The organism is Streptomyces sp. NPDC002926, from assembly GCF_053591755.1.
On sequence record NZ_JBSFUK010000014.1, the window covers coordinates 1 to 55,866 of the forward strand.

General features: G+C 67.4%; 49 protein-coding genes and 10 pseudogenes (1 of these 59 only partly in view). 29 read left to right on the top strand and 30 right to left on the bottom strand.

Going from position 1 to position 55,866, the window contains the following annotated elements:
• Positions 1–392 precede the first annotated feature (392 nt).
• On the top strand, positions 393–785 hold the full coding sequence (locus ACWDZ6_RS21130) for a hypothetical protein (protein WP_451504065.1): 393 nt from the start codon (positions 393–395) through the stop codon (positions 783–785).
• Positions 786–1,363: 578 nt separating this feature from the next.
• Here the strand turns inward: ACWDZ6_RS21130 and ACWDZ6_RS21135 are convergent.
• From ACWDZ6_RS21135 to ACWDZ6_RS21145, 3 genes and pseudogenes are all read right to left on the bottom strand, one after another.
• On the bottom strand, positions 1,364–1,726 hold the full coding sequence (locus tag ACWDZ6_RS21135) for a hypothetical protein (protein WP_451504066.1): 363 nt from the start codon (positions 1,724–1,726) through the stop codon (positions 1,364–1,366).
• Between the two features lie 325 nt (positions 1,727–2,051).
• A pseudogene (locus tag ACWDZ6_RS21140) lies at positions 2,052–2,291 on the bottom strand (MmyB family transcriptional regulator); the annotation flags it as partial.
• Positions 2,292–2,378: 87 nt separating this feature from the next.
• The gene (locus ACWDZ6_RS21145) at positions 2,379–3,359 is read right to left on the bottom strand and encodes a GNAT family N-acetyltransferase (RefSeq protein WP_451504067.1); all 981 of its coding nucleotides are present in this window, start codon (positions 3,357–3,359) and stop codon (positions 2,379–2,381) included.
• 723 nt (positions 3,360–4,082) lie between these two features.
• Between ACWDZ6_RS21145 and ACWDZ6_RS21150 the strand changes: the two are divergent.
• Positions 4,083–4,220: pseudogene (locus ACWDZ6_RS21150) on the top strand (3'(2'),5'-bisphosphate nucleotidase CysQ); the annotation flags it as partial.
• A 41-nt stretch (positions 4,221–4,261) separates the two neighbouring features.
• The gene (locus ACWDZ6_RS21155) at positions 4,262–4,858 is read left to right on the top strand and encodes an NADPH-dependent F420 reductase (protein ID WP_451504068.1); all 597 of its coding nucleotides are present in this window, start codon (positions 4,262–4,264) and stop codon (positions 4,856–4,858) included.
• Positions 4,859–5,344: 486 nt separating this feature from the next.
• Here ACWDZ6_RS21155 and ACWDZ6_RS21160 read toward each other — a convergent pair.
• The 3 genes and pseudogenes from ACWDZ6_RS21160 to ACWDZ6_RS21170 all read right to left on the bottom strand — a co-directional run.
• Positions 5,345–5,685 (bottom strand): annotated as a pseudogene (locus tag ACWDZ6_RS21160) (Tn3 family transposase); the annotation flags it as partial.
• On the bottom strand, positions 5,610–5,837 hold the full coding sequence (locus tag ACWDZ6_RS21165; protein ID WP_451504170.1) for a hypothetical protein: 228 nt from the start codon (positions 5,835–5,837) through the stop codon (positions 5,610–5,612). The gene ACWDZ6_RS21165 and the pseudogene ACWDZ6_RS21160, both read right to left, overlap by 76 nt.
• A gap of 64 nt (positions 5,838–5,901) precedes the next feature.
• Positions 5,902–6,693, bottom strand: coding sequence for a class I SAM-dependent methyltransferase (locus ACWDZ6_RS21170; protein ID WP_451504069.1), 792 nt, complete (start codon positions 6,691–6,693; stop codon positions 5,902–5,904).
• A gap of 1,328 nt (positions 6,694–8,021) precedes the next feature.
• Here ACWDZ6_RS21170 and ACWDZ6_RS21175 point away from each other — a divergent pair.
• The 8 genes and pseudogenes from ACWDZ6_RS21175 to ACWDZ6_RS21210 all read left to right on the top strand — a co-directional run bounded on the left by ACWDZ6_RS21175 (position 8,022) and on the right by ACWDZ6_RS21210 (position 21,909).
• Complete coding sequence (locus ACWDZ6_RS21175; RefSeq protein ID WP_451504070.1) at positions 8,022–12,422, top strand: NB-ARC domain-containing protein; 4,401 nt, start codon at positions 8,022–8,024, stop codon at positions 12,420–12,422.
• 7 nt (positions 12,423–12,429) lie between these two features.
• A complete protein-coding gene (locus ACWDZ6_RS21180; protein WP_451504071.1) occupies positions 12,430–13,899 on the top strand; it encodes a lipase family alpha/beta hydrolase in 1,470 nt (489 codons plus the stop codon).
• Positions 13,900–14,044: 145 nt separating this feature from the next.
• Positions 14,045–14,908 (top strand): annotated as a pseudogene (locus ACWDZ6_RS21185) (alpha/beta hydrolase); the annotation flags it as partial.
• A gap of 27 nt (positions 14,909–14,935) precedes the next feature.
• The gene (locus ACWDZ6_RS21190) at positions 14,936–16,609 is read left to right on the top strand and encodes a CHAT domain-containing protein (RefSeq protein WP_451504163.1); all 1,674 of its coding nucleotides are present in this window, start codon (positions 14,936–14,938) and stop codon (positions 16,607–16,609) included.
• A 274-nt stretch (positions 16,610–16,883) separates the two neighbouring features.
• On the top strand, positions 16,884–19,463 hold the full coding sequence (locus tag ACWDZ6_RS21195; RefSeq protein ID WP_451504072.1) for a CHAT domain-containing protein: 2,580 nt from the start codon (positions 16,884–16,886) through the stop codon (positions 19,461–19,463).
• A 36-nt stretch (positions 19,464–19,499) separates the two neighbouring features.
• Entirely contained in the window at positions 19,500–20,675 is a 1,176-nt protein-coding gene (locus ACWDZ6_RS21200; RefSeq protein WP_451504073.1) for a hypothetical protein, read from the top strand.
• Between the two features lie 599 nt (positions 20,676–21,274).
• Entirely contained in the window at positions 21,275–21,532 is a 258-nt protein-coding gene (locus ACWDZ6_RS21205; protein WP_451504074.1) for a hypothetical protein, read from the top strand.
• Positions 21,529–21,909, top strand: coding sequence for a hypothetical protein (locus tag ACWDZ6_RS21210; protein ID WP_451504075.1), 381 nt, complete (start codon positions 21,529–21,531; stop codon positions 21,907–21,909). The genes ACWDZ6_RS21205 and ACWDZ6_RS21210 overlap by 4 nt, the downstream gene beginning before the upstream one ends.
• Here ACWDZ6_RS21210 and ACWDZ6_RS21215 read toward each other — a convergent pair whose 3' ends face one another.
• Positions 21,910–22,053 carry a hypothetical protein gene (locus ACWDZ6_RS21215; protein ID WP_451504076.1) on the bottom strand — a complete coding sequence of 48 codons (144 nt, stop codon included), beginning with the start codon at positions 22,051–22,053 and terminating at the stop codon, positions 21,910–21,912.
• A gap of 377 nt (positions 22,054–22,430) precedes the next feature.
• On the opposite strand from ACWDZ6_RS21215, the gene ACWDZ6_RS21220 reads away from it, so the two are divergent.
• Positions 22,431–22,709: a GlsB/YeaQ/YmgE family stress response membrane protein gene (locus tag ACWDZ6_RS21220; protein ID WP_366733799.1), complete on the top strand. Its 279-nt coding sequence runs from the start codon at positions 22,431–22,433 to the stop codon at positions 22,707–22,709.
• Positions 22,710–22,883: 174 nt separating this feature from the next.
• A complete protein-coding gene (locus ACWDZ6_RS21225; protein WP_451504077.1) occupies positions 22,884–23,399 on the top strand; it encodes a metallophosphoesterase family protein in 516 nt (171 codons plus the stop codon).
• A gap of 1,116 nt (positions 23,400–24,515) precedes the next feature.
• Here ACWDZ6_RS21225 and ACWDZ6_RS21230 read toward each other — a convergent pair.
• Positions 24,516–25,303: pseudogene (locus tag ACWDZ6_RS21230) on the bottom strand (ATP dependent DNA ligase).
• Between the two features lie 106 nt (positions 25,304–25,409).
• Here ACWDZ6_RS21230 and ACWDZ6_RS21235 point away from each other — a divergent pair.
• Positions 25,410–27,137, top strand: coding sequence for a SpoIIE family protein phosphatase (locus ACWDZ6_RS21235; protein ID WP_451504078.1), 1,728 nt, complete (start codon positions 25,410–25,412; stop codon positions 27,135–27,137).
• Positions 27,138–27,421: 284 nt separating this feature from the next.
• Positions 27,422–27,610: a DUF6381 family protein gene (locus ACWDZ6_RS21240; protein ID WP_451504079.1), complete on the top strand. Its 189-nt coding sequence runs from the start codon at positions 27,422–27,424 to the stop codon at positions 27,608–27,610.
• Between the two features lie 33 nt (positions 27,611–27,643).
• On the opposite strand, the pseudogene ACWDZ6_RS21245 reads toward ACWDZ6_RS21240, so the two are convergent.
• Positions 27,644–27,828, bottom strand: a pseudogene (locus tag ACWDZ6_RS21245) (cold-shock protein); the annotation flags it as partial.
• Positions 27,829–28,462: 634 nt separating this feature from the next.
• Here ACWDZ6_RS21245 and ACWDZ6_RS21250 point away from each other — a divergent pair.
• Positions 28,463–28,669 (top strand): hypothetical protein, encoded by a 207-nt coding sequence (locus ACWDZ6_RS21250; RefSeq protein ID WP_451504080.1) that lies wholly within the window; start codon positions 28,463–28,465, stop codon positions 28,667–28,669.
• A gap of 271 nt (positions 28,670–28,940) precedes the next feature.
• On the opposite strand, the gene ACWDZ6_RS21255 is transcribed toward ACWDZ6_RS21250, so the two are convergent.
• Positions 28,941–29,111 (bottom strand): hypothetical protein, encoded by a 171-nt coding sequence (locus tag ACWDZ6_RS21255; protein ID WP_451504081.1) that lies wholly within the window; start codon positions 29,109–29,111, stop codon positions 28,941–28,943.
• 205 nt (positions 29,112–29,316) lie between these two features.
• A pseudogene (locus tag ACWDZ6_RS21260) lies at positions 29,317–30,004 on the bottom strand (type III effector protein).
• A gap of 73 nt (positions 30,005–30,077) precedes the next feature.
• On the opposite strand from ACWDZ6_RS21260, the gene ACWDZ6_RS21265 reads away from it, so the two are divergent.
• Positions 30,078–30,299 (top strand): hypothetical protein, encoded by a 222-nt coding sequence (locus ACWDZ6_RS21265; RefSeq protein WP_451504082.1) that lies wholly within the window; start codon positions 30,078–30,080, stop codon positions 30,297–30,299.
• Between the two features lie 121 nt (positions 30,300–30,420).
• Here ACWDZ6_RS21265 and ACWDZ6_RS21270 read toward each other — a convergent pair whose 3' ends face one another.
• Entirely contained in the window at positions 30,421–30,699 is a 279-nt protein-coding gene (locus ACWDZ6_RS21270) for a hypothetical protein (protein ID WP_451504083.1), read from the bottom strand.
• Between the two features lie 740 nt (positions 30,700–31,439).
• Here ACWDZ6_RS21270 and ACWDZ6_RS21275 point away from each other — a divergent pair.
• The 3 genes from ACWDZ6_RS21275 to ACWDZ6_RS21285 all read left to right on the top strand — a co-directional run bounded on the left by ACWDZ6_RS21275 (position 31,440) and on the right by ACWDZ6_RS21285 (position 33,921).
• Complete coding sequence (locus ACWDZ6_RS21275) at positions 31,440–32,339, top strand: RNA polymerase sigma factor SigF (protein ID WP_451504084.1); 900 nt, start codon at positions 31,440–31,442, stop codon at positions 32,337–32,339.
• Between the two features lie 143 nt (positions 32,340–32,482).
• Positions 32,483–33,187, top strand: a complete 705-nt coding sequence (locus tag ACWDZ6_RS21280; RefSeq protein ID WP_451504085.1) for a GAF and ANTAR domain-containing protein — start codon at positions 32,483–32,485, stop codon at positions 33,185–33,187.
• 5 nt (positions 33,188–33,192) lie between these two features.
• Positions 33,193–33,921 carry an ANTAR domain-containing protein gene (locus tag ACWDZ6_RS21285; protein ID WP_451504086.1) on the top strand — a complete coding sequence of 243 codons (729 nt, stop codon included), beginning with the start codon at positions 33,193–33,195 and terminating at the stop codon, positions 33,919–33,921.
• A gap of 1,680 nt (positions 33,922–35,601) precedes the next feature.
• On the opposite strand, the gene ACWDZ6_RS21290 is transcribed toward ACWDZ6_RS21285, so the two are convergent.
• The 9 genes from ACWDZ6_RS21290 to ACWDZ6_RS21330 form a co-directional block, all read right to left on the bottom strand.
• Positions 35,602–36,174 (bottom strand): hypothetical protein, encoded by a 573-nt coding sequence (locus ACWDZ6_RS21290; RefSeq protein ID WP_451504087.1) that lies wholly within the window; start codon positions 36,172–36,174, stop codon positions 35,602–35,604.
• Complete coding sequence (locus tag ACWDZ6_RS21295) at positions 36,171–36,698, bottom strand: DUF6286 domain-containing protein (protein ID WP_451504088.1); 528 nt, start codon at positions 36,696–36,698, stop codon at positions 36,171–36,173. The genes ACWDZ6_RS21290 and ACWDZ6_RS21295 overlap by 4 nt, the downstream gene beginning before the upstream one ends.
• The gene (locus tag ACWDZ6_RS21300) at positions 36,695–37,096 is read right to left on the bottom strand and encodes an Asp23/Gls24 family envelope stress response protein (protein ID WP_451504089.1); all 402 of its coding nucleotides are present in this window, start codon (positions 37,094–37,096) and stop codon (positions 36,695–36,697) included. Before ACWDZ6_RS21300 ends, ACWDZ6_RS21295 begins: the two co-directional genes overlap by 4 nt.
• Complete coding sequence (locus ACWDZ6_RS21305) at positions 37,068–37,280, bottom strand: DUF2273 domain-containing protein (RefSeq protein ID WP_451504090.1); 213 nt, start codon at positions 37,278–37,280, stop codon at positions 37,068–37,070. Before ACWDZ6_RS21305 ends, ACWDZ6_RS21300 begins: the two co-directional genes overlap by 29 nt.
• A 162-nt stretch (positions 37,281–37,442) precedes the next feature.
• Positions 37,443–37,943 (bottom strand): Asp23/Gls24 family envelope stress response protein, encoded by a 501-nt coding sequence (locus ACWDZ6_RS21310; RefSeq protein ID WP_451504091.1) that lies wholly within the window; start codon positions 37,941–37,943, stop codon positions 37,443–37,445.
• Positions 37,944–38,034: 91 nt separating this feature from the next.
• Complete coding sequence (locus tag ACWDZ6_RS21315) at positions 38,035–38,370, bottom strand: hypothetical protein (protein ID WP_451504092.1); 336 nt, start codon at positions 38,368–38,370, stop codon at positions 38,035–38,037.
• Positions 38,364–38,849, bottom strand: coding sequence for an Asp23/Gls24 family envelope stress response protein (locus tag ACWDZ6_RS21320; protein ID WP_451504093.1), 486 nt, complete (start codon positions 38,847–38,849; stop codon positions 38,364–38,366). The genes ACWDZ6_RS21315 and ACWDZ6_RS21320 overlap by 7 nt, the downstream gene beginning before the upstream one ends.
• Entirely contained in the window at positions 38,846–39,403 is a 558-nt protein-coding gene (locus ACWDZ6_RS21325; protein ID WP_451504094.1) for a hypothetical protein, read from the bottom strand. Before ACWDZ6_RS21325 ends, ACWDZ6_RS21320 begins: the two co-directional genes overlap by 4 nt.
• Positions 39,394–39,984, bottom strand: a complete 591-nt coding sequence (locus ACWDZ6_RS21330) for an RNA polymerase sigma factor (protein WP_451504095.1) — start codon at positions 39,982–39,984, stop codon at positions 39,394–39,396. Before ACWDZ6_RS21330 ends, ACWDZ6_RS21325 begins: the two co-directional genes overlap by 10 nt.
• Before the next feature lie 488 nt (positions 39,985–40,472).
• Between ACWDZ6_RS21330 and ACWDZ6_RS21335 the strand changes: the two genes are divergently transcribed.
• Together ACWDZ6_RS21335 and ACWDZ6_RS21340 are read left to right on the top strand one after the other, a co-directional pair.
• The gene (locus ACWDZ6_RS21335; RefSeq protein WP_451504096.1) at positions 40,473–41,213 is read left to right on the top strand and encodes a histone protein; all 741 of its coding nucleotides are present in this window, start codon (positions 40,473–40,475) and stop codon (positions 41,211–41,213) included.
• 6 nt (positions 41,214–41,219) lie between these two features.
• A pseudogene (locus ACWDZ6_RS21340) lies at positions 41,220–42,197 on the top strand (SRPBCC family protein).
• A gap of 67 nt (positions 42,198–42,264) precedes the next feature.
• On the opposite strand, the pseudogene ACWDZ6_RS21345 reads toward ACWDZ6_RS21340, so the two are convergent.
• Together ACWDZ6_RS21345 and ACWDZ6_RS21350 are read right to left on the bottom strand one after the other, a co-directional pair.
• Positions 42,265–42,636: pseudogene (locus ACWDZ6_RS21345) on the bottom strand (fatty acid desaturase); the annotation flags it as partial.
• 154 nt (positions 42,637–42,790) lie between these two features.
• Entirely contained in the window at positions 42,791–42,946 is a 156-nt protein-coding gene (locus ACWDZ6_RS21350) for a DUF6131 family protein (protein WP_451504164.1), read from the bottom strand.
• Between the two features lie 405 nt (positions 42,947–43,351).
• On the opposite strand from ACWDZ6_RS21350, the gene ACWDZ6_RS21355 reads away from it, so the two are divergent.
• A complete protein-coding gene (locus ACWDZ6_RS21355; protein WP_451504097.1) occupies positions 43,352–43,738 on the top strand; it encodes a hypothetical protein in 387 nt (128 codons plus the stop codon).
• A gap of 22 nt (positions 43,739–43,760) precedes the next feature.
• Here the strand turns inward: ACWDZ6_RS21355 and ACWDZ6_RS21360 are convergent, their stop codons facing one another.
• Positions 43,761–44,171, bottom strand: a complete 411-nt coding sequence (locus ACWDZ6_RS21360; RefSeq protein WP_451504098.1) for a hypothetical protein — start codon at positions 44,169–44,171, stop codon at positions 43,761–43,763.
• Between the two features lie 345 nt (positions 44,172–44,516).
• Between ACWDZ6_RS21360 and ACWDZ6_RS21365 the strand changes: the two genes are divergently transcribed.
• The gene (locus ACWDZ6_RS21365; RefSeq protein ID WP_451504099.1) at positions 44,517–44,690 is read left to right on the top strand and encodes a CsbD family protein; all 174 of its coding nucleotides are present in this window, start codon (positions 44,517–44,519) and stop codon (positions 44,688–44,690) included.
• A gap of 844 nt (positions 44,691–45,534) precedes the next feature.
• Here ACWDZ6_RS21365 and ACWDZ6_RS21370 read toward each other — a convergent pair.
• Positions 45,535–46,062 (bottom strand): TspO/MBR family protein, encoded by a 528-nt coding sequence (locus ACWDZ6_RS21370; protein ID WP_451504100.1) that lies wholly within the window; start codon positions 46,060–46,062, stop codon positions 45,535–45,537.
• Between the two features lie 818 nt (positions 46,063–46,880).
• On the opposite strand from ACWDZ6_RS21370, the gene ACWDZ6_RS21375 reads away from it, so the two are divergent.
• The 3 genes and pseudogenes from ACWDZ6_RS21375 to ACWDZ6_RS21385 all read left to right on the top strand — a co-directional run bounded on the left by ACWDZ6_RS21375 (position 46,881) and on the right by ACWDZ6_RS21385 (position 49,077).
• Positions 46,881–47,060, top strand: coding sequence for a DUF6381 family protein (locus ACWDZ6_RS21375; protein ID WP_451504101.1), 180 nt, complete (start codon positions 46,881–46,883; stop codon positions 47,058–47,060).
• A gap of 352 nt (positions 47,061–47,412) precedes the next feature.
• Positions 47,413–48,458, top strand: a pseudogene (locus tag ACWDZ6_RS21380) (IS630 family transposase); the annotation flags it as partial.
• A gap of 328 nt (positions 48,459–48,786) precedes the next feature.
• Positions 48,787–49,077, top strand: a complete 291-nt coding sequence (locus ACWDZ6_RS21385; protein ID WP_451504102.1) for a hypothetical protein — start codon at positions 48,787–48,789, stop codon at positions 49,075–49,077.
• 478 nt (positions 49,078–49,555) lie between these two features.
• On the opposite strand, the gene ACWDZ6_RS21390 is transcribed toward ACWDZ6_RS21385, so the two are convergent.
• Both ACWDZ6_RS21390 and ACWDZ6_RS21395 read right to left on the bottom strand, forming a co-directional pair.
• Positions 49,556–51,538, bottom strand: a complete 1,983-nt coding sequence (locus tag ACWDZ6_RS21390) for an amino acid transporter (protein ID WP_451504103.1) — start codon at positions 51,536–51,538, stop codon at positions 49,556–49,558.
• A gap of 13 nt (positions 51,539–51,551) precedes the next feature.
• A complete protein-coding gene (locus tag ACWDZ6_RS21395; RefSeq protein WP_451504165.1) occupies positions 51,552–51,857 on the bottom strand; it encodes a Tn3 family transposase in 306 nt (101 codons plus the stop codon).
• On the opposite strand from ACWDZ6_RS21395, the gene ACWDZ6_RS21400 reads away from it, so the two are divergent.
• On the top strand, positions 51,751–52,023 hold the full coding sequence (locus tag ACWDZ6_RS21400; RefSeq protein ID WP_451504171.1) for a hypothetical protein: 273 nt from the start codon (positions 51,751–51,753) through the stop codon (positions 52,021–52,023). The genes ACWDZ6_RS21395 and ACWDZ6_RS21400 overlap by 107 nt on opposite strands.
• Here ACWDZ6_RS21400 and ACWDZ6_RS21405 read toward each other — a convergent pair.
• On the bottom strand, positions 52,011–52,688 hold the full coding sequence (locus tag ACWDZ6_RS21405) for a nucleotidyltransferase domain-containing protein (protein ID WP_451504104.1): 678 nt from the start codon (positions 52,686–52,688) through the stop codon (positions 52,011–52,013). The two genes, ACWDZ6_RS21400 and ACWDZ6_RS21405, sit on opposite strands and share 13 nt — an antisense overlap.
• 501 nt (positions 52,689–53,189) lie before the next feature.
• On the opposite strand from ACWDZ6_RS21405, the gene ACWDZ6_RS21410 reads away from it, so the two are divergent.
• The gene (locus ACWDZ6_RS21410) at positions 53,190–53,744 is read left to right on the top strand and encodes a hypothetical protein (RefSeq protein ID WP_451504105.1); all 555 of its coding nucleotides are present in this window, start codon (positions 53,190–53,192) and stop codon (positions 53,742–53,744) included.
• 452 nt (positions 53,745–54,196) lie between these two features.
• Here the strand turns inward: ACWDZ6_RS21410 and ACWDZ6_RS21415 are convergent, their stop codons facing one another.
• A complete protein-coding gene (locus tag ACWDZ6_RS21415) occupies positions 54,197–54,526 on the bottom strand; it encodes a hypothetical protein (RefSeq protein WP_451504106.1) in 330 nt (109 codons plus the stop codon).
• A 192-nt stretch (positions 54,527–54,718) separates the two neighbouring features.
• Positions 54,719–55,866, bottom strand: partial view of a caspase family protein gene (locus ACWDZ6_RS21420; RefSeq protein WP_451504107.1) — the 3' portion only. It continues 439 nt past the right edge of the window; only the last 1,148 of its 1,587 coding nucleotides appear in the window; its start codon lies off the right edge, out of view — the gene reads right to left on this strand; its stop codon occupies positions 54,719–54,721.

Consider the following 55,866-nt stretch of genomic DNA (forward strand, 5'->3'; position numbering starts at 1 on the left):
GGATGGCGGTCGTTACCTCCGAACTGCTGCGGCGCCCGGCCGGGGTGCCGCCGGCTCTCCTGGCGGCCCCTACGGCTCGTGGTCCGAGAGCGGGGACGCGCTGAGGTGGATGCCGCGGTGGCCAAGGTCCGAGGCGGCCGACGTTCCGGTAGGGGCCGATCCTGGACGGGTCACCGGGACGGGCAGCAAAACCCGACCGCCAGAGTCAGCAGCGCTCACTGGGACTTCTTCCTTCTGGGCGGCCGTCCCCGCCCAGCGCCGGGTAACCGATGGCCGCCTAATCGCCGGTGCGGAAGGCGGCCAGCCGCTCACCAGCACGGGGCGGGTCACCCTCTCCCGTACCGGCGGCAGCGCCGGCTTCGGCGCACGCGCTGCTCTACACCACCTGACTGGTGCCCGGCGGGGGAGTGGAGGCGATCACCGCCGCCACCCGCCCCGAGGACACCGACCCGGCCTGGGGACTCCAACACCCCCGGCCGTACGGGCCGCTGGCGAGCGAACTCCGGCCGCTGATGCGGTGGGCCGCCGCCCTGGACGAGCAGCTCAAGGCCGACAGCGCAGCCGACTACCGCGTGCGCCTGGCCGTCGACCTGGTCCGCATCGGCCACAACACGCGTATCAACCCGCCGCCCGGTTCGGCCGACCTCCCTCTCGCCACCTGGGAGATGACCACCGAGCACCACATCGAGCTCGTCAGCAGGAAGTGGCGGACCGGATACGCCGGCCACACCACCGCCCACCTCAACCACCAGCCCGAGGAGTCCACCCGGACAACTTGGCCGTGATGTGCCAGGGCTGCCACCTGCATCACGACCGGGCCCATCACCTGGTCACTGCGGCGCCGCATCCTGGCTCTTCCCGACCCAGCGGCTCGGGAAGCCACTGACCGGCCGCCAGCTCGCCAACCGGCTCCGCAGCATCGGACTTCCCTCCGACGCCGGCGATGACGATGTGGATGGTGATGCCCCGCAGGGCGGCTTCGCTCTGGATGAGGTCGAGTTGATGGGCGGGCGCCGTCGACGAGCACGATGCAGGGCCGCCGGTGGCCGGCGTCGCGGGCTTCGGCCTGGTCGAAGGCGTTCCTCGGCCGCCGTGAGCTGCTGCTTCAACTCCTCGATCTGCCCTTGGAGTTCCTCGACCCTCGGCCGCCGCTTCTCGACGTTCCAGCTCTTCGCTCAACGAGCCCATCGCTGCCCCCAAAGTCCTGCCGCAACCGTAGGAGACACACGCCCTCCACCACAGCCCGCGCAGACATCAACCCTGCTCAGACGGTCCCCGAAGAAGAGCCTAGGTTCATGGCCCTTTGTGTTGCTGTGGCAGCGATGGGAGGGGGCGGGCTTCCTCCCGGTCTGGGGCGTCTGTGTCAGGCGAAGTCCCGGCGGCGGCCCACCGGGACCGCGAGCAGGTACAGCGGCGGCAGGAGCGCGGCCGTGCACACCGTCCACAGGGCCGCGTGCGTCCCCGCGTACGTGGCGAGCAGGCCGGCGGTGAGGGCGCCGAGCGGCTGGGCGCCCCAGGAGACGAAGCGGACGGTGGCCATGACACGGGAGAGGAGCTCAGGCGGGGACTCGGTCTGGCGGTGGGTGCGGGTGGTGATCGACCCGATGACGACGCCGAAGGCGAAGCCGGCGCTGCCCAGGGCGAACCAGTGCGCGTCGGCTGCGGACGTGGTCAGCGGGGCCAGCATTGCGGCAGCGCCGCCGGCCAGCGCGGTCCCGACGAGCACCCGGGCGGTGCCGAACCGCCGAGTCAGTCGTGCGCCAGGCGCGTTTCCCGGTCACGGACATCCCGGGGGCAGTGCGCGAGGCGCTGGCGGTGGTACGGCGGGTGGCGGCGGGGAGCTGAAGGGCGCGGGCGCGGGGACGGCCCCGGGCATGCCCGCCACGTCCGTCACGGCGACAGCCACTCCCATCCGCCAGCCGCCCCCCGGAGTTGTTCCGTACCCGACGGGGCCTGCCGTGCACCCTGATCCCCGCAGTCCCTGCAAGGGAGCCACACCCGTCCCTGATAGTCAGCGGCAGCCGAGCACAGGACGATGGCGCAGTCGCGGGTCAGCCAGCTGGCTTGGGGGTCTGTTCCAAGGGTCGGGGCCCGGCGGTTGAGGTGCTGGACCAGCTGGCCAGGATCCCGAGGGCATCAGCAGAAGGGGAGGCGGGTTCAGGGGTCAGGATCACGAAGGCCTGGTCGGGGTCGCCTTCGACGGCCAGGACCACGTAGTCGAGGGTGAGGTCGCCGACGACCGGGTGGTTGGCTCTGTCCATGAGAAGGGACAGCACTTCGACCGTGGTCCGGGAGTGTCTGGCCGTCGGCGCCGACGCGGAATGTTCACGGGTTCGGGCAGCACCGGGCCTTCCTCGCGGGCCGAGTGTGGCGGGGGCTCAACGCCAGTCGTCGATCACGTAGGCGTCGGGGTGGCTGTAGCAGGGTTCGTTGGGCCTGTGCATGGTCACGCCCTGCAACCAGGTGCGGAAACCGCGGTCGACCATTCGACGGTAGGCATCCGGGCGGCCCAGGTTCATCCCGGCGTCCAGTTGACCCAGTCCGCGCTCGGCGGCCAGCTGCTCGCACGCGCCAAGCAGTCGTTCGAACCGGTCGGCCGCCTCCGGGCCAGGGCGCACGGCGCCGAACTTGACGAAGCACACGTCCTCGCCAGCCTCCGACCCGGCTCCGCAATGGCAGACGGCCAAGCCATCGAGCTCGGAGCCGGCGCCCTGGAGCAGAATGGTGTCACCGAGCCCCTGCATGTGCGTGGCCACGATCTCGCGTTCCAGGCTCAGGCCCTCGTACACGGCCCCGGTCAGTGCGCGACAGAGGGTCAGGGCGTCGGGCTGCTCGGCGGCGGGCAGCTGGCCGTACAGCACTCGGCCGGGGACTGCGGCACTGCCTGCCACCTGCTTCTTCATGATGGCTGTGAGGAATCGGGGCCAGAAACCGTAACGGCGGTAGAGCTCAAGGTGCTTGGGACTGTGCGAGAAGGTGAACAGGCCCAGGTGGCGGTTCTCCCAGGCGTCGAAGCAGGCCATGACCGGCTCCATGAGGCGCCTGCCGACGCCCTGGTCCCACAGGTCCGGACGCACGGTCAGCGGACCGAAGTACCCGACGCTGCCCCAGTTGACGGCGAAGTTCGATCCGGCGACTTCGCCCTCGACCGTCGCTGCGAAGGCCGCCTGTGGATCGGCCGCCCAGCGAGTGCGGACGTAGTCGGCGGTCCCAAAGAACGTCTTCGGCTCAGGAGCCCCGAGGAACGTCCCGAAGGCGACCCTGAAGATCTCGTCGGCCCGATCCAGGTCCGCCTCACCCAGCGGGCGGACCGACACAGGGCCCGTGCCACTCTTGCGCTCCCCTGCCGGTGGGATCATCGCTCTCTCCTTCCGACCCCCTGTTTCATCGCACCACGTGCGCGCGCCGCAGGCGAGGCGAAAGGTCCACCGATACTCAGGGACCGAGGACCGGCCGCCCTGCCTTGCCTGTCCGCCGGGACTGCAGCTGTCACCAGGCCGAATACCGACCGGTCGAACAACGGCTACCACGGGTACCGAGGCCCAGGAAAGCCTTCCGCTCCAACCCCTTGCCGCGGTACTGACCGGCGCGGACAACCCCTACCGCGTCCTGCAGTGGCTGCGCCGAAGCCCTGCCGCTCGCCTCCTGGGACGCCTGGCCTCGATCCCGACGCGCTGGACCACGAATCCCTCGACACGCTGCCGCAACGGGCTGCCACCGTCTACGTGCGCGGGCTGCTCGTCACCGCCGGCATTCTGCCGCCACGCGATGAGAATCTCGCCCTCCTCACCAACTGGGTCGCGCGGACCGTGGCCGAACTGCCACCGCGGCACGCCAATCTCATCCGTCCGTTCGCCGAGTGGCACATCATCCGCGACGCCCGCCGACGCTCATCCCGCGGCCGATACACCTATGCCGCACACAAGGGCGACTGCGGCAACGTCCTCGCCGCCATCAACTTCCTGAACTGGCTCGACACCCAGCACCTGAGCCTCTCCCAGCTCCAGCAGCGGCATCTGGACACCTGGGCGATCGACCGGCCAACCCTGCGCTCCCGTTCCATCCCCTTCCTCCGCTGGAGCCCCGGGGCGCTGCTCGTCACCGAGGCCGGCGGGCAGATCTCCGATGCCGAGGGCCGCCCCTGGACCCCGCAGAGCGAGAGCTTCCTGGCCGCCGCGCCCGGCGTCCACGCCGAGGCCGTCGCCACGCTCTCACGCTGACCGCGCACCACAACCTGCACGCACGGAAGGACCAGATCATCATGACCACGATCGCAGTTCTCGGAAACGGCCGCGTCGGCGGCAACCTGGCCACAGCCCTCACCCGGGCAGGGCATGAGGTGACCGTGGCGGATCGCGCGCCGGGCGCCGCCGCCGCCGCTGCCCGGACAGCCCAGATCGTCATCAACGCGACCCCGGGCGCCGGCTCGCTGGACCGGCTCGTCGCCCTGCGCGAGGAACTGCGCGACAAGGTCCTCGTCGACGTCTCCAACGCCACCGTCGACGGACCGGACGGACTGCCCGCCGACCTGATCTACCCCGGTTCAAGCCTCGCCGAGCAACTCCAGGAAGCGCTCCCCGAAACGCGCGTCGTCAAGACACTCAACACCATGCTCTTCCCGGTGATGACCGCACCGGCCACGCTCACCCAGACGCCAACCGCGTTCCTCTCCGGCGAGGACCCCCAGGCCAAGCAGACCGTCCGTGAACTGCTCACCGACCTCGGCTGGCACAAGGAGTGGATCACCGATCTCGGCGGGATCCAGACGGCCCGCGCCACGGAGGCCGCGATCCTCTTCGTCCCGCACGTGATTCGGTCCAGCGGATTCGCGCCCTTCGCGATCTCGATCGCCCGCTGATCCGCACACAGTGCACCGCCCCCGGCGGGCCCACATCCAGAACGGATACGACAGCGCAGCCAGGGCCGGCGATTCAGCGCCGGACGGCGACCCGTGGCCACCCTTCCCGGGGCCGTCGGCCTCGCACCGAGGAATCGGCCCATCGCACGGCGGACGCGCTTGCGGAGCTGGTCGCGAATCTGCCCTCCGGTACCCCGCGGCGGCCGCTGGCACCGGCCTCACACTCGCCGATCCAAGTGCGCGTGGGTGTGCATGGCGCTGGCGCCGGACGGCATCACGCTGCCGCTGAAGTAGTGACCTGGCATCGATGGTCAGGCTGCCTGGCCGCAGCCGTCCGCGCCGGGGCCGTCGCCGCAGCGGGCTGACGTCGACGTCCAGGTGGGGGTCGTACGCCTCGGGCTCAAGGCCGAGTTCGTGGGTGGAGGACTCGCCGAAGCGGCGGATGTGCTCGGTCAGGTACGGCGAGATGTGGGCCAGGTCCTCGGGGGTGACGACGTGGCCCTCCTCCTGGAGCTGGCGCACGAGCTCGGCGATGCCCAGGGCGTTGTGAAAGATCACCGCGTTCGTGAGCAGAGCGTTGAACTTCGCGGTCTTCTCCTGCTCGACGGGGTCGTTGTCGGTGATGACGCCACCGTTGCCGAAGCCGATCCACTGGGAAAAGCCGTTGAACGCCTTGACCTTGTTCGTGGCCGGGTGACCCGCCGGCGCAATGGGGCATCCGAGAGGTAGTGCAGCAGCTGGACGTTACGGATCACACGGCCGACCTCACGGAAGGCGGTGTAGGTGGCGTTCTTGCGTGAGCCCGTGCGCAGGCGACGCAGCAGCAGAGGTCGGCCTGCGCGGAGGGCAGTGCGATGTTCATGATGGTGGTGGTGTCCAGGACCACCATCAGCTGGGTGAGGCCCAGCACGGCCGGGACGCGCCCGCGACGCGGTGGCGCGACTCTGGGCTCAGTGGCCGCAACGGGTGCGGTGCTCATGACGTACTCCAGAAACGAGGCAGGAAAGAAAGAGAAGAGAAACGGGCGCACGGCGGAGGCCGGCCTAGGGGCGGCGGGCGATCCAGGCGGTGCGTGTCGTGCGGACGCTCAGGTCACCGCGGCGCACGATGCCGAGCGGGTGGGTCTCGTCCAAGAGGGCGTCGAGGGCGGCCAGATCATCTGCTTCCAGCGCGTCGTCGGCGTGGGAGCGCAGCTTGGTCAGACAGACCTGCGCGTAGCGGCCCAACGCCGGACCGGCCTGGGAGGCGGTGAGGCGGATTTCGAAGGGGCGGCGCGCGTCCACGGTGAAGCCGGCGTTCATGAGCGTCCGGTCCCATTCGTGCGGCGGCTCGGTGTTCGTCACGGCGTGCAGCCGTGCCTCCAGCCCAGGGCGGCCGACGCCGGCGTCCTCGGGCAGGAAGCGCGGGAAGAAGTCCATCTCGCTGACCGCGAGCTGACCGCTCGGCCGCAGCTGCCCGTACGCCTGAACCAGCGTCCGGGCCGGATCGCTCAGGTGGTGCAGGAAGGCAGCGGCCCACATCAGGTCGTACGGCTCCCCTTTGCCGGGCAGGGGCCATGGCTCGTCCAGGTTCGCCTCCAGCGTGCGGATACGTCCTGCGACGCCGTGGGTGGCTGCCTGCTTCTGCAGCCGGTGCAGCATCTGGGGTGAGAGGTCCGCTGCCGTCACCGACGCGGCGGGGAACCGGTCGGCGAGCGCGAGACTGCCGGTGCCGGGACCACTGCCCACGTCCATGATCCGCGCCGGGACGGAGTCGGCGAGATTCGCGATCCAGTCGGTCAGCTCCGTGAGGTACGGCTTGAGGACCTCGGCGTCCAGCTCCAGCAGCTCCGCCATCGCGACGTCGAAGCCGCTCGCACGCAGCCTGCATCGCGGTGGCAACCGACGGCTGAACAGCGTTCTCTACGCCACGGCGATCGTCCAGCAGAGGTTCCACCCCGGTGCACGGGAACTGCTGGCCCGGCACACGCCTACGAAGGGCGCCCGAGGCGCTCGCCGCATACTCAAGCGACACCTAATCGATGTCATCCACCGGGCAATGGTCCGGGACCGAGCCTCCTGGCTACACCACATCGCGCAGCACCAGCTCACTGCTTGGCATGGAAGCGTCAACGGCCTGATCCGGCAGTATTTGCCCAAGCGCACGAACCTGTCCCTCCACACCGCTGACGACTTCCGCGCCATCGAGCGCCGGCTGAACAACCGACCCCGCAAGACACTTAGTTGGCAGACCCCAGCTCAAGCATTCGCCGCAGCTCTGGCACTCTGAGCCTGCAACGTTGCGACGACCATGCGAATCCGCCTTAGAACCCAAGCGCCGGAACTGGGCCACGATTCAAGCGTCGCCGACAGACCACCACCGCGACGCTGAGGGACACTCACCCACATCGAGTACCACCGCACGAATCATGCTCCGCAGGTTAGACGGTCCAGTACGACGGCAAAGCTGCCCTTTCGGACTGCGGCCGGCCGATCCCGTCCAGGCTCCCGGCCGTTCACAGAGGCCAACGGGCTAACCACCGACCGACAGGTCATGGGTCCGCCACCTGGAGGGGCGGCCTGCCGGTGATGATCACGGTGCCGCCCGCCGGCATCCAGGACCGCGACGCCACCCTCCTGCTGTCTGTCCCTTCGTCGGCTCACTGCGCCGTCAGGTTGGCCCTTCGCAACTGTGTGTCGCGGTTCGGTAACACGGGGCGGAGCAGGTGGGTGATCGTCGATAGCCTGGCGCTGCTCAACCGGGCCGCCTGCCAGCGTAGTTTCGAACAGGAATCCATGTGTCTTCGCTTTGTACTCCACCGCACAGATCAGCGCTGTGGGGTGCGTTGCCGGCGTACGTTTCCCGGCCCGGCGCCGCGGGCGGTCTGTCGGTAGGGGGCAAGTGCCCGCGGCGTGTGATCCGCCCGCCGAGAGACACGGATGGCGCGGAAGATCCGGCCCCCCTGTGCCTGAATTGAGCCAGGCGCCTTGATGGCGGCTCGATTCCTTCTGCAGTGAACGAAGAACGAAATCCCAGTACCCCCGTGTCACGGTTCCTGACGTGCAGGGGGCGAGCCGAAAGTGAACTGTCCCGCGTCATGCGTGTTGAAGACCTGTCGAAATCAGCCCCGCCGGCCACCGCCGCTCGTACAGTAGGGGAGGGCGAACGATGGGGCGGGGGCGTGATGGATCCAGCTGTTCTGGCGGCGACATCAGCATCGATCGTGGAAGCGCTGACCACCGACGCCTGGCAGCATGTGCGGGACCGGATGGTGCAGTTGTTCCGCAACACGCATCCCGAACAGGCTGACGGTGTCTCTGCTCAGCTCGAAGAGGCACGCGAGCTGATGCTGGCCGCCCAGGGCGACAGTGATGCCCGGGTCGAATACGAGTTGACCGTCACCTTGCAGCGGCGACTGCAGGATCTCATGGGTGATGACTCCTTGGCGGACTACCACCTGCAACTCTTCCTCGGTGAACTGCTGGCGTTATCCCCGGGCGGCGAATCCCCTCTTTTGCCACCGCTGCACCAGCCGCGAGCCTTACGCGGTCCCGGGCAGCAGGTGGTGGTTGCCAGTCCCTACGATCGTGCCCTTCCGGTCGTCCCGTCCTCCAGCGCTTTGGTGCCAGCCCATTCCGTACTTGACCGGTTGGGCGGCGCCGCGCGGATGCTGCCCCGTGCAGTGCCGACGTTCACCGGCCGGGACGAGGAGATGCGCGAGTTGCTCCACGTGGCGGAAGCCACCGAGACCTCGCCTGTGTACCTGCTGCACGGCATGCCAGGCGCCGGGAAAACCGCTCTGGCCGTCCGCGCGGCCCACCAACTGGCCGAAAAGTTTCCCGACGGCCAGGTGTTCATCAACTTGCGCGGCCACGATCCCGGCGACAGCCCGGCCGTGCCCTTCCAGCTCCTGGGCTCCTTGCTTACGGCTGCAGGCATTCCTTCGGAGGTGCAGCCGGAGAGTGTGCACGGCCGCGCCGGACTGTGGCGCAGTTGGCTGTCGTCCAAACGAGTGCTGATCATCCTCGACGACGCCGCCGACTTCAGCCAGGTCGAGCCGCTGCTTCCCGGCTACACAGGCTGCCTGACCGTGGTGACGAGCCGCCTTCGGCTCGACGCCGCAGAGGTGACCAAAGCGGTACCCGTCGATGTCCTGTCTCCCGAGACATCGGCGAAGCTCTTCGACCGCCTGCTCAGACACCGCGGGTTCGAGGGAGAAGCGGACGGCGCGCAGGAGATTGCCCGTCTGTGCGGCAACCTGCCGCTCGCCTTGGTACTTGCGGCTGGCGTCCTGCTCGCGCACCCCACCTGGCAGGTCCCCCACCTCGTGGACGAACTGTCCCACACAAGACGCCGCATCACCCGGCTGGCCGGCGGTCAGGCATCTCTCACCAGTGCGCTCAGCACCTCCGTGCGCAGCCTCGAGGCCACCGAGCAGAGATTCCTGCGTCACCTGTGCATGCACCCAGGACCGGAGCTGGAGAAACGGGCAGCCGCCGTACTGGCCGGAACGACCGTGGAGTACGCCGACACGTGCCTCGACTCCCTCTACAGACACAGCCTTCTCACGGAGATCTCCCCGGGACGCTTCCGGATGCATGTGCTCCTCACCTCCTACCTCAGCGCCGCATCACCAGACGAACTGCAAGACGCGGAAACGGAGGAGGAGCCCCGGCGGCGACTGGTCGACTACTACCGGCGCACCGCCGTAGCCGCCTACCTACTCGAGACCCACCAGGACTTAGCGGAACTGCAGATCCAGCTTCCCGAGTCCGCACCGGCCATGAACGGTCCGTCTCAGGCCGCAGCCTGGCTCGCATCCGAGCTGGACAACCTAGCCGCATGCACCCAATACAGCGCAGACCACCCGGAAGCCGTGGCCGACCTCGCCACCATCGTGGCCGCCTACCTGCTCCGCGAAGGTGACGACGGACTGCGCACGGCACACGACCTCATCCATGCGAGCCACCACAGAGTCTCCAGCCGCGGGGACACGCGCGCCGAGGCCCTGTTCACCCACCTGTCCGGACTGCTGGCCATCGCAGGCAGCGACCTCGAACGCGCTGTGACGGAGCTCGATCGCGCCGCCCGGATCAGCCGTGACGACAGATGGGATCTCGGCTCGGCACGAGCTCTCTACACATTGCACCTTGCCCTCAGACTGGACGGCCGTACCGACGAGGCCCGGACCGCTCTCGAAGAGGCCATGCAACGCTTTGACCAGGTCGGCGACCGCCAAGGACTGAGCAAGGCGCAGCAGCAGGCCGCCCTCCTGCCAGGCGTCCTACGCGAACCGTCGCTGGCAGCGCCCACAGATCTGGCCGTTGTCGCTGCAGCGGACGACTTTCTGACACAGCTGGAGAACCTCACCCTGGCCATGCACGCCCAGCGCGGCCCCCGTAACGCTCTCACATCGGGGAACGGGACCCCCGCACCCGAATCCGGAGCTCCCGCAGTGCCACACAGCGGTGGCAGCGGGGACGAACCCCCGGGGAGACCCCCAGGACCTGCGGGCTCCTTCGAGGACGACGACTGGCCCGATCCAGCCGCATCCGACCCCGGCGAACACTCCTACCAGGGCGACGCCGGCCCGAATCCGGAGCTCTCCCTAGACGACCTCGACGCGGTCGACGCCCAGCACATCAACTTCTGGTTCACCGACACCCCACCGGACGACGAACCGCTGCGCGCAGGGCAGAGCTACACCGGCTGCTTCCAAGTCGGCCCCGACCACCCGGACAACCTGACCGCGGGCGAGCCCGGCCAGCGCATCATCCCGCCCGACGACATCCCCGACTCCGGACTCCTCACGCACTGGCTCGTATGGTCCACCACCAGCGAACTCACGCTTCCCGACACCGGCGATGCGCGAACAAGCGAGGGCATCACGGCCGCAGGGGACGTCCAGCAGTGGATGGTCGAGTTCGACCTCCTCATCCCACCGCACGGGGAGTCCGAGGAACGCTTGGTCAACATCACACCGCGAACTCCTGGCACAGCACGCATCGATGTACAGGTCCTGGTGGACAGCGACCCCTATCGTGACCTGACCATCGAGTTCCCTGTTGAGGAGGCCCCTACGGGATCAAACCCTCACGACGGAGACCTCCCCACCGAGCCCGACATTCAAAACGCCCAGGACCAGGCAGCCGACCTCCCGGCTCCCCGCCCCTCCACGCCGCCGCCGGCTGTCCCTCACGAAGCCGCTTCCACCGGCCAAGTCCATAAAGCGTTACGGCCGCACCAGCGTCACCGGGGCCTGGTCCTACAGGCACGCCGCGGCAGACCTGCTCGCGAAACCGCCCTTCGCAGCCCACACCTATGGCAGCGAGCGCACAGCACCCTGTCGCTGTTCGTCACTCCGCCAAGCGCCTGGTGGGAGATGGAAGTCGATGGCGCGAAGAGGGGCTCGGGGATCATCGACTGGACGCCCTTGCCCGCAGCCGAACAGCGAGTCCACGAAGTCCAGGAAGCTCTCGAGAGGTACCGGCAAGAGCGGGCCGATCGCTGCAATACCATCTCTGCCTCGGACATCGCCGCCCGGCTCAAGGCCTTCCAGCCACGCACCAACTGGGCCGATTTTCCTCGCGCGTCCGATGAGGATGAACATGCCTGGACCGAGGACGCATGCAGCGCCGAAATGCAGGACCTTGCCCACGCCGGCCGCCAACTCTTCCACTCCATGTTCCCCCGGAAAAGCAAGCTGGAATCACTGGTCAGCGAACTCGCCCCCGGCGACCGGCTGCGCATCTACTGGAAAGACTGCAAACCACAGCATGTCCCTTGGTCACTCCTCTACCGCGGCACTCCGCCCAGCGCAAGACAGCCCGTCGAGCCACACGACTTCCTCGGCCTACGGCTGAGGATCACCCATGTGCCGCACCCGATGAGCGGCCCCCGGTCAATCGATGAGGACGCAACCCGAGCTCATCTCATGTACTGGGGCGGACTGCCGAACGACGCAACCCAGCAAACAGCACAGGAGCACGCCCTCGAGCTCGCGAACTGGCGACCGCAGATCCTTCCCACCCAGATGGAACGCCGCAAGGAAGAGCTGTCAAGGTTCCTCATCGACCCTGCACCCGTTGAGCTCATCTATGTCTTCTGCCAGGCATCAACCGGAGCCGGCAACAGGCCCAGCCTGCGATTCGGTAGCACCAACGACCCCTGCGACGTCCTCAATCTGGCAGACATGGGCGACGCGGACCTCGACGACCATCCACTCGTCTTCTTGAACGCCTGCGAGACGTCCGCGGCACACCACACCTACAGCAACGAACTGCAGAACAAGTTCCTCGAACGCGGCTGCCGCGCTTACATCGGCACTGAAAGCAAAGTGCCCACCACTTTCGCCGCCCGCTTCGCCTGCGTCTTCTTCCACTTCCTCTACACCCGGCCCCGTAACGGCGCACCGACCGCAGCCGGCGAGGCACTTGCCCAAGCCCGCAAGTTCTTCTGGGACGAATACCGCAGCATCGGCGGCCTCTTCTACAACTACATCAACGACGACCAGATCTTCGTCGCCCACCCCGACGAAGTTGCCGCCCTGCGTCAGCCCAGCCGATCGGCCCTCCAAACCAGTTGAGGCAAGCGTGACACCACAGCACCACCCCGACGACATCACCAACCGCTACCTCACCGGCGACACGCACACCAGAATGACCCTGGTACGCGACCCCGGGGCCGCCACCGCCCTGCGCGCCCTGCTCGGCGCCCGCGCCTACACCGAACTCGTAGAACTGGCCGGCCCCCCACCACAGCATCACCTGGGAGACACAGAGGCCACCAACCTCATCTTCGTCCCCGGAGTCATGGGCAGCATCCTCGCCAGCACCGGCCTGGGCGGAATCTGGTGGCTCGACATCAAGTCCCGCAACCGCATCGATAGCCTCGCACTGTCCGCCGACGGCCTCAGCGATGCCCACCCGTCTTTCAAAGTCAGCCCCGTCACCGTCGACTCCCTCTACGAAGGCTTCCTTTTCCCCGCCGCACGACGACCGGACACCCAGCCGCTCGCCTTCCCGTACGACTGGCGCAAACTCCTCCACACCAGCGCCGACCACTTCCGTCAAACCGTGCTGGACTGCCGCGCCACAGCCCACCCACGAAGCCCCATCAACGTTGTCGCCCACAGCATGGGCGGCCTCGTCGTCCGCACGGCCCTCATGCGTCACCCTGAACTGTGGCAGCACATCGGCAAGGTCGTGTTCCTCGGCACGCCGCACTACGGATCGCCCGCCATCGGCGGCTACCTGAAGAACCACCTGTGGGGCTTCGAACTACTGGCCCTCCTCGGCCGCTATCTCTCTCGCGAGACGTTCCGTACTCTGCACGGCGTCATCAGCCTGCTGCCGGCACCGGCTGGCATCTACCCCGCAAGCTCCGACGAACCCAGCACACAAACCCCCTACGACCACCCCTGCGGCAACTTCGACTTCTACGACGTCGGCGCCTGGCGGCTCAACCTCGCCCCCGCACAGGAACTGCACCTGCAGTCCGTACTGGACGCAGCCGCCCGCCAGCACCGCGATCTTCACACATGGCACCAGTCACTCGACCAGGCACTGCGCGACCGTATGGCGGTCATCGCCGGCACCGGCTTCAAGACGCTCTTCCGACTCGCCTACAACAAGCGCATGGGGTTCCTGTGGCAGCACATGGACCGCATCACTACCCGCATCCCTCACCATGCCGACCGCGACGGAGACGGCCGAGTCCCGCTCGCCTCAGCACGCCTGCCCTGGACCGCGGAGACCCGCTACATCAACGGTGAGCACGGCAGCCTCCCCAACCTCCCCGACGTCCAGCAAGACGTCTGGCGCTTCCTGAAAGACCAGCCCATGCAGTTGCCCACCAGCTCCAAGGCAGCCATGGGCGAGCACCTCGCCCCCACATCCCACAGCATCTCGGCGCTCGCCCTGCCCCAGCTTCCGGCCCAGCGCGCGTCCGACGATCCCGGCTACCTCAACATCACGGCCCCCACGGCAGCAAACATTGCCGAACTCGAGAGCAGGCTCGACAGCGGCGACCTGCAGGACTTCATCCGTACCCGCCTGCTGTGACGAAGGTCCCCTGCGCCAGGTCGAGCATTCGTGGTCAGCGGATGCCGCAAGGTCGCCGACCAGGCGTGATCCTGGGCGGTGGGGCGATGACGGCACAGCGGCAGATGGCGTAAGGACCGCGGAGTCGAGGGGATGGAGTTGCTTCGTGCGCAGGCGTGTCAGGGCGCCCGATGGGCGTCACCTCATGGTCGAGCGGTTGGGTGACCCGAGAGGGAGAGCGATCTTCCTGCTCCATGGCACGCCAGGGAGCAGGCTCGGTCCCGCGCCGCGGGGAATGGTGCTCTACCAGCGAGGTGTCCAACTGATCATTTACGATCGGCCGGGCTACGGGGGGTCGGATCGCCTCGAGGGGCGCAGCGTGGCTGACGTGGCTGCGGACGTCGTAACGATCGCGGACGCCCTGGGCATCGAGCGGTTTGCCGTCGTCGGTCGCTCGGGGGGCGGCCCACATGCCCTCGCCTGCGCGGCCCTGCTGCCGGACCGGGTCACTCGCGCAGCCGCCCTCACCAGCCTGTCTCCCTGGGGGGAGGAGGGGGTCGACGGCTTCGACGGCATGGCCGAGCAGGTCGTGCGCCAGTACGCCACCGCCGGGGCCGGTGCTCATGCCGAACCCACAAGGCGTCAGCGGCTGTTGCGCGAACACCTCAAGGACCCGGTCACCCTTCTCACCGAGCTGCGCCGGGAACTCACCGACTCGGATCGGACGGTGATCGCTGACGCCGGCGTCCGATCGATGCTGATGCGGCACTACAGGGAAGCACTGCGTACGTCGTCGAATGGCTGGATCGATGACGCCCTCGCCTTCACCACGCCGTGGGGCTTCGACCTCAGAGACATCCGCGGGCCGGTGCTGCTGTGGCACGGCGCACATGACGAATTCTCTCCAGTGGAACACTCACGCTGGCTGGCTGAACGCATTCCCGGCGCGACGGCCGTCAACGAACCCAATGCCGCACACTTCGATGCACTTCACGTCTTGCCCCGTGTACTGACCTGGCTCTGTGACGAACACACGTCAGAGCCGTTCGCCGGACCCCTGGTCACGGGCGCTCACGAAGAGCCGTCCCTCCGCAGCGCACAAGAACCACACTCGGCGAGCGGCGAGAACAGGGGTGCGCACCATGCCCCGCATCATAGGCCCGATCACGGACAACGCCCCTCCGGCATCAGTCCTCCGGGACCACCCAATCCGCCAGACCCGCTTCCAATTCCCGGTGCCGAACCCCACCGTCTGGTCGCCGAGTTGGCGGAGCAGTCCTCGCCGGACCGGGTCCTGCCGCTCCAGGTACAGATCATGTGCGGAGCCATTCGCGGCATGCCCGTACTACCTCTCGTACTGCCGCCCGAGGGGGCCTGCCTGACCATCACCGTCCACGCGCCGGGTCTGCTGGCCCTGGACGACCTCCAGCAAGAAGTGACGGTTTACCCGGGCAAGAGCTCCGCCCCCCTGCGTTTCGGCCTGCGGACAGTCGTCTGCGGCACGCATGTCGTAACCGTACGGGCCTTTCGCGGGGCGACCTGCCTTGGCGAGGTCCGCTGCCCGCTCACTGTGACACCGCACAGCGCCACCCGGGACGGACCGCAGCGCCACACCCCGCTGGACAGCATGGCGAACGACCCGGGTGAGACCACACTGCTGGTCGACCGGGACGAAACCACAGGAGCCTACAGCTTCCGCCTCATCGGCCGGACCTGCCACGAGGCCCAGACGTTCCAGTTCCGCAGCCAAGATCCCCACCACGCCCGCGAGCAGATCTATCGGGAACTGTGCCGACTGGCCCAGGACGCGCACGGTCCGGGCCAGGGGAGTAGCCGATTGAACCGTGGTGCCTCACAAGACGCCGATCTCAAATACCGGCGCCTTCAGAACCTCGGTGTCCAGCTGTGGTCTTCGGCCGTCCCTCCTGCGGTGCAACGCCAGTTCTGGGAGCAGGCCTCAGACATCACATCTCTCACAGTTATCGGCGAACACGACATCCTGCCCTGGGAGTTGCTCTACCCGGTCAACGGCCAGAGCTTGGCCGGCGGGTTCCTCTCCGAATGGATGCCCCTCGTACGCCGAATCTACGGTCAGGACCGCGTCCGCCGACTGTCCCTGGAACAGGCCGCCTTCGTGGTACCGCCCGGATCCCCCGCAGACGCCGCAGACGAAGTCGGCCGCGTCCGTGCCTGCATCGGCGCGGCGAAGCCGCACACCGCACCGGTCACAACCCATCGCGAACTGGCCGAGTTGATCGACCTCGGTCAAGCAGGGCTGCTCCACTTCGCTTGCCACAACGCCTTCTCGGCCAAGGGCTCCAGCGTCACGATGGCCGACACGGTCTTCGATCCGATCGACCTGAGCACGGCCGCCGAATCACGTTCGCTGCGCGACGCACGACCGCTCGTCTTCCTCAACGCCTGCCGAAGCGCAGGGGAGATCGACTGGTTCGGTACCTCCCTGGGCTGGGCACCGCAGTTCCTGCGCGCCGGGGCCGGAGCATTCATCGGCACGCTCTGGCCCGTACGTTCGGACTCGGCATTGGTCTTCGCCGACTCCTTCTATCAGCAACTGACCACGGGCGGGCAGACACTTGGCGACGCCTCGCTCGGCGCCCGCCGCGCCATCCGCGAGAGCGGCGGAGACCCCACTCGGCTGGCGTACGCGGTGTACGGGAACTCGTCGGCGCGGGTCTACGGGGGAAGCGGGCTCGTGCCTACGGATGACTGACATACGCGAGTGTCGACGAGGACGCCGAGCGTTCGAGTTTGCCGTGCGCCTCGCCGAGGTCACTGTCCCGCTGGGCTTCGCCGGGCCCACCGCGCTCGCCGTGCCGGAGTGCGGCGGGGAGAGGCGTGCGCAGGTGACGGCAGGAGGGGGTCTACGTCATCATCCGGTCAGGTGGTGCCCGTTTGACGAAGACCATGCGCGTTGATCTCGGTGGACGCTACCGTCAGTGCCCTGCCCCTTACAGCAGGGGCTGGAGGCAGCCGGGGGGGATCTGATGCTGACCGAGAGCCTGGTGGCGTTGGCTGCCGCAGCAGGGACCGCTGTCGTGCAGGCAGTGAACTCCGAAGCGTGGGCCGGACTGCGGCACCGGATTGCCGCATGGCTTGGCCGTGGTGATCCCCTACGCGAGCGCAGAGAGCTGGAGCGGCTGGACCGCACCGCAGCCGAACTGAACTCCACGAGTGACAGTCAAGCCAGGCGGCTGCGGTTCCGCCTTGAGGTCGTTTGGCAGACTCGTATCGAGATATTTGTCGAGGATCTGCCCGAGCCAGAGCAACAGCGAGCCGCAGCTGAACTCAGAGCTCTCCTCGACCTACACTCCTCCGTCGCTGGGAGCGGTGGGCAGCGGCATGCCCTTGACCATGTTCTCGTTGCGCCGGGCACCGGTATGGTCCTGGGCGGTGCGCTCGGAACAGTTGTGGTGCATCGAAATGTGTTACATGGCGTTGAGCATCCCTTGGTCGGCGTCCAACGGCTGCCCACATTCTGGTCCAGCCGAGACCTGCCTCCTGTCGGGCCCGGCCGGGCGCTGGTCCTCGCCAACGCTCATGGCGTTTACGAGGTCTATATCGAGCCGGGCCGACCCGGATTCACGGATGCAGCCGGTAGGCGCTACACCTCGGTCTTCGCGGTGGACGTGCGCGAGCATTACACGGATTTGGACATCCTCCTGCCCGACTCACAGGGAGCGACGTCTTTCAGAGCGATCTTCAGTCTCGCCTGGCGAGTCTCGGACCCTGCTGTATGGCTGGCAAGCGGACAACGTGGTGTTGCGGCGTTACTGCGGTCTGAGGTGGAACAACTCGCCCCGACGGTCAGCCGACGCTATTACGGTCATCGAGCAATGGACCTGGCTCAGGATCTGGACCGCCGCATCAGTCAGATGGAACCGGCGCCCGGACTGACGGTGCGGGGTGAGGTACGGGTCCTCCAACCAAGCGTTCGGGTCGGAGAGCACGATCGTCAGGACAGGAGGGCGCGGTTAGAGCATCAGGACATCGCCGCAGAGGAGGCCCCCTGGACGGCCTATCCCGGGTTCTCAGACGATGAGGAGGAGCAACCGCCTGCCGATGGGCCCCCGCTCATCGGTTACCCGGGATCCGGATCCCGTCTTCCTCCTCCTGCGGCGGGGCGCACTGATGAGAGAGAACCTCGTCGTTTGGTGGCGGAGCTTGCTGAGCAGGCCCCGCCGGGCCGCGAGGTGCCACTGCAGGTGCAGATCGTCCGCGGCGGTGCTACAGGTGTGGCGTTGCGTGCGTTCGCCATCCCGGCTGGGGGCGCTCGGCTGTTGATCACGGTTCATGCCCCAGGGCTGCTGGCATTGGGGGACCTGCAGCAGGAGGTGCTGGTCGAGACGGGCCGGGATTCCGACGTTCTGGTGTTCGGACTTCGTGCGATGCGGCCAGGGCTGCACACGGTCACAGTGCGTGCGTTTCGCGGTGGTTCTTTCCTGGGCGAACTGCGGGTGCAGATCTCGGTCGAGGGAGGAGTGCCCACACGCGACGGCCCGCCTCGAACCGCTCTGCTGGATTCGCTGGCCATGGATCCCGGTGAGGTGACCTTGCAGGTCCTCAAAGCGGCTGACGGTTCCTACAGTTTCCAGCTGCTGAGCGAGACCAGCTACGCCCCGGAGGCCTTTCACGTCAGGGCAGGAAATCCGAGGCAGGCCACGGAGGACATCTACCGGGAGCTGCGCACAGTCGCGGCCGTGGCCGGCGGTGAGACCGACGCGGAGGAGGTGCGTGAGCGCCTGCGGGATTTGGGGGTGGCGCTGTGGAGGGCCGCAGTGCCGGAAGCGGTGCGGCGCCAGTTCTGGCAGGAGACGGGCAGCATCCGTGCCTTCACGGTGCTTGGTGAGCACGATCTTGTCCCGTGGGAGTTGCTTTACCCGCTGGACGGGACGGACGAGGGCGAGGGGTTTCTCGCGGAGTGGCTGCCCATCGTTCGCCGGGTCTTCGGTCAGGACCGAGTACGACAACTTGCCCTGCCTCAGGCCACATTCGTAGTCCCACCCGGGTCGCCGCGGGAGGCAGAGCAGGAGGTTTCTGCGCTTCGGGCCCGATTCGGGCCTGCAATGGCCTATGGCGGCACACTGACCCGGCGCTCGCAAGTCCGCAGCGCAGTCCGTGGCGGTCTGCCTGGACTGTTGCATTTCGCCTGCCACAACGCTTTTACCGAAGCAGGATCCCGGGTGGCCATGGCCGACGGCGAATTCAGTCCCAGGGACCTCTCCTACGCTCAGGGGGCCGGCGCGCTGCGCGCGACGCGGCCGCTGGTGTTCTTCAATGCGTGCCGCAGCGCAGGGCAGATCGACTGGTACTCCACATCGATGGGCTGGGCCCCGGGATTCCTCGAGGCAGGTGCCGGGGCGTTCGTGGGCACGCTGTGGCCGGTGCGCTCCGACTCCGCGCTGGCCTACGCGGACGCCTTCTACCGCCACCTCGTCTCCGAAGGCCTGCCTCTGGGGCAGGCCTCGATGCAGGCCCGGCAGGCCATCCGGGCTCAGGGCGGGGATCCGACGTGGCTGGCGTATGCCGTCTACGGCAGCCCCGCCGCCTGCGCCACCACGACATGACCCGCACCGGCCCCCGATGAGCTGCAGGAGCAACGCATGGACGAGCCCGCCTTCGTCATCCACGGTGTCGGCAACCGTGACCATGACGGCTTCACCGCCACCGTCGCCTCCTTGGAGGCTGCCGCCCAAGTCACCCTACGTCCGGTTTACTGGGGCGATCTCGGCGCCGACGATACCTTCGTCGACCTGGCGCTGCCCCTGCGCCCCACCGCACAGCCAGGACTGCGCGACGAAGCTGGCACCAGCGCCCTTGAGGATGCCGAGACGGCTGCCGTCCTGGCGTCCCTGCTGCGCGGCACCAAACCCGCAGGCCCCCTCCTGGAACCGCCGCCGCCCGTACGCGAGGGAGTACACGACGGCCTGGCAACCGACGACAGCGGGCTGCGCACCAGCGGAGCAGACCCGGAGACCGAGCAGCTCATCCTGGACACGCTCGCCGAACAATGGCCTGCCACTCGCTGGCTCGCGGCCACCGACGACGAGGCCCTGCTGCGAGAGACCGGCAGAGCGATCGCCGACGCGGTGAGGACCGAGACCGACGACCCGTGCGAGAGGGGGCTGCGCGGCCCCGGATCGGACGGGGAGAAGCAGCGCAGCCTGATCCGGCGCCGCCTGGCAGACCTGGACCGGGTCGCCGGAGCCGCCATCCAGGCGGTCGCCCGCCGGGCCAACCACGCGCTACGCACCCGCTTCGGGCCCGCCACCACACGCTTTCTGGGCGACGTGCTGGTCTACCAGCGTCACCGCGCGGCCATCCAGGCACGGGTTCGCGAACAAATCGCCGCCGTCGACCCTCGCCTGGGCGCTACCCCTGACCACCGCGTGCGCGTGGCCGCGCACAGCCTTGGCGGCGTGATCGCCGTCGACATGGCTACCGCCCAGGACCCTCTGTGGATCTCCTCCCTGGTCACCTTCGGCTCCCAGCCCTCCTACTTCCACCTGTGCGACCCTCGAGGCGGCCAGCTCACTCCCTATAGGCCGGACACGCCGGTCGCTCTTCCGGCCTCACTGGGCCGATGGACGAATCTGTGGCAGCCCCTCGACGTCCTGGCCTTCGCCGCCTCCCGCATCTTCCGCCTCGTCGACGGAACACCGCCCGTCGACGTTCCGCTCCCGCATACAGCCAGCGCCGGGCTGTGGACCCACTCCGAATACTGGGAGATGCCGCAGCTGGCCACCGTCATCGCCGACACACTGAGCCCGGCCCGCTGATCTCCCGCGAGCCTCCCCGGCCCGGCTTGGCTGCCAAGGGGGGTGGGCCGTCCGGTGAGCATCGCCTCGATCTGCTCGGCCAGCACCGGGCTGGCAAGCGCGACGGCCTCGGCCACCGTCCCCTCCGTCCACACCTGAGCCATCGCACCGCTTCCGGCCCCATTCGGGCCGCAGATGACGACGGCGGCCGACCCCAGCGTTGGTGGGGTCGGCCGCTCGTCATCTTGCCACCGCCAGCCTGCAGCCAGGTGAGGTGCACCGTCTTCGCGCCGCCCAGGGCAGAGTGGATCACGTCCGGCGGCGTAGCGATGTACCGCTGTCGTTGCCTGGCCGCGCGGTCGCGAAGTCAAACCGTTCCGGCTGCGGGAGAGGCCAGGTGCTACCTGCATCGCCGTCGGCCGTCCCGTGGGGAGGCCGCCCACGTGGCAGCACACGGCGGGCATGGTGGGGCCTCCGCCGGGGAGTGGAGGATCACCCGCCGTCACAGCCTTGCACTGGATTCGGCACACAACAGGGTCGTGACTGGAACTTTGTCGCAGGTGACGGGTACGGGTACGTACCCGTACCCGTACCCTGAAGGATGGGAAAGGAGCGCAACGATGTCCGACGCCAACGTCCGTATCCCCGAGGAAGCCAAGGACCGGCTCGCCGCGATAGCTGCCGCTGAGGGACTGTCCCTGCGCGCGTATCTCGCCCGTCTCGCCGAGACACTGCTGACTCCGGATGAGCGTGCCGAGCGGGCCGAGAAGGCCCTGGCCGCATTGAAGGAATGGAACGGCTACGCCCCGACCGCGGCTGAGGAGCAGGACTTGGACAGCGAACTGGACCGGCGCCTGGCTCAGGTGACCGGCCGGTGAGCGACGCCGTGCACATCGTCCTGGACGACACCGCGATGGCTGCAGCCGGCCAGGGCAACATCCTCGCCTCCCGCCTGATCCACCGCGCCCACGCCGAAGCGAATTGGTTTCTGTACGCCCCGGCGTGCGCGTTAGTCGAAGCCGATCGCGCCCGGACTGGCACCGCCGAGCATCTGGCCTCCCTCCCCGGCATCACCGTCCTCGATCTGGACATGGCCGCCGCCCTGGCCGTCGCGCGGCAGGAGACCTGGGCAGCGGCCCATAGCCAGTACGTGGCACTGCCCACCCCGGACCGTCCCGACGGCGCGATCATCGCCACCACCGCCCCGCACCGGTGGGAAGTGGAACCGGTCCGCGTACTGGACCTCAACCCCTGATCACAGCGCGCCAAGGGATACGGCACCGACGACCAGCCCATCTGGCAAGAAGCAGGCCTTCTCGACCGCGCCGTCGGCGGTGGTGGTCCAGCCCCGCGCGCCGGAGTCGTCGCTGCGCCCCGCCGCCACGGTCTGCCGAAGCATGGCGGATCACATCGCGCAGCCGTCCGAACAGAGATGAACGGCCCACATCATCGGAAGGCTTCATCGACATGCCTGTCGATCACCACGGTCGACGACGTCGCCGCGGTCTCACGGGCTGTCAGAAGTCACGCTGCGCACACCAGCAGTCGGGTGACCGAGGGGGCCTGTGAGTCTGGGCAGGATGTCGTCGAAGCCCGCCGACAAGCGTGCGACACCATGTGATCCCTTGGCGGACGCCGCACCACCCGGGCTCCTCCCGGTGTCATGCTCGTAGTGCGCACCACTCAGTGGGCCTGACCGGAAGGTTTGAATCCCTTTTCCCGGCGCAGTCGATAACTGAACTCAGGCGTACGAAAAGAGAACGGGAGAGGACCATCATGGGCATCATCGCGTGGATACTCATCGGCTTGCTCGCCGGAATGATCGCGAAGCTTCTGATGCCCGGCAAGGACCCCGGCGGCATCATCATCACCATGCTCATCGGCATCGCCGGCGGCCTTCTCGGAGGCTGGCTCGGCAAGGTCATCTTCGGCGTCGACTCGATCGACGGGTTCTTCGACCTCTCCACATGGGTCGCGGCGATCGTCGGCTCCCTGATCCTGCTCGCCCTCTACCGGCTCATCGCGGGAAGCAGGCGCTCCCACCGGCACGTCTGACGGGCGCGCGCCAAACCCAGAGACGAAGAGGCAGCGAGGTGACGGTGCGTCTCTCCTTCTTTGACGAGGAGACCGCACCAGCGGACGACGTCTGGACGCCATGCTGGAAAACCGCATGGACCGCCTAGAGGAGCGGACACGGCTCAGGCCCGACTGGCCGCATACGCTGGAAAGGTGCGCCTGCTACTGACCACCGACACCCATCTGCCCACGAAGGCCAGGGCGCTGCCGGAGGAACTCCTCGACCGGATCGCCGACGTCGACGTGGTCATACACGCCGGAGACTGGGTGGACACCGCTACCCTCGACCTTCTGGAGGCGCGGGCGAAGCGACTGGTCGGTGTGTACGGCAACAACGACGGGGCGGATCTGCGGGCCCGGTTGCCCGAAGTGGCGCGCGTGGAACTGGAAGGGCTCCGCATCGGCGTCGTCCACGAAACGGGCCCGGCGCCGGGGCGCGAACGGCGGTGTATCGCGCGGTTTCCCGACCTGGATGTGCTGGTCTTTGGGCACAGCCACATTCCGTGGGACACGACAGCCGACAGCAGGCTGCGCCTCCTGAACCCCGGTTCACCGACCGATCGCAGGCGTCAGCCGTACTGCACGTACATGACCGCCGAATTGGCAGCAGGTGCCGTCGGCCAGGTGCGGCTGCACCGGCTGCCGCGGTTGCTGACCGCGTCCCAGTGAAGAGCCCGGCGTCCCGCTGTCCGGCGCGGTCGGCGGGCCTGGTCGGCCTGGGCACATGCGACGGAAACTGCCGGCTTTCGCGGTGTCACCCCTGCCCTTCGAGTTGCGGCACGAAGGGCAGGAGGTCGAGTTCTCGTCATGAACAACGCTGTAGCTGTTCTCCGGGGGGGGCGTACTGGCGGGCCCGCGCATGCCCTTCGGAGTCCCGTGATCCTGATCATGTAGTACGACAATTCACGCCGGGGTACGCTGCGTCTTATTTGCCGCGCGACAACAGTCGGGTTCGCGATTTGAGACCGTGAGTCAGTGGCCTGTTCATGGCCGTGGCGCGTCCTGCCTTCCGGCTGGGTGCCGCGCTTGGCGACATCAGCTCGGCTGAACCCACCCAGTGAAACACCGCGGCAGCCAACAGGACCAGCACGCGGCCCTGCTAGGCCGTTGCCGGCAGCTCACCCTCTCGGCGCTTCATGATCACGTCTGCCGGGTTTCCTCCCAGCGGCCAGGGCACCCGTGGGATGCGGTTGGGCGGCTGCGGTGATGAGGGACGGGGGCACGGAGTGCGCAGGCTCCGTGCCCGGCCCCGCAAGCCACCGGCGAGGGTGGACATTCACCGCCGTGCGCCGCTCACGGAGGCTCGGGCAGCAGCCTTTTGATTTCGAAGGTGTATGCCTGCTCGGTAAGAACCTTGTGGTTGGCGTCGATCAGCCCGGCCCGGGCTTCGTAGAGCCCCTGCGCGGCCGGTCACGGGGCGTCCGCTCGGCTAGAAGTACCACCTCATAGGGCCCCTCCGCTCTGAAGTCCACCAGGACACCTCGCGACTGGCCACTTCCGCACCGTCTTTGCACCACACGTCTACGGCTTTCAGGCCTTCGAGGGCGTCACCTACGACCCGGAAGTCAGGACAGCCCGGCATTCGGTTCCTTCGCGCAACACCACCGGGGCCGGGGGCTCGGAACTCGACCCATTCTTGACCGCGCGCAGGCTGGCGCGATCCCCTGTTGTGCATCCTCGCCCACGCTGTACGCGAGAGGCGCCTTCAAAAGTGCCAGGTGACGGTCCCATCGGCCGATGTCAGGACCGCCAGAACAAGCAGGTCTGCGGTACCGAGAGCGAGGCTCAAGTAGCGGGGCGTTTGTGGTCGCGTAGCCCCAGTAAGCGGGGATGGCGCAGCATGCCGTCGCGGGTCCACTCGGTGAAGCCAATTTGTGCCACCAGTTCCGGGCGCACCCAGTGGACGGCTCGCTCCCGGCTCGCGTCGTGGAAGGGCGACATGTTGTTCCGGAGAGCATCAAGACGGTGCCGCAGATCCGCAGCGTGCGGGTGTCGTATCCGGTGCCGACTTTTCCGGCGTAGCGCAACCGGCCGTTCTCGTAGTAGCCGAGGAGGAGCGCCCCGAAGCCAACTTTGTTGCCGGTCGGTTCGGTGAATCCACCAATTACGAACTCTTGGACACCGCCGCATTTGAGCTTCAGCCAGTCGGTCGAGCGCCGGTGGACGTAGGGCGCGTCCGCCCGTTTGGCGATCAGGCCCTCCCACTCACGGGTACATGCGCCGTCGAGCAGTTCGGGCGACCACACATTTCGGTGCGTGGTGAAGCGCAGCGGCTCCTGAAAGGCGAAGACGTCACGTAGCAGTGCCTTGCGGGTACGCAGGGGAAGACGGGTGAGGTCATGGCCAGGCGCAGCAGATCGAAGAGGTAGTAGAAAACGGGGAGGTCCGTAGCACGTGCGGCGCGGGGGTCGGTGAGGCCGCTGCGCTGCTGGACAGAGGAACCCAGCCGTACTAGTTACCAGTCCAATCCGATCAGTCTCCGCAGAGGCATCCCGTACGCCTCGCAGACAGCCGACCGGGCCTTCGGACCTCCCGACGACAGCCCAGCGCCGGCTTTCCGGCCTCGGCTGCACGGAGCACCACCGATCGCGATGCGCACAAAGCAGCTATAGGAGAGTTGCGGGTGTTAATCCTTGTGCGGTGGTAAACAGAGAGGGAGGGGCCAGAGCTAGGAGGGGTATGGACACCGGTGTGCCGGATGCCGGGGGAGCCGCGTTTCAGGATCGTCTGGCGGGGGCTACGGCGATGCTCTGCGATGTCTTCGAGGACATCACGGCAGCCGCCTTTGTCGTGGACGGCGAAGGGATCATCGTCGCGGCCAACGGGCGGTCCGAGAAGCTGTTCCACCGGTCCGCGGACGACCTGGTCGGCCGGGACGCTCACGACCTGCTGCACCGCGACAGGCACGGGCACCCATTGCCCCGTAGCCGCTGCGGGCTGCGTATGGCCCTCCTCTCGCACAGCACCAGGCACTGCGACCTTGACTGGTTCACCTGCGGGGACGGCACGGTGCTCGGCCTGGCCTGGCTCATCACGCCCTACGGTCTTGACGCCGGAGCATCGGGCGCGCTGGTACTGCTCTATCAGCCACAGGATGTGCCAGAAGCCCACCAGGACGAAGCCGAGGAGTCCGAGAGGCTGACGGAACTGGACCGCCTTGCACTGCTCGCTGAGACGACCACACAGCTCACCTCCACGCTGAACGTGGACGAGGCGCTGCATCGCCTGGCTGCACTGACGGTGCCCCGGCTCGCGGACTGGGCGGTCGTCGACCTGATCACCGAGGTGGACGAGGTCAGACGTACGCTGGTCATGCAGCACGCGGATGGGCTCCTGGTCGAGCGCCCGGACCTGCAAGGGCCCATGCCTCCGGTGCCGCAAGAATCACCGATGCCTCTGTCACGGGCTTTGCGCGGTGCCGCCTCGACCATCGCCAGCCCCTCCACGTACCAGGGACCGCCGGATTCCGGCATCGCCGTCGAGCAGCAACGGCTCTTCACGGAGACCGGCATGCACTCGGCCGCCATCGCCCCGATCCGTGGACTGCGCGAAGTGCTCGGCGCACTGACCCTCGGCCGCTCGAACCGCCCTGAACCTTTCACCACCTCTGATCTCCCGCTCCTCGAGGACCTCACCCGGCGGGCGGGCCTGGCGTTGGACAACGCACGCCTCTACCAGAGGCAACGCAAGGTTGCCGAGACCATGCAGCGGCACTTGTTGCCCCAGATGCCGATCGTGCCGGGGCTGCAGATGACAGCTCGGTACGTGCCCGCTCCGCATGCCTCCCAGGTCGGCGGGGACTGGTACGACGCCTTCTCGCTGACCGACGGCGCGACCGCATTGGCGATCGGCGACGTCGTCGGCCACGACCTCGATGCCGCTGGAGGAATGGCCCAGATCCGCAACATGCTGCGCGCCTTTGTCTGGACGCATCCCGGCTCGCCCAGTACAGCGGTCACACACCTCGACCAAGCCGTCATGCACATAGCCCAGGAGCCGATGGCCACCATGATCCTGGCTCGGCTCACTAGGGGTGACGAGGGATTCTGGAAGCTGCACTGGACCAACGCAGGTCATCCACCACCACTACTGATCACCCACGACGGCCAAACACGATTCCTGACCGGTGGGCACGGCATGCTGCTCGGCACCGGTGGCCCGAGTCCCCGAACGGATGCCGTACTCACTCTGCCGCCCCGGTCCACCCTCGTGCTCTACACCGACGGACTCATCGAATCCCGCCGCTACACCCTCGACGATGGCATGGACAGACTCCGCAGGCACGCGGCTTCCCTGGCCCACCGTCCGCTGGACTCCTTCAGCGACTCCCTGCTGGCTCAAGCCCGTCCGGACGACAACGACGACGACGTCGCCTTCCTGGCCCTGCGTACACCTACTGCCGGCTGAACGGATTGACGTCTTTGGCGGGTGCTCTCACCGTCCGGAATGGCCGGTTTCCGGATCCTGCGGGTCGACCCCGGTGAAGGCCGAGAAATCCTCGGACCCGCTGGGGCGCTGGGAGCGACCGCGGCCTTCTCCAACGCAACCGGCGGACCCCCCTGCCCTGACCTGTGGCTGAACGGGTGAAGCATCGAACTGCAGGGATAGCACTGGGTAACTGGCTGAGATGCCGGACCCAAAACGTGGTGGTTCGCTGATGGGACCCTCTTCGAACAGATCCAGGAGCGATCATGAGTGTTGCAGGTGAAGGTGGCGACCGTGCCCAGCAGATGCGTGCCAAGGCGCAGGAGCTGAAGGACGCGGCGGACCGGGCCACCGACCCGCAGGAGCGCCAGCAGTTGCGGGAGAAGGCACGCCAGATGGAGGAGAAGATCCAGCGGGAAGGCGGAACGGGCCCGGGTCTGGACCCCATGGTGTAGAGCACCTCGTCGACCGGTCCGCAGTCTCTTCGTCTCATACCCGGGCGGAACCGCCGACCGGGTGCTATCGAACTCGACCTTCTGGCCCTCGTTGAGTTCGCGGTACCCGGTACGGGCGATGGCCGAGTAGTGGACGAACATGTCGGGGCTCCGCCATCCTGCTCGATGAAGCCGAAGTCCTTTTCCGCGTTGAACCACTTCACAGTGCCGGTGGCCATTTTGGTCTCCTTCATGGGTCTGTGGTGCGCGCGTTGTGCTGTGATGGTCCTGTCCCTGAAGAGGCTCTGGATAGCTGACACGCTCATTGCGCGTCAGGTCACTGCACCCCGGCTGCCCAAACCGAATACCGGGCCGCCAGTCCCGTCGCACCAACCCAGGGTCTCAGAGGGCTGCAGGCGGAGCAGGTCTACCGGAGGCAGGGCTTCCGCTCGATCGACCGGCCACCGGCCCGGAGTGCACCAGCGGGCCGCGTTTCCAGCCACTCCAGCACAGCAGTTGCTGGGCTAGTTCCTGTTCGCAGCGGCCCGCTCTGGCAGATCGTCCTTCGGATAGATGGCGGCGGCGAGGTGAGCCCGTTAGCAACCGGACCTGGGAGATGCGCGGTGCCATGAGGTAGCAGAGCCGTTGGTGTGAACGGCGGCCCCTTGCCCAGTGCCGCTGAGAGGGCATCGTGCCACGGCACGGTTACCGTCTCATTCCTCCCAGTGGGCTGCCCTGGCCGACTGCTCCCTTCAAGCAGAGGGCCGGGGTTCGCCCAACCGCCATGGCGAATGCAGGCGGCAGTCCGCTGCATGCGGCCTGCCGGTCGTACGGCGGGCACAGCAGCCCGTCTCCAACGCTCAGGGAGGCACCATGAGCAGCAGCAGCGGGACCGGTGAGGCCACCGGTACCAAGGGCAAGGACTACAACCTGATCTGGTACGTCGAGGCGTGGCTGAGCAACGCTCTGCGGAAGGAGACTTACATTCAGGACGCAGAGCTGTTCCGCAAGGCGCAGGCCGACAGCCACAAGGGCGCCGAGCTGGGCCAGCAACTCCTGCGCACCCGGCTCCCCGGCTGACTCTTAAGCGCGATCCGCGACGACGATGGCGGATGCCGAGGTCTTTGAAAGCCTCGCGACAAGTCGCGTCTGCCTGCTGGCCTCGTGCCGGAGCCGGAATTCGAACTCCCTGCGCAACGACACCTATCTCAACGCGGCGGTAACCGTGAGTGCCCAGCGCGCGCGGACCGATCGACCATCTCCAGGGGCTCTCCTGGATGCGAACCTGCGAAGAGCCGGGGCCTTCGCCGGCAACGAGCGGCGCAGGCGCCGGCGCCTTCCCGTCGTCTCCTCAACGCGCGGAGCCCTCCCCGGTCACCGCCTCAAGGTCCTGGCGCTCCTGGCGGTCGTTGTCGTCCTGCTGGCCGTCGGCCGGCCAAGTGCCGAACGGACCGACCGCGCCCGGACCGGGCGCACCCAACTGCAGCGCGCCGCCTTTGAGCCTGTGATGGTCGGGGAACATGCAGGGCCCTCCTCGACATCGCCACGGTGTACGGGAGCCATGGTGGCGGCCGACGTGGCGATGGCGGTCGCGAATCGCCCGCGGTGGCGCAAAGGGCTAGGCACCAGTGCCGCTGGGGCACGGTGCGCGCCCGGCCCGGGGAGGGCTCGGGTGCAGGGTTTGCCGCGGACCGAGTGGGAAGATCCCGAAGTCGCGGAGATCACGCTCAGTTCCGGCGCTGGTCGCCGCTGTGCCGACGGAGCCGGTCGGTGTGGCGGGGCGACGTCATCGACGCGCGCCGCGAGGTCGGGGTGGTCGGACGCCAGATACGCGTGCGTGTCCGTCAGGGGGCCGACGAAGGCGGCGGCGTCGTTGTCGGCGAGGGCGGCGGTGAGCTCGACGAGAGGGGTGCGGGCGGCGCCGGGGAGGTCGGTGAGCGCGGTGATCTGGCCGGCGAGCTGGCGCAGGTCCGCGGCGTGGGCGCGGGCCCAGGCGGTGACGGTGCGGTCGGCGGCGCGGTCGCGGGTGACCCGTACCCGCTGCTCGCCCGTGGACCCCGGACTTCCGGGGCGTACGCGAAGGTAGCGGCGTTCGGCGGCCTGGCGGCTGGAAACGCCGAGGGGGTGGTCGAGGTCGGCCCAGCTGGCGCCCGCTTCCCGGGCCTCTTCGATCAGGCCCGGTTCCCACTCGGCGAGCTGATCGCGTGATTCGCGGAGCAGCAGGAGCGCAGCAACTGCCTGCTCCGAGTCGGCCTGGACGGGCTCGCGCAACTCCCCATCCCGCAGTGTCTGGGCGGTGCGCAGGGCCTCGTGGATCGTGTTCAGCGCCGCGGCGGCGGCGAGGAAGGACGTGGGAGTGAGACCGCGGGCGCGGGGGCTTGGCGCGCCGGTCAGCTGACCGTGGTGCCGCAGCATACGAGCGTGTTTCTGAAGGTTGTGTGCTGGTTCGCCTATGGGCTTTGACGGTTGGCTCGGAGACGCTGATTGCATGGACAGCCACCTGGAGAAGAGGTCCGGCCAGCGGTTGCGCGTGTCCAGCACGACGGCGAACGGCCGGACGACGTTGCCGGCGATCGTGCTGGGCATCATCGGCGGGGCCGTCGCGGGCATGTTGTATTGGCTCTCCATCGGCGTACTGCTCCTCGTCGCAGACGTGGGGTACCTCTCCGTGCGATCGGCATTGCGCTCACGCCGACGCCCGACCCACTGACACGCCGGCACACACGCTCCCATGCGTCGTGCTCACCTCGCAGCGCAGTCGTCGCCGACAGTCGCGGACGGCCTGAGCGAAACTCACCCGGGAACGCCTGGATACAGCGCTATCCCATTGCTCACCTGTGATGATCGCGGTCCTGACGGTCCCGGCGATCCTCACGGTTCCAGCGCCCACGACGCTGTCGGCTGTACCGGCGGTCCCAGCGGTCCTGTTGATCGCGGTAGTCCCGGTACTCACCGTAGTCGGAATCGTCGCCGTGGCCCCGGCGTCCGTACCCACCGCGGTTGTAGTGAACGGCCCCGAAGATCAACACGGCCGCTGCCACCCACCAGATCGGATTGAGGAAGCCGAGGCCGCTCAGGGCCGCGAAGAGAATGAGAAACAAGGCGGACACTGCGGCCTCCCGGAGCGGAACAAGTCATCGCTGCCGGGGGCCGGGGCCTCACCGAACAGCGTAGTCCTGCCCGAAGGTTGCGGCTAGCGCCCCACGTCAGCCTGTACCGCCTGGACAAGATGGCTAGTTGCCACCGGGTCAGGAGTGCGTCGACGGCAAGCGTGCGTGGTGCGGCCCGCGAACGACACGGGAGTACAGAACACGTTCGCCTGCACCAGGCCGTGACAGTCTGCCGGCCGGCAGAGGGCGCTGGAGTGGAGAATGAATGTCTCGACATTCCGTGGCTGGAAGGTCAAGGCGGCTGGCTGGCGTGGTCGGACGGCCAACGCCGGGGCTGCCGGGCTTTCCGCACCGCCCGCCGTTGATCTCTGAGTGCCTAGCCATCGTGCGTGTACAGGGTCTAGTTTGGAAACAAGCCCGAGCCCCCGGCGACCCTGACCATACGGCCACAGTGGGGGTCTAGATCATGGCGCATGGCACGCGGGATCTCGACACGTTGAATGGTGCGCGGCCTGGCAGAGGACACCGCAGCAACCGGTCCAGAACGTCTATTTCCCACTGGCACTCCCGCCTTGCGGGGACTTCGCCCCGTCACACAGGCATCTGCAGCAATCGTGGGGGCGAGGCCGGGTCACTGCTGCGCCACGCGTCGGCTCGCCCCTCGTTTACCGGAGGCCTCTGCCTCCGAAGCCGAATCGACAGGCGTGCCCACTGCAGTACCCCACGGCAAAGGTAGTGACGTGACCATCTTCACGCAGCCGACAGGAACGTCCGTACCGCCGACCGCAAGTCCCTCCACCCAGGCTCCTTCGTTCACCGGTTCGCTGCCATGGATCGAGGACACGGCGAAGATCGCACCGGGCGACGCACGCGCGCTGTCGAAGCTGTTCTTCGATCAGCTTCAGTCTTTGGAAGAAGGCACACACGAGTACCAGTACGCCCGCAACACACTCATCGAGATGAACCAGACCCTGGTCCGCTTCGCCGCCATCCGGTTCCGTAACCGCGGCGGCGGTGAGATGGAAGACATCATCCAAGTCGGCACCATCGGACTGATCAAAGCGATCGACCGGTTCGACCTGTCACGCGGCGTCGAGTTCACATCCTTCGCCATCCCCTACATCGTGGGACAGATCAAGCGGCACTTCCGTGACACCACCTGGGCCGTGCATGTTCCGCGCCGACTTCAGGAACTGCGTATCGACCTGGCCAAGGCCAAAGAGCGACTCGAGAGCAACCTCGGTCGCAAGCCCACCGTCAAGGAACTCGCAGAGCATTTGCAGCTGCGCGAGGACGAGATCATCGACGGGCTTGTCGCCGCCAATGGCTACACCGCCGGCTCCCTCGACACGCCCCGCGACAAGAGTGACGACGGTCCCGTCCACCAGCGCAGTCGCACGTGCAGGGACACCGTGGGCAGCTGCGACCCCGCCATGGAGCTCGTGGAAGACGTTCAGACCCTCACCGCGCTCCTGGAGCAACTCGGCGAACGTGATCGCCGCATCATCCAACTGCGCTTCGGCCAGGAAATGACCCAGTCCGAGATCGGCCAGGAGCTCGGCTGCTCACAAATGCACATCTCGCGCCTCCTCTCCCGCATCCTGACGCAGCTCCGCACCGGCATGCTCACCGACCACTAGGCGGGTGGACCGCCGGGACCTTGGGGGCCGTCAGCGACACCGGGGAAGGGGGCCGGCGCCGTGACCGCTTCAGCAGGGGGACATCGGTCACGGCGCCGGCTCCAATTAGCAGAGAAGGGTGGCCGCCAGTGATCAGTCCTGCAATGACCGCGATCCTGCGCCTCCTGCACGCACAAGCCAGACCTCGGCTCCCTGATGACTGCGCCTCCGTCCTTGGCATGGATCACCTGACACTGTCCTTGTCCCTCCGAGGCCACGTCACCGAGCAGCTATGGGCCTCCGGCAAGACAGGCGCGCTGTTCGAGGACCTGCAATTCACGCTCGGCGAAGGACCCGGCCCGGACGCCGTCCGCACAGGCCTCCTCGCTCTGGAGCACGACGTATCCGCGCTGTCGGCCGACAGATGGCCCAACCTGCTCCCAGCCATGGCCCACCTGCCGATACAGGCCCTGTTCTGTCTTCCCCTGTCCCTCGGCGGCATCACCGTCGGAGTCCTCACTGCTCTGCGCTCCACCCCGGGGCCCATGACCGGACAGGAGATGGACGACGCCCTGGGACTGGCAGCGGCACTCACGCTTCAGTTCCTCGGGGGTGACGGCGTACAGCTCGATTCCTGGGTTGATGCGCAGCCCCACAGCGAACTGCACCGCGCAGTCGTTCACCAAGCGACCGGCATGCTCAGCGTCCAGCTCAACACTTCACTCGGCCAGGCGCTGCTGCGGCTTCGCGCCTATGCCTACAGCCACGACAGGTCCATCATCGACATTGCCGAGGACATCGTGTCTCGACGCCTTCGTCTGAACGCCGACGGACCCGAATCCGATTCACCAGACGAGACGAGGGGATGACTTCCATGTCCCGCGAACAGCAAGTGTCAGCGGTCTTCGTACAAGTTGCTGACTCACTGATCGATGACTTCGACCTCATCGAGTTCCTTGAGCAGCTGTGCGCACACTGCGTCACCCTGCTCGATGTCTCCGCCGCCGGCATCCTTCTGGCCAACGAGAAGGACACCCTGCAGACCATCGCGGCCTCCGACGAGGCAACACACCTGCTGGAGCTCTTCGCCCTCCAGCACGACCAAGGCCCCTGCCTGGAGTGCTACCGAACCGGGACCGCACGCACCAACATTGACTTGAACAGCCCCACCGCCACCAGCGCCTGGCCCGCCTTCGCCACCCGTGCCCGCCAAAGCGGCCTCCACACCAGCCACGTCTTCCCCCTCCGCCTGCGCAACCGCGCCGTAGGGGCGTTGAACGTGTTCCACACCAGCCTGCAACCACTCAGCCCGCAAGACGCCTCCCTCGCCCAGGCTCTCGCCGACGTCGCCACCATCGCCCTCCTGCAACAGCGCGACCTCGACCAAGAGCAAACAGAGAAGGCGCAACTACAACGCGCTCTGACCACACGCATTCTCATCGAACAAGCCAAGGGCATCCTCGCCGAACGCTGGAACACCAACCCCGAGACCGCCTTCACCGCCCTGCGCACCTACGCCCGTGCCCACCAGCTACGCATCTCCGACTGCGCACGCCAGATCATCGATCAGACCCTCAACACCAATAACATCCAACACCCGTAGAAACCGAGAAGGCACTCGGTGTCGCCGACCGCCTCGGCCAACCGTTCCTCGCCCGCACAGCGACACGGGCGTGGGAGCAGCCCCCTCGACTCGCTCACCAGGCAGTCCGCCCGATGCTCGTGGTGCAACTTGCGGCCCGCTTCATCCTGGCGGTGCGGTGACACCGGTGGTGTTCCGGATCCGCAAGCCTCCCGGCGCGATGGCGGATTCAGCCGCCACGAGGCGACGGACCACGTTCCAGGAGTGGTGAGCCCCTCGGGGCGGCGCCGACGGGTGGAGCGGTCCTTGGACAGGGCCACGGTCCGCAACTCCGAAGCACCCCAACGAGAAGAGAGGCCGGGACGCGGGGCTTCTCTGCTCCCGGGAATACTTCCTGCGGTCCTTGAGCAGTCCCCCGCGCCGATGCCCTGGCTCTACGCGAAGACATGCCACGTGCTGCATCCGCGCGAGGGCACCGGCGCTCGTCGGGCAATCCTGGACGGCACTCGTGCCGAATGACTGATGGCGGCAGCGGTACGGCCTCTGTCCCCTCTCCTGCACCGGCAGACCTTGGACGCCGGCGCGGAGACCCTGGCCCCTGCTTGTCCCCGGTGCCAGGCATCGCGGGTCCAGAGACTTCCTGGGCCAGGAGTGGCTTGTCCGGGCCAGCGGGGTACGCGATGGCCGGATACCTGTGCCATGCGGGTCTACTCGCGGGTTGCAGCGCCCTCAACCAAAGCGCCCCGACCGGCCGAGCGCAGCAGCGTCGGAGAAAGACAGCCCTCGCAGGAGCAGCAAGCGGGACCGTTGGGGGGTGGACCCAACAGGTCTGATGAACTTGAAGCGGATGGGGACCATCGCGTGAGGCCGTGTCTTTCCGGGGCCAGCGTCGTTGGGGAACCGACGCGTGCACTGGTTCGGTCCCCACGGCTGGCCCAGTGCCGTCAGCGGCGCCCGGTACCGCTCCCGGCGCCGGGGCCGTGATCAGCCGGACAGAGCGAGCTCCGCCCCTGAGCGGCGTTTTGCCCAACGGCTGCAGCTCGCTCGCCAGAACTCCATGCGCTGCGGCGAATGTGCGGCCCACCCTCCGGCAGGGTCAGGCGCTCGAGAAGCCCCGTCCTTCAGGGCGGGGAGGAGTCACTTACCGCATGAAGGTTGGGGCCGTAAGTCCTAGCAGGCCCAAGGCCGCTGGGCGACGGTGAAGCGCCGGCCCGTACGTGCCTCGACCACCACAGTTTCGTCACCCCCCTGGCTCACTGAGGACGCTACCGAGGCCAGGACGTGCTCCGATGGAACCGTCGTAGCCGTCTATCCGAGAAGCTGATCATGTACGAAATGTGGGTGGGGGAATCCCCGGAGGGCGAAGAACTGGTGTGGCACGTCGTGGTTGCCAACAAGGCGGCCACCCTGTGCGGACAGCGAATGATCTCCGCGGTCGACAGCGTTGAGCGGCGCACGGACCGGCACTGCATGCCTTGTATGGCAGCTTTTCAGGCCGCCCTGGAAGCGCCCGCGCGGCCCAGCGTGTAGCAGCGTCTTTGGCCGGCCCGGCGTCGTCCTCAGCCGCTGGCTCAGGACACAGCTGCGGTGGCGCGAGGCCGTCCGAGTGCCAGCCGCGCCCCGGGTTGCGTACGCCGAGCGGAATGCAGTCGGCAGTCACCCGTGGTCTTAGATATACGGCCCGGCCAGCTGATCCCAGGGCTAGTGTGCGCGGGTGCCGGTGTGGGTGGTGAAGCGGTATTCGACGGTGAAGGGGAGGGTGTCGAGGTCGAGTGCTTGACGGAGCCGGGGCAGCCCGTGGGTGTTGAGGTGATGGTTGATGGTGGTCAGGTCACCGTCTTGTTCGGTGCTGATCACTATTGCGAGGGCGGGGTTTTGGCGGGTTCCGGCGAGCGTGGCGTGGGCGTGGTGGACGCCGGGGTAGGTGGTGACTTCACTGAGGAAGGGGGCGGTGGCAGTGTTTGCGGCCAGTTCGGTGCTGCCCTGATCGGGGTTCTGCTCGAAGTGCCAGGTGTGGGTTTTGGGGCGCCGGGCAAGTTGCGCGGCGAGCCAGCGCAGGATGAGCAGACCCACGATGACTGCGGTGGTGGCGGTGACCCACAGCACCCAGGTGGGCGGGTTGGTGGCGGCGGGAATGAGTGTGGCGCCCGAATCCAGGAAGGTGAGTTGGCCGAAGTGAGCCGCCAGGGCGAAGGAGCCCGAGCCGAGCAGGAGGACGCCGAAGACGGCGAGCAGGGTGCGGTTGAGGCGGGCCGGGCGGTTGAGGCTGGTCATGGTGCGTTCCTGGTGGCATGGAGCTGGATCTTCGTGGCCGGACGGGTGAGAGGGGTGACCTGGTCGAGGCGCTGATCGAGGGCGGCGCGGACGGCATCGCTGAGTCCCGCGGTGTTGGTCCGGTCGGTGCGGATGCGGGCGACGATCGTGCGGCGGCCTAGTTTCAGCTGTGCTCTGGTGACCCCGTCGACACTCGCGGCGGTGTTTTGCAGGGCGTGGCCCAGGCTGCGCCTTGTGACGCCGGCGTCCAGGTCCCCGGCCAGCGGCAGAACGGTCGGTGTCCCCGGCAGGAGTGCCACGAGCAGCAGGAGTAGCCCGAGCAGGGTGAATGTGCCGCCGGCGATGAGAATGGTGGTGTCGTTCCAGTGGATGCTGTGAAGGGTGTCGGTGACGGAGCGGTAGCTGATGAGCGGGCTCTGACCGGTGATCAGCTGGATGGCGGAGATGGTGATCAGGACGCAGGCGGCGAGCATGACCAGCGCGGTGAGAGTGGCGGGGATCGTGCGGCGGGGCCGACGTTTCATAGGACTCTCCTGGTGGGGGAGCCGGGAGCGCGTAGTGCAGTGACGGTGATGTCGACGCGGGTCACGGTCAGACCGGTGAGGTCCGCAATGCGGCGTACCAAGTGTGCGCGGGCGTCCTCGGTGGTGTGGGCGACGGATTCCGGATAGACGACGGAGAGATGAACGTCGAGCGCCGCAACTGAATCGCCACTGACCTTCGCGGTGACCCGGGCCGCGTGATCAGCGTGTTCCCCTGGGACCGCTATGCCGAGTATCCGGCCGGCTGTTCCGCCGATGTGTTCGGTTTCGGTCAACACCCGGGCGGCGATGCGTTCCACGGCGCGCTCGGAGATGGTGGTGCTGCCGCGCTGCGCCGCATCGTTCTCGGTCTCAACGGACGTGGTGGTCGCGGTGTCCATGGAAGTCGCCGCCCCTGTCACGGCCGGTGAATTGGGCGAGGTCGAGTTTGCCGTCGAGGTAGCGCCCGGCCAGCAGCCCGACCGTCCCGAGAACGAGGACGATGAGGAAGGCATAGAAGCCGCCGAATGCGGCGGCGAGGCCGAGTACGAGTCCTGTCAGCAGCCCCATCTGAGTGGACGTCATGTCAATTCTCCTTGGTGCCCGTACGTTGCCCTGACGTGGCCGTGCGGCAGTGAGTCGGGTGGCGCGTCGCGCAGATGGCCCTTGCGCCGCATGGATCCCGTGGCGAGGCTCCCCGTGCGCACCGTGGATGACGCAAGCGTCGTGCGGGCGCCGGGCCGGCGGCTACTGAACGCGGTCGCCGGTGCCCTGGTCGTCGCCGTCACTGTCGTCAGCGGGGAGGTGTACGTCATTGACATTGATGTTGACCTCGACGACTTCCAGGCCGGTCATCTGCTCGACGGAGTCGATGACGTTGTTGCGGACGTCCTTGGCCAGCTCGGGTATGGCCACGCCGTACTCGACCAGCATCTGCAGGTCCACGGCCGCCTGCTTCTGACCGACCTCGACGGACACGCCCTGTCCGGCGCTGGCGGAGGCTCCGGGGATCCGCCCCTTGACTGCGCCGAACGCCCGTGCCGCTCCGCCACCCAGCTCGTATACGCCGGGCACCTCGCGGGCGGCGATCCCGGCGATCTTCTGGACGACGACGTCGGCGATGGTGGTGGAGCCCTGCCCGGACGCCTGTGCAGGGGAAACTTCCGGTGCGCTGCTGGCGCTCGTGTCCGCGTCACCAGCGCCGAAAGTGGAGTGCTCAGCACTCTTGGCGGTGGACGGGTTCGTCATGGTGCTCTCCTCGGTTTCCAGGTCTGGACGAGGCAGCTCCGCGCTCGTCACACCTGAAGGACCCGTGGCAGGGGAGAACGTCATGGCCCTCTCAGGCACCCGCGTCACTCGCGTGACCGAGAGGAGTGAGGGCGGTGGCGTCGATGTCGGTGACGACCAGGCGCAGCCCGGCGTCCTTCCACCGGGTGTCCTTGAGCGCCGCGTGCAGGGCGGCCGCGGCTTCGCGCAGGATCGGAGGGAGGGGGAGGGCGAGGGCGACGACGCGGATCTCGATGAGTTCGTCGTCGATGCCCACGGCCAAGGTGTCGAGGTTCCACGGCACGCGTGAGCCGATGTGGGTGGTGGAGGGCGTCGCTGGGCGCAGGCCGGGGATCCTGCCCAGGACGGCCAGGAGTGCACGCGTCGTCTCTGTTCGCGGTGTCACCACGCACCGGTCCCGTACACGTCGATGTCCATGATCGACACCACGACGGCCTGCGGGGTGAGGCCCGTGGCATCGGCTACCGCGCGCGTGACCTCGCGCTGAACGGCCCGTCCCACCGCCACAGCCTGGTCCTGCCCGGAGGTGACCAGGCCGACGGACACGCGGCGTATCGGTGGTACGGCTGAGCGGTCGGCCGTGACTTTCACACCTTCGGTCGGGGCCGGGGCAAGGCCGTGGATCCTCTGGCGTGCTGATCGGGTCACCTGGGAGGCGAGCCCGGTCAGGCCGGGTTCGAGCCGAACAACACCAGGGACGCCGACAGCGGCTCGGGCGGCGACTGCGGCGATCACGGGCTCGGCTATGACCCACTGGGTGCGGGGAACCCCGGCCTTGTCGTCCGGCACGGTCGTTGTCATGGCGAGCACCGTGTCCTTGTACTGCAGTCTCTCAACGGTCTGCTGCCCGATCCCGGGCGTAGTCATGCGTCGTAGAGGTCCTCCACAGTCAGGTCCAGACGCAGCAGGGTGATCCCGACCCGTGCCGCAGCGGCTGCCCGGACCCGCTCGCGCACCTCGTCGACAGCGTCGGCGGAAAACCTGCGGTAGGCCACCGCGAGGCTCATCGCCACCTCCACCGCGCCCTCCGTCTCCGTGACGGCAATCCGGCAGTGCCGTGCGCGCACACCGTCGACGGAATCGGCGGCGCATCGCAGCACCGCGGCCACCGCTTGCTCGCTGATCCGCAGCCCGCCCGGCTCCGTGCTGGGCAGCGCGAGCATGTGGTGACGGCGGACCTCTGCGCGCACCGCGGACATGATCCGGCCGGTCAAGCCCAGCGAAGGCACGGTCTCCTCCGAGGCCAGTTCGCCGGTCACCTCCCGCAGGACCACCAGGCTCTCCCGGGCAGCCGAGCAGTACTCGCAGGTGAGCTCATGGGCGTCAGCCACGCCGGTATCGACCGGGGCGAGTCGCTCCCACACGGTCTCCATATCGCGGCCGCACGGCAGCATGTAGCCCTGGGCGTCGCTTATTTCCATGGGGACATCGCCTCCGCCAACTGCGCTCGAGCGCGCGCTATGCGTCCACGAACTGCCGTCTGGGTCGTGCCCGTTGCTCGCGCGATCTCCGCATAGGAGCGCCCGTGAACCTCCCGCAACAGCCAGCAGGCCCGCTGCTCGGGTGTCAGCCGCGTCAGAGCGTCCGCGAGCGCGATCAACTGCTCGCTGACCTGTGCCGCCCGCTCAGGGGATCCAGCCGCCTCGGCGGATTCGCGATTGTCCAGGTCAGCTTCCGCGACGGGTCTGCGTGCCCGGATGATGTTCAGGCACCGGTTGGTCGTCGTCCGGTAGAGCCAGCCCACGAACGCTGGGTCGTCCCGTAGCTGTCCCAGGCGCCGCCACGCGGTCAGGAACACCTCCTGCACCACGTCCTCGGCGTCGCTCCGGTTGGAGAGCATGTGCAGTGCCAAGTGGTACATCGGTCCCTGATAGCGGCGCACCAGCACCTCGAAGGCGCGGATGTCGCCATCACGGGCGCGGACCACCAACGTGGCATCGTCCAATACCACCTCCGGGGCGGGGGAGGCGGGCTGTGAACCGACACCGGCAGACGACGTCACCTGCACAACCTTCCTGCGCCCGGCATACTCTCGGGCCCCTCTCTCGGACTTGCTGGAACACCGGCCGAACCGTGGCGGGCAGTAGAAGGACACAAAAGCCGAGCCATCGTCACGCACACATCAACTATCTGCCGTCCACCGGTCCGCTGCAGTAGACGGCGATGTCCAGCGACCGGAGCCCCGCCCTCCCGCCGCACCGGGCCGCCTCCGTGGCAGAAAGCAGGTGCCTCTCATGATGCGACCGGCACGATTCGGGCGAGACTGGTGAGTACAGGACCGGCATTGAGTGAGTGCTCTCGTGCCGAGGCGACCGCCCGTCGGGCCGGGCTGTGGATGGTCGGCCCGCCCGAAGTGAGCAGGACTAAGTTCCCCATTCGTTGCGCTCGAAGAATCGGCTGTTGTCGTCGCTGTTGGGGGCAGAGACCACTGGCAGCAGCAGTTGCGCGGCACGGGTGGGTTCCCGAGGGAACGATGAAGGTGACGTGCGCATGGACGATCAGACCAAGGTGGCTCTTGCCGCGGCCATAGTCGGCGGATACGTGCTGGGCCGTACGAAGAAGGGCAAGCTGGCCCTGAGCGTGGCTACCTATGTGGCGGGCAGGCGGTTCGACCTCGATCCGCGCCAGCTCGCTGCCGAGGGCATGCGCAGGCTGGGGGAGGTCCCTCAGGTCGCCGAACTGCAGGAGCAGCTGAAGGGGGAGGTCCTCGAGGCTGGCCGCAAGGCCATGACAGCTGCTGCCACTCGCGGCATGGGGACGCTCGCGGACACGCTCCGCGACCGCACAGCCGGCCTCGGCAAGAAGGAAGAGGAAGAGCCGGAGGAAGAGGAAGAGGAGGAGCCACAGGAGGAAGAGGAAGAGCCGGAGGAGGAGTACGAGGAAGAGGAAGAGGAGGAGCCGGAGGAGGAAGAGCAAGAGGAAGAGCCGGAGGAGGATGAGGAGGAACCGGAAGCCGATCGCCCGCAGCGCCGGAGAAGCTCCCGGAAGCCGGCTCGGCCTGAGAGGGGTACCGCGTCCAGGCGTGAGAGGGCCCCGTCTGCCCGGAGTTCTTCCGGGGCAGCGGCGAAGGAGCCGGCTCGGAGGAAGAAGTCCTCCGCGACGAAGCCGGCCGCGAAGAAGTCAGCTCCGGCTAAGAAGTCCGCCGCCAGGAAGCAGGCTCCCGCAAAGAAGGCGGCGCCTTCAGGAGGGGCGGCGAAGAAGACATCCAAGCGCGCCGATCGCCGGAGGTAGCCCGCCATGGCCGCGAAGGAGACGAAGCAGCCGGAGGCGGAGGAGTCGGGGGCGGGCGGACTGGGGGAGGCGCTGTCCGGCTTCCTCGGTTCACAGGTGGAGCGGCTCGCGGAGAAAGCCGGCGACAAGCTCACGGACCTCACGGGTCAGCTCACCGATGTAGCCGATAACGGCGGATCATTGCTCAAAATCGGCTCGCGCGTCCTGGGGGGTGAATCTCCCGTGAAGGCGTTCGTGTCCGAGAAGGCCAAAGGCGTCAAGGACAGCGTTGTGGACAAGGCCAAGGAAGTCTTCGGCGGGGGAAAGGGCAAGTCCAGCGGTAACAAGAGCATGAACATTATTGAGGTCCTCGATGTCGGAGTGCCCCTTCGCACGGCTTACGACTAATGGACGCAGTACGACGAGTTCAGCAGCTTTACCAAGGGTGTTCGCGATGTCTCGATGAGCGACGAGATGACCAGTGACTGGAAGGTCAAGGTCGGCCCTTCCTCCCGAAGCTTCAAAGCGACTGTTCAGGAGCAGATCCCGGACGACCGGATTGTTTGGACCTCTGAAGGGGCAAAGGGCAGCACTCGCGGTGCCGTCAGTTTCCACGAGCTGGCGCCGACTCTGACGCGGATCGTCCTGGTCGTGGAGTACTACCCCTCCGGGTTCTTCGAGAAGACCGGAAATCTGTGGCGGGCCCAAGGCCGCCGGATGCGGCTGGACTTCAAGCACTTCCAGCGGTACGTCAGCCTCACCGACGAAGAACCGGACGGCTGGCGCGGCGAGATCCGAGACGGCGAAGTCGTCATGTCGCACGACGAAGCTGTGGAAGAGGAAGAAGCGGCACAGGCCGAGGACTCGGAGAATGACGGCGAGTACGAAACCGCGGAAGACGGCGAGGAAGGGGAAGAGGACGAAGGAGAAGAGGAGGAGGACGGCGACGAAGACGAGGAAGACGAGTGGGAGGACGAGCCCGCCGATGAAGACCGGGAGGAATGATCCCGGAAAGCGACGCATCATGACGCATTCGGGGAGCGGTCCGCAGGCGCCGGATATTCAGGCAGGAACGCCCGATGAGCCGGGGACGTCCCTTGGCGGCGCGGGCCTGATGCTGCGACCAGACCAGCAGGTCGGGGGCCAGGTCGGGGTCGAGGCTTTCGTGATTGGGCTTGGCATGGTGTCGCGTGCTTGTCCTGACACCAGCCGTCACCCATCCCGATGCCCCTCTTCCCGGCGATATGGCCGAACCGTTCGCTGGCCCTGCGAAGCCGGAGTACCTGCCTGTGGGCCACGTCGTGTGCGAGGAGGGCGACCTGGCCGAGTAGCAGCCGGGGCGGCGGCGCATCAGCCCGGCCTCGGCGATCTCCTTCGCCAGTCCGGAGAAGTCACTGCCGGACGCCTGTGAGGGCGGGGGACCAACAGGAGCATGAGCTGTCATCGTGACCGGAGCTTCCGTCGGCGGCTGTGAGCACGTCGCTCGGTGGGTCGGTTCCCAGCGCGACGGAGAAGGACCGAGCCATGCTGACGTTCGCTGCTGTGCTGGGACGGCATCGTCGACTGCTCAGCCGAATACCTTGATGCAAGTGCCGCGGTTACCAGTAGTGCCGTCGTCCGCCGACCGCGTGTCCTACCGCCCCCAGAATCCACAGCAGAACCCCGATCGCGACCAAGATGACCCCGATGGTCCAGAGAATACCGATGCCGGCCAAGAGGCCGATGATGAGCAGAATGACTCCGAGGATGATCATGACGCCCTCCGGTGACGGAACGCCCACTGCGGTCGCCCCCTCTCTCATTACAGCTCCCCGCTATGTACACGGCAAACCCGGGTCTCGCCCTGACCAGCGCTGCGCCTCTTGGCCAGCATTGCGAAGATGGACGATTGGGGACGGCCGACGATCTCTGAGCTGCTTTTCAGTCTCGGAAGCATCGGCGGGACCATGGGTGCTGTGCCAGGATTCTGGACGGAAAACAGAACGAGCCTTGTCATGCCGGGCCGCGCCACGGCAGGCTGCGCGACTGCCGCTCTGCCGGGTCCGTACCCATTCGCAGCGCCTGCGGGCCTGATATGACCGCCACGGCTGCGGGTGGGAGAATTTCGATATCACCGGCAGAGCACGTGTATGCACCCCGGAAAACAGGCAGGTGAGGTCATGCCCAAGCAGCCGAAGCCGTCCCACCCCTCACAGGGCGAGGGGCCGAGCCGACACAAGGGCACTCAGCACGGCTGGTCGCCAGATGTGGACGAGACTCGACAACAGGAAAACCCGAGCGCCCATCGCTCCTTCCACCCGGATGAACATGCCCCCGCGAAGGGCAGCGGCAGGAAGGTCTCGAAGGAGGAGTCGAAATCCGTCCCCGGTGACACCGTCGAGAGCACCAGCCGCCGCGGGGAACAGCAGGGCAAGGGCTCTGGCGAGAAGGGCAAGCACGACACGGGCCGCAGAGGTCGCTCACAGCGTCCCAGCGGAACCAAGGACGCCTCCGCCGCGACTGGTGTGGACCCCCAGGACCCGCCCGGCAAGCGGAGCGGCGGCTAGGTGGCAGGAACCGTCCCCGAAGTCATCGCGGAGCCGACCGGTGGCCAAACCAGTGCAGACCGCCACGGTGACGTGGCCCCGCGGCGGCAGGGCGATCTTCCGTCCGCGCCTGGGTCGCCTCGGCAGCCCGGGTATCGCCTTGATTGCGCTCCCGGTCGACATTGGGCGTGTCACCACGTGACTGGGTGACTCCGCGGCGGGACACGCTGCGCCGGCTGGCGCGCCGCGCGCCGATCACCAGCAGGACCAGTCCGAGCACAGCCGCCGCTCCGATAACGATGCCGTAGAGGAAGAGCGTGCCAGTGGAACCCGTGACCTCGTAGCCGAAGACCGAGAACCCTCCGGTAAGTCCGTGCGTGCTATTTGAGAAGACGCCAACCACGCCGATGGTGACTGCGGCGATCAAAACAACGAGTCCGAGGATGAGGATCATGAAGCACTCCTTGGATCTGCTTCGCCCCCCGGGGGATCGTGCTGTCCGGCAAGCCGGCGGCACGATCCGCGTCTACCCCTGAGATCGAACTGCTAATCCCATTGGTCAGCGTCTACACGGCCAGCATGGAGATCCGGCCTTGTCGGACTGGGGCCGCAGCAGCCCCGGCTACTGCAAATTCCTTTACAAAGCCCATGTGGGGCATGCCTGAGAACGTTCACCAAAATTCAGACGTCACCAAATCCTCTTCCGGTCGGACCGGCTCCGTAGAATGCGTTTTACGGAGTCATCTGCGGGTGAGGTGGAAGTTATCCATCGAGTTTGACGAACCGGGAGGTGAGTGTCGTGGCAAAGGACGAGAAGGCCAAAGCCAAGACGGAACAGGCCAAGGGCAAGGCGAAGGAGACCGCCGGCCGAACGGTAGGCAACGAGGGTTTGACTACCAAGGGCCGCGCCGAGAAGGCGAAAGGTGACGTTCGTCAGGCAAAGGAGAAGACGAAGGACGCGTTCAAGCACTGATATGGGCCTGGCGGACCGGTGCGGAAGGATAGTTGCGGGATCCGCCGGCATGGCTTGGCCGGGATGTGCTGCCGTCGTGCTGATGCGGCCGCTGCTCCGTCGCGAGCCGACCACGGCTGCGTCATGACCCCTCGTTGACGTCGCCAGCCCGCCAGCGTGTGGATACCTGAAGCGGACTGGCCGGGGCGAGCAGCATCTCCCGGCGGGTACCCCGGCTCATACACAGCGACAGTCGACGCGCGGCGCACCGAAGGAGAAGCTGCCCCCGGAGAGGTCGGGGTCTGGGCCGGGCGACGACCTGCCCCCGGCCTGGGTGCCGAATGAGGACCTGCGGCGGCGCAAACGTCGCGCGCCGCAGGTACCCCACGTCACTGCGGCGCGGGGCAGGTGACCGAACCAGTGCAGACAGCCTGACGGCAGGGTGTTCACCGGCCCTGTCCCGAGGCTTGGTAGTCCCCTCACGGCCGACATCGGCCGTTTCGCGCGGGACTCCGCGACCGCCGGCTGCGGCGGTGACTGCCACGGCGCCGTGAGTGCGAGGGGGCACCGTCGCCTGCGGTACACCGACGGTGCCGAAGATGACCGCAGCGATCAGAACGATGAGTCCGAGGATGAGGATCACGAAGCACTCCCTGGCCCTGCTTCGCCCCGGCGAAATCGTGCTGCCTCTACCTCGACAGCTCGACGCGCTGGTCCCTTGAGTTGGGTACTACAAGTGCCTATACGGGACATTCGATGCTCATCCCGCGTGCATCACGGGCTAACCAATGCGCTTGCCGGTGCGGCCTCCCGATTGGCTGGAAACGACTGAACGCTTCCGGGGTCATCGTGGCACGCGGTACCTCTACCCTTTCTCTCTCCCGCCCCGACGGATGCAGTTACGCTCGGCCAAGTCAGCGTTGAGGGCGGTCGCGAAGATGCACCAGGCCACATACGGCAGCAGGGCGACGGCCGCAGTCTTGTCTGTCCGGACGACGCGGCCGATGAGCTGAACGTTGCTGACATCGAGCGCTAGGGTGGCCAGCAGCCCGGCTGCCGGGCTCTGCTTGCGGAAGAACAGCCAGTTCCACGACCCGTTCACGATGAGATTCACCGCCGTGGTGGCGGCGAGCGATGTCCGCTCCCCCGGCGGCGCGTTGTTCAAGGCCCGGCCCGTGGCCCAGGCCAGGCTGGCGTACAGCGGTGTCCACACCACCCCGAACGCCCACGAGGGCGGCTGCCAGGACGGCTTGGACAGGGATCGGTACCAGGCGCTGTCCGCGTCGACGGCAGCGGAGCCGGCCGCGGCGGTCGCAACGGTGGCGATGGTCGTGGCGGCGTAAGTCTTCCAGCCGCTCTTGTCTGGCTCGGACCGCTCGCTCAATAGCCTCATGCAAGCTCTGCTACCCGAACGGCTGCTCCCAGATCACATGCCACTCATCCACATGGGTACGGAACACCCTGCTGAACGGGGGCCGGGCACGACCGGACGAATCGGCCGACGTTGGGTGTGACGACCCGTGCAGCCCCCAGGATGTGTGTCGGGGCCAGGTCCCAGAGCGTCCAGGGCGCCCTGTGGCCCGGCAGTACCGTTCCAAGCCGGGGGAACGCGGACTTCCGGGCCAGCGCGGCGGACATGGGGATCGGGTGCCGCCTCGATCGCTCCACAGGCGATCCGGGCGCCCCGGTGGCGGAGCACGATGCGGTCGTCCTCATACGTCACCTGGCAGCAGCCCCTGTGTTCACAGGCCCACCCCAGCCCCTCGACGTAGAAGATCGCCGCATCGAATGCATCCCTGGTGCGCAGCTCCAGCCACGGGGGCCTTGTCCTGACCCACGCTCCAGTCCGGGATGACCCTGTCCCGAAGACAGCGCCGTCGCGGTCCGCGCAAGCGCGGCACGGCCGGTACCGAAGCTCAGCGGGCCTACCGCGACGGTGGCGCAGAAACGGGCGGATGGCCGTCCGAACTTCTGACGGCTACTACTGCGCTTGCGCCCGATTCAGCACCGCGCCCGCGAGTGAAAATGTGGCCGCACGTGTGCAAGTGTCCATTGGTTGAACATGCAAGGGAATCGACCTGCGGGCACTACTGCGGATGACCATTCGGGATGCCCCGTCGCGTCGATGCTGCTTCTCTGGTGAGACCCGCTCTCCACCTATTCGCTGCTTCTCTGGTGAGACCCGCTCTCCACCTATTCACGGGAGTGATCATGAGCGTTGCAGGTGAATCCGGCGACCGTGCCCAGCAGATGCGCGCCAAGGCCAAGGAACTCCAAGACGCGGCCGACCATTCAACCGATCCGCAGGAGCGCCAGCAACTGCGGGAAAAAGCTCGCCAGATGGAGGAACAAATCGAGCGGGAAGGAGGTCGGGGCAACCCCATGGAGTAGCCCCCGTGCGCACAGTGCACGCGAGAAACGCCGAGCGACCGGACACTGCCCCGGTCGCGGCAGTCTGAAGTCGCCCCCTGGGTCGCGAGGCTGCCGTCGAGCCCGACCTGACGGCGCCTCGCTCAGCTGCCCGTACCGGGCCAGTTGAGCCGGTTCACCAGCACCCGCGACAGCACTCGCAACGAACCCGTGTCTCGGTCGACGAGAACAGCAACCGACGACTCTGCGACACCCGACCAATTCGGCCCCCGAAAGAAACATCCGTAGGCCGGACTCGAAGGTCACTACTGAGGTTGAACTTGTGGTGTCGCGGGGTGCTGACGGTTCTTGATCCCTGCGCTATGCCGTGGGTATGCGGTATGCGCAGGGCGGTGGTTTGACCGCCGAGCGGCGGGAGTTTCGCGAAGGGCTGCGGCTGAAGGCGGCCGAGCGGTTCGCGCGGGGCGAGACGAACGCGGTGATCGCCAGGGATCTGCGGGTCAGTGTCCGGTCGGTGCAGCGGTGGCGGCGGACCTGGCGGGAGGGCGGTCCCCGCGCTCTGGCCTCGACTGGCTCGGCATCCCTGCCCAGACTCAGCGAGGCCCAGTTCGCACAGCTGGAAGTCGAGCTTGCGAAGGGTCCAGTGGCTCACGGCTGGGAGGACCAGCGGTGGACGCTGTCGCGGATCAAGACGGTGATCGGCCGGCGTTTCCACACGGCCTACACGATCCAGGGCGTCGCCAAAATGCTGCGGCGGCATGGCTGGTCGTGTCAGGTGCCGGCCCGGCGGGCGGTGGAACGCGACGACGCGGCGGTCGAGGGATGGGCGAAGGAGACGTGGCCGCAGGTGGAAGGACCGCGGCGGCGCTCGGCGCCTGGATCGTCTTCGAGGACGAGGCCGGAGTGTCGATGACGCCGCCGACCGCTCGGACCTGGGCCCGCCGTGGCCGCACACCGGTGGTGCGAGTGCGTGGCCGCTCGCGCCGCCGGATCTCGATTGCTGCCTTGACCTGCTACAAGCCAGGCGAGCGGTCCCGCCTGATCTATCGGCCCTGCCTCGACCGTCGCCCGGACGGGCGCAAGAGCTTCGCCTGGACCGATTACCGCGACCTGCTGACCGTCGCCCACCAGCAACTTGACGGTCCGATCGTGCTGGTCTGGGACAATCTCAACACCCATCTCACCTCCGGCATGCGGCAGTTCATCGCCGACCGCGACTGGCTGACCGTCTACCAACTGCCGTCCTACGCGCCCGACCTCAACCCGGTCGAAGGCATCTGGTCCCTGCTGCGACGCGGCTGGTTATCCAACGTCGCCTTCACCACCCCCGACCACCTGATCCGCACGGTCCGACACGGCCTGCGCAAGATCCAGTACCGCAGCGAACTCATCGACGGCTGCCTCGCCGGGACTGGCCTGGCCTGGCCCTCTCATCCTGCTGAGCTCGCACGACATCACGAATTCAAGGTCAGTAACGAGCAACGGTTCCCGGCTATCTCTGAGACACCAGCCCGCTTGGTTCGAAGGGGGTCATCCTTGGTTCGAAGGGGGTCATCCTTGCCCCTCACCTGGGTGTTGGTGAGACAGGAGAGAGTCTGAGACATGCGAGCTGTTCATAACAGTGGCTCGCTGCGCTACTTCGACCGCGACCCCAGCCAACTGGCCCAGCTCGTGAGGCTGCGCGCCCTCGCCCTGCACGGGATCAACGCCACGATCGGATCGGCGAGCAACCGCAATGCTGGCCGCCATGGCCGCCGACGCCACCGCACCCGGCGGCATCACCCACCTCGACCACACCCCCGAGGCGATCGCCGCCTTCCTGCGCCCCCGCCCCGTGTCTGCCCTGTTCGGGGTCGGCCCGTCGACCGCCAGCCTCCTCAGCCGGCACGGACTGCACACCCATCGGCGCCATCGCCGACACACCACTGGGCACACTGCAGCGCCTCCTGGGCAAGGCCGTGTGCGGCGAGTCGGCGAGTCGGTCAGTTCGGCGGCGTCGCGTCCGAGCCGCTTCATCTCGCCCGCACCCGGGTGCTGATCTTCAGGCGAAGATGCTCCGGCGTGAACGAACGGCGAGGCCGAGGCTTGTTCTTCCCCATGCGGATCTCCGTAGTGATCGGAGACCCAGGTGCTGCTTCCCCGCCCGCTCAGGGCTCAGCCACTCGGCCGGGATGGGCGCACCCGCAGGACATCCCCGACAGACCTACGGCCGGTATCTTCAAGAGGAACGCGGCGATTACGACCCACACGCCGAAACCAAGCAGCCACCATGAGTCGGCGAGCAGGCCCGCAGCGATCAGGGCTGTGGCGCAAAGAGTGAGACCGATGATCCTGCGCTGCATCCCCCAGTCCCGCAATGGAGTCATGACGTATCGGGCCTTTCAGTCCACACAGTCGCAGCACACCTTGGGGCTGGGATGGCCGTGGTGTGGGGCCGACTGGTCATGAAGCGCATCCTAGGATCGCTGGCTCGGAGGCGCGTGCCAGAGCCCGTTTTAGCCGTTCGCGGCGACGGGTCAGCCCCCGACGTGGATGCCGGGGCGGCGTTCAGGGTTGGGTTCGTGCTTGCGGATGATCTCGCGGGTGACTGGTGCGGTGTCGCCGCGGCCGAGCAGGAAGTAGCGGAACATGTGCCGCAGAGGGCTGCCCTCGGCCCAGGCGAAGTAGCAGTGCGGCTGGACATCGGTGGCGTCGCGTAGGGCGAGCAGGATGGCGGCGATGGCGTTCGGCGCGGCCGGGGCCTCGGCGCGAAGGATCCGGTATCCATCGACCTCGACGCCTCGTACGGTGAGGGTTCCGCTGAAGTCAGACGGGTCGACCACGTCGATTTCCAGGAACAGCACGTCGGCGGGGCCGGGTACCGGGTTGGTGCCGCGCTGCTCGCGCTCCTTGTCTGTGTATTCCGCCAGGTCGCCGGCCTGACGGCGGTTGGCGATGATGTTGATGGCGTTGTCATGGGCGAGGGTGTCGGTGATGAACTGGCGGGCGGCCGGATCGAAGACGATGCGGTCGGCGCGCAGTTCGGTGGTACGCGAGACCCGGGAGATCAGTGACACGGCGATGATGCCGAGAATGAAAAAGCCGGAGATCGCGATGCCGTCCGGCTTGTCGACGACGTTGGTCACCAGGGCGTAGAGCAGCACAGCGGTGAGCAGTGCGAAGCCTGTGGCGGTCGCGCGCTGGCGGCGGCGTACGGCGGAGACAGTGACGGCGAAGGCGCCGGAGACCATCATGGCCAGAATGCCGGTGGCGTAAGCGCCGGCCTGGGCATCGACATCGGCATCGAACGCGATGGTGATGAGGATGCACAGGGCGGTGTACACCAGCACGACCGGGCGTACCGCGCGTCCCCACTCCGGAGCCATGCCGTAGTCGGGCAGGTACCGCGGGACGATGTTGACCAGCCCCGCCATCGCGGAGGCGCCCGCGAACCACAGGATCAGAATGGTGCTGATGTCGTAGACGGTGCCGAACGCCTCCCCGACGTGCTCGTGGGCCAGCCAGGCCAGGGCCCGGCCGTTGGCCGCGCCGCCGGGCTCGAATTCCTTGTGAGGAATGAGGACGGTGGTGACGAAGCTGGCGGCCAGTAGGTAGACGCTCATGATGAGCGCGGCGGTGGTCAGTAGCCTGCGGGTGTTGCGGATCCGCGAGCGCAGCCGCTGCTCGGGGTCGTCGCCTTTGGCGGACACGAGGGGCATCATGCTCACCCCGGTCTCGAATCCGGACAAGCCCAGCACCAGCAGCGGAAACGCCAGCAGCGCCGGCCCCATCACATCGCCCAGGCCGCCTCCGCCCTCGACGAGTGCGTCCGTCCATGCCGAAAACGCCCCGGGTGTGGTGAGCACATCCGCCACACCGACGGCGATGACCACCGCGTTCAGCACCAGGAAGACCGCGACCAGCGGAATGGCCACACTGACCGCTTCGCTGAACCCGAGCAGGAACACCCCTCCGAGAACCAGCAGCAACGCCACCGTGAGGGCAACCTCGTGACCCTGCAGGGCCTGTGGGAAGAAGGGGTTCTCCACCACGTGCACCGAGGCGTCCGCCGTGGACAGGGTGATGGTGATGATCCACGAGGTAGCCACAAAGCCGAGCAGGACCAGCACGAACAGCTTGCCCCACCAGAACGGCAGCAGATCCTCCAGCATCGCCACTGACCCTGCCCCGTGGGGGCTTTCCTTGGCCACCCGCCGATACATCGGCAGCATCCCCAGCAGGGTCAACGCCACGATCAGCAACGTTGCCAACGGCGACACCGCCCCGGCGGCTAGTGCGGCGATCGCCGGCACGTAGGCCAGGCTCGAGAAGTAGTCCACCCCGGTCAGGCACATCACCTTCCACCAGGGATGCTGTTCGGCGTGCGCTTCACCGGCGGCAGGCCCGACCGGCTGCACCTGGTGCCGCAGCAACCACCGCGCCAGACTGCCGCTCGGCTGTGCCCGCAGAGCGGGATTCTCCACCACTTCCGGCACAGCCGGTTCGTTCGCGTCCTTCATATCCCCATCACCCTTACCCACCTACCCCAACGCACAGGTCACAGCAGCACCGCACCGCAACGATCACCGAGTATGCGGCCTCTCGGCAGCACCGACACCCGCAGCGGGGTGAAGTCCACGTCCACTTCGGGTCGTACGCCTCCGACTGGATGCCGAGCTCGTGGGTGCTGTACTCGCCGAACCGGTTGATGTGCTCGGTCAGGTACGGCGAGATGTGCGCCAGGTCCTCCGGCTCGATCGTCCAGCCCTCGTCCAGCAGCGGCGGACTCGCCTTCCCCGACGGCCGGACCGCAGAGCACGTCAAGGCCGCGGTTCTGATCGCCTCCGTGCTCGCCGCACTGCTCACCGCCGCCCTGCTGCGCCGCCGGAACACGATCTACCGGCGCCTGTACGAGGCGGAGAACCTCGACGCCGACGCGGACGGCATCCCCGACATCCACCAGCAGATGCCCGGCGCCGCATTGCTGGGCGGTCAGGGTGTGTAGTGCGCGGCGCGGACACGGTGCAGCCACGCCTCAACTGGGGCCTCGTCCGGCTGGTCCGGTAGGACGCTCTTCGCCTGGTCGAACCGCTCCTCGAAGCGCTGCAGGAGGGGCAACGCCGTCATTGTGTCCGCGGCGACCTCTTCGCCGAACTCGTGGAAGGTCTCGGGGTTTTCGACGCGGACGTTCAGCCGGCCGGTGGTGTACAGCTCGAAGCCCTGATGGCACAGGCGCATGAGGTGCCGGGCGTGTTTCTCGGTCCGCTTGCGCGTGTCTGCCGAGAACGATCCGTCGCCGCGGTCGTAGAGCCGCTTGAACTGCTGGGTGGCGTAGCCGAGGTAGGCGTCCCGGACTCGCTTGGCGGATAGGAGTGAGCTGCGGATGTCGATCAGTTCGTCGCCCAGGGGGGTGCGTACTTCGTACAGGTCGTCGGGGAGCCAGACGAGTTCCATGACGGTGGGGTTGCCGCCGAGTGCGAGCCGGCACCATTTCGCTGCTTCGTGCAGGGTGCGGTCCGGGTTCGTGGTGACGTGCGATTCGGCGGGGCCGTGTAGGCCGTGGAATGCGGTGGTGTCTGCGGCGAAGAGGCCGAGGCGGTCGATGTCGGATCCCGGCTTGGCGAGTCCGTAGGCGGTGGAGCCGACTATCCCTGATAGCAGCACGTTCATGGCTCGCGTCTCCTCCGCGGGTGTGGGTCGGCTGAACGGTACGGCAGGTGACCCACACGTCGTCCTGATTTTCGGGCGGTGCAGCCGCCAGTGTGTGGGACAGGGGCCTTGTGACGCTTGGCGGCCCACTGCGTGGGCGGGGGATAGCAGCCCAGACAACTCCTCCAACTCGTGCCGCTGTCGGGGCATGACAGATGACCGGCGGGAATACCGTCTCTCCGATGTGCGCAGTCTCCCTCGGCGGCGACGCGAAGAGTGCCGCCGAGGGAGGCGGCCGCGGTGGTCCATCGCCCGTGGCTGTTACGACGACGACCCCAACCCGCTCGTGGCGGTGAGGTGGGACCGCAGCGACTGGCAGTGCGCTCAAAACATCAGCCGGGTTACCGCAGGGGCCGCAGGCGTCCCCCGGGCGGCTAGGAAGCGGAGGCCAACGCTGGGCAGATGCCGTGAAGCCGGGGATCCACGGAATGCTTGCTGTATACGCATCGGCAGGGAGGGACGATGGATTCAGGTACGGTTACGCAGCTGATCACTGTCGGAGCCACATTGGGCGGGGTGGTCCTGACTTCGGTAGGCAACGCCTTTCTTGAGCGACGTCGCGCGCGGGACAGCCGCGAGCTCGAGTCCTTACGCTCTGCGGCTGGTCATGCAGCGTGGCTCCGCGACGAGCGCCTCAAGGCTTACGCCGGGCTTTCGCTGGCGGGCGAGGAGGCGCTGCAGTTCATACGGTCCGACCTGCAGTTCGTCCTCGGCCCGGACGCTGCCAGTCAGCTCGCCGATACTGAAGCTCGTTGGCGCGAGCTGCGCACTCAATTGCGAAAGGCCTACAACCAAGTGGCCCTCTTCGGTGCCGAGTCGGCACGGCTGGCCGGTCGGGAGATCTGGCGGACTGCCCGCAACGGCGGCAATGATTTGCTGCGTGACCTGAACGCCGCCCCAGACGGTCGCGGTCTCCTTGGGCAGTACCAGCGGTTGGAGGCGATCGTGAAGGACCTTGGGACCGCAGGCGACCATTATCTCGAGGCCTGCCGCCAAGATCTTCAAACACGTGACTGAGTGGGGCTCGGCGCTGTGGGCTCGGTCGCTCACGGGCCGCACCGAGCCATGGTGCTGACATGCGTTACCTACGGTCTGGTGAAGGTCCTCCCTCAGCGAACTCATGGGCCGTCCACGATCAACTCACCGAGAGCCGCCACGAACAGGGGCCGGATCTCCTCCACCGCATGCCCGACATGGGGAAGGGGGGCTGGTTGTTACGCGGACCAGGCGCGCTCCGCGGGCGAGCAGTTCGGTCAGACCGCTGGCCGCAACCGGCCCATGCCCAGCCGATGGCGATGGCGTAGGGCCGGTTGCGGGGAAGTTCTGCGTAGATCGTGCGCCGTTGCGTGCCCTGGCCTGGGGCGACTAGGTTGGATGTCAAACGATCAGCTGCGTCTGCCCTGTGCGATCGAGCCTTCAGCGGATGCCACTGAAGAATGGGTGCGGCTCTTCTGGAGTGAGATCGCTGATCAGGCGTGGAGTTCATGGTTGTGCTGGTCAGGCTGGGGGTAGAGGCGTTCTCGTTCTTTGTGGGTGTGAAAGACCCAGTACTGCGGGAAGTCGCCGTTGCTGATGACGGCGCCGAGGGTGAGGACGGCTTCGGCGCCGGACACGGTCCATCGGCTGCCGGTGATCCGGTTTACCGGCGACCGAAGCCGCCACGGCTGCGGGTTCCGCGACCGCCCGTCACCGGACAGGATCTGCGTCATCGTCTCCCTGGTGATCTCCAACCGGAACAGCACCGACTCCTGCTCGGCAAGGAGTCCGGTCAACTCCTCCACCCGAGCGCGCAAGTTCACGGATCTCCTCCCGCGCGCCAGCCTCCCGCCGTCGATCTCCTCAAGCCACGACACCATCGCCGTCACCCCCGAAACCAGGCCCCCGACAACACGACGATCGAGCACCCGGCCTTCGGTCAGCAACCGCGCAAGTCGAAGCTCCCTACAGAAGAGACGTTACCCATCTCCAAAGCCTCTCCACGGGGGGCGTGTTCAGTACTCGGTCAGCACGAATGATGTCTGCGCCTTGCCAAAGCCCGGTGCTGTCGCCTCCGCTAGAAAGGTGCCGAAGCCTGCGTACTTTTCCGGAGACGTTCCACACTGCGGAGCACTTGGCTTGCGGTCCCACTTCACGGTGTACGTGGTGTCGCCGTGGGCGGGCACTAGGAGGAGCCGACTGCCAGAGCCTATGGGGCAGTCGGCGGAGGACCAATAGACGTCGGCGCTGTTGACCGGCGTGAGGGTCAGTACCGTCTTCTTAGGCCCGAGATCGACCTTGCAGTTGCTGCCGGTGATGTTCTTCGCGGTCAGCAGCAGGGTGGGGATGTCATCGGGTCCGTATGCGTTGTGAAGGCTGCGCACGGTCAACTCCGCAGCGCTCGGAGTGCAGTCGGGCAGCGTGGACATGCTGGACGCGCTGGTCTCCCCTGATCCTGAACTGTCCTTGTTGTTCTTGCTGTTCGTGCTGGAAGGCCGCGCCCCGGAGGAGCTGGGCGTGAGCGAGGTCTCCGATCCGGGCTTGTTCGACTTCGCGTCGCCTCCCTTGCCATCGCCGTTGTAGGTGGTCGCGGCCCAGGCCGCGACGCCGAGCAGGCCGAGCAGGGTCAGCGCGGAGAACACCCGTCGGCCCAGCCGAACGCCGTGCTGCGGATACGCCGGTCGTGGAGTGCCGGCCTCGACACCCATCCCGGCGCTCTCATACGCCGCCGTATCGGCGTCCCTTCCCGCTGTGAAGGGCTCACGGATCACGGCGGAGGGCTCACGGACACGCCCCGACCGCCCGCTCGGCGACGGCAGGAAGAGGAAACCGTCGGACGGGAGGTCGGTTATGACCCGCAGGGACTGCGGCTGCCCGCTCTTGCGGTACCCGCGGTGCAACTCGGTCATCCGGTCCTGGACGGCGTCCTGGAACCGACCGAGGGGGAGTGTGGCGGCACCGGGATGCGCGGCGATGACGTCGGACACCGACCGGGAGAAGATGCTGAACGAATCGCCGAGCCGGACCCCGGTGACAGGGTTGATGGGGGAGTCGTGCGGGCGCACGAACAGCGCGTACTGTCCCGGCGAGCAGGCGTACACGTACGCCACCTTGCGGCGCAGCGCGGCGCTGATCTTCTGCCGGCTCCACTGCTTGACACTCG

Coding starts and splice junctions, on each gene's coding strand:
- ACWDZ6_RS21370 (WP_451504100.1), bottom strand. CDS start 46,062: ATGAGGCTATTGAGCGAGCGGTCCGAGCCAGACAAGAGCGGCTGGAAG.
- ACWDZ6_RS21200 (WP_451504073.1), top strand. CDS start 19,500: ATGGACGAGCCCGCCTTCGTCATCCACGGTGTCGGCAACCGTGACCAT.
- ACWDZ6_RS21170 (WP_451504069.1), bottom strand. CDS start 6,693: ATGGCGGAGCTGCTGGAGCTGGACGCCGAGGTCCTCAAGCCGTACCTC.
- ACWDZ6_RS21255 (WP_451504081.1), bottom strand. CDS start 29,111: ATGTTCCCCGACCATCACAGGCTCAAAGGCGGCGCGCTGCAGTTGGGT.
- ACWDZ6_RS21215 (WP_451504076.1), bottom strand. CDS start 22,053: ATGCTTCGGCAGACCGTGGCGGCGGGGCGCAGCGACGACTCCGGCGCG.
- ACWDZ6_RS21155 (WP_451504068.1), top strand. CDS start 4,262: ATGACCACGATCGCAGTTCTCGGAAACGGCCGCGTCGGCGGCAACCTG.
- ACWDZ6_RS21385 (WP_451504102.1), top strand. CDS start 48,787: ATGGCCGCCGACGCCACCGCACCCGGCGGCATCACCCACCTCGACCAC.
- ACWDZ6_RS21205 (WP_451504074.1), top strand. CDS start 21,275: ATGTCCGACGCCAACGTCCGTATCCCCGAGGAAGCCAAGGACCGGCTC.
- ACWDZ6_RS21320 (WP_451504093.1), bottom strand. CDS start 38,849: ATGACTACGCCCGGGATCGGGCAGCAGACCGTTGAGAGACTGCAGTAC.
- ACWDZ6_RS21240 (WP_451504079.1), top strand. CDS start 27,422: ATGAGTGTTGCAGGTGAAGGTGGCGACCGTGCCCAGCAGATGCGTGCC.
- ACWDZ6_RS21305 (WP_451504090.1), bottom strand. CDS start 37,280: ATGACGTCCACTCAGATGGGGCTGCTGACAGGACTCGTACTCGGCCTC.
- ACWDZ6_RS21390 (WP_451504103.1), bottom strand. CDS start 51,538: ATGAAGGACGCGAACGAACCGGCTGTGCCGGAAGTGGTGGAGAATCCC.
- ACWDZ6_RS21235 (WP_451504078.1), top strand. CDS start 25,410: ATGGACACCGGTGTGCCGGATGCCGGGGGAGCCGCGTTTCAGGATCGT.
- ACWDZ6_RS21280 (WP_451504085.1), top strand. CDS start 32,483: ATGACCGCGATCCTGCGCCTCCTGCACGCACAAGCCAGACCTCGGCTC.
- ACWDZ6_RS21400 (WP_451504171.1), top strand. CDS start 51,751: ATGTGCGCCAGGTCCTCCGGCTCGATCGTCCAGCCCTCGTCCAGCAGC.
- ACWDZ6_RS21325 (WP_451504094.1), bottom strand. CDS start 39,403: ATGGAAATAAGCGACGCCCAGGGCTACATGCTGCCGTGCGGCCGCGAT.
- ACWDZ6_RS21295 (WP_451504088.1), bottom strand. CDS start 36,698: ATGAAACGTCGGCCCCGCCGCACGATCCCCGCCACTCTCACCGCGCTG.
- ACWDZ6_RS21145 (WP_451504067.1), bottom strand. CDS start 3,359: ATGATCCCACCGGCAGGGGAGCGCAAGAGTGGCACGGGCCCTGTGTCG.
- ACWDZ6_RS21265 (WP_451504082.1), top strand. CDS start 30,078: ATGGACAGCCACCTGGAGAAGAGGTCCGGCCAGCGGTTGCGCGTGTCC.
- ACWDZ6_RS21290 (WP_451504087.1), bottom strand. CDS start 36,174: ATGACCAGCCTCAACCGCCCGGCCCGCCTCAACCGCACCCTGCTCGCC.
- ACWDZ6_RS21375 (WP_451504101.1), top strand. CDS start 46,881: ATGAGCGTTGCAGGTGAATCCGGCGACCGTGCCCAGCAGATGCGCGCC.
- ACWDZ6_RS21335 (WP_451504096.1), top strand. CDS start 40,473: ATGGACGATCAGACCAAGGTGGCTCTTGCCGCGGCCATAGTCGGCGGA.
- ACWDZ6_RS21310 (WP_451504091.1), bottom strand. CDS start 37,943: ATGACGAACCCGTCCACCGCCAAGAGTGCTGAGCACTCCACTTTCGGC.
- ACWDZ6_RS21360 (WP_451504098.1), bottom strand. CDS start 44,171: ATGATCCTCATCCTCGGACTCGTTGTTTTGATCGCCGCAGTCACCATC.
- ACWDZ6_RS21300 (WP_451504089.1), bottom strand. CDS start 37,096: ATGGACACCGCGACCACCACGTCCGTTGAGACCGAGAACGATGCGGCG.
- ACWDZ6_RS21165 (WP_451504170.1), bottom strand. CDS start 5,837: ATGAGCACCGCACCCGTTGCGGCCACTGAGCCCAGAGTCGCGCCACCG.
- ACWDZ6_RS21220 (WP_366733799.1), top strand. CDS start 22,431: ATGGGCATCATCGCGTGGATACTCATCGGCTTGCTCGCCGGAATGATC.
- ACWDZ6_RS21405 (WP_451504104.1), bottom strand. CDS start 52,688: ATGAACGTGCTGCTATCAGGGATAGTCGGCTCCACCGCCTACGGACTC.
- ACWDZ6_RS21195 (WP_451504072.1), top strand. CDS start 16,884: ATGCTGACCGAGAGCCTGGTGGCGTTGGCTGCCGCAGCAGGGACCGCT.
- ACWDZ6_RS21355 (WP_451504097.1), top strand. CDS start 43,352: ATGCCCAAGCAGCCGAAGCCGTCCCACCCCTCACAGGGCGAGGGGCCG.
- ACWDZ6_RS21175 (WP_451504070.1), top strand. CDS start 8,022: ATGGATCCAGCTGTTCTGGCGGCGACATCAGCATCGATCGTGGAAGCG.
- ACWDZ6_RS21250 (WP_451504080.1), top strand. CDS start 28,463: ATGAGCAGCAGCAGCGGGACCGGTGAGGCCACCGGTACCAAGGGCAAG.
- ACWDZ6_RS21285 (WP_451504086.1), top strand. CDS start 33,193: ATGTCCCGCGAACAGCAAGTGTCAGCGGTCTTCGTACAAGTTGCTGAC.
- ACWDZ6_RS21350 (WP_451504164.1), bottom strand. CDS start 42,946: ATGATCATCCTCGGAGTCATTCTGCTCATCATCGGCCTCTTGGCCGGC.
- ACWDZ6_RS21410 (WP_451504105.1), top strand. CDS start 53,190: ATGGATTCAGGTACGGTTACGCAGCTGATCACTGTCGGAGCCACATTG.